The following is a 54,965-nucleotide window of genomic DNA, read 5'->3' as shown; positions in this document are numbered from 1 at the left end:
GTCGAGCACCTCCCGCCCGGCCCCGGCCGTGCCGGACTGCTCGCGGCGCGACCAGGCGGACTCCCGACCGGTCCCGGCGGCGCGCTCGCCGATCCGCGGGTGCGCGGCCAGCGCCCGGAGCACCTGCGGCCAGTCCAGTCCCCGTACGGCCGCGCCCGCCGCCGCGGTCAGCCCGGCGAGGTCCCGGTAGGGGCGCCCCGCGGCGACGGCGCGGGCGAAGACCGGCGAGGCGCAGCACGCCAGCAGCCCGGCCTCCGCCTCGGCGGCGCCGAGCGCGTTGAAGCCGGCCAGCCCCGCCGGGGCTCCCCCGTCCGGTCCCGTGCCCGGCCTCGCACGCGGACCCGTGCCCGGCCCCGTGTCCGGTCCCGTGTTCGGCATGGCAGCAGTACACACACCGGCCCCGGCATGCCTCTTCGGCGGATCCTGACCAGAGGCGCCCGGCTCCGCGGCAGATGCTGCCAACGGGCACGTCCGGGGATCCGCCCTCGCGCTGCGACCGTCCACTCCCGTCACCCTTCCCGGAACCGTCGCGGTCAGCGCCTAGACTGGGCGGCATCATGACTTCTCTCTCCCTCATCGGCGGGCACGTCTCCGTCACCGGAGGCCTGGCCAAGGGCGGACTGCGGTCCGCCGCGGACATCGGCGCCGAGATGATCCAGGTGTTCGTCACCAACCCCCGCGGCTGGGCCCTGGCCGCGGGCGACCCGGCCCAGGACGAGCTGCTCCGCGCGTCGGGCACGGTGACCTTCGTGCACGCCCCCTACCTCGTCAACCTCGGCACGCCCAGCACCGACACCCTGGAGAAGTCGGTGGCGACCGTACGGCACGGCCTGCTGCGCAGCGCGGCCATCGGCGCCAGAGGGCTGGTCGTGCACACCGGGTCGGCGGTGAGCCAGACCCGCGACGAAGCCCTGCGCCAGCTGCGCGAGCACCTGCTCCCGCTCCTGGAGGAGCTCCCCGACGACGGCCCCGACCTGCTGCTGGAGCCGATGGCCGGGCAGGGCGGCATGCTCTGCGCGACCGTCCAGGAGCTCGAGCCCTACCTGGCGGCGCTCGACTGGCACCCGAAGGCCGGCGTCTGCCTGGACACCTGCCACGCCTTCGCCGCCGGCCACGACCTGTCGACCGCGGAGGGGGTGCGCGAGACCCTCGACTGCCTGCACGCGGTCGCTCCGGGACGGCTCCGGCTGATCCACGCCAACGACTCCAAGGACGTGTGCGGTTCCAAGAAGGACCGGCACGAGAACATCGGCGCGGGCCACATCGGCGCCGCGGCGTTCGCCGAGCTGATGCGCCACCCGGCCGCCGCCGGGATCCCGCTCTGCATCGAGACCCCCGGCGGCGCCGACAAGCACCGCGAGGACATCGAGCTGCTGAAGAAGCTCCGCGACGAACTCTGACGGCTCCCGGCCCGCGATCCCCGGCCGTTCCCCGGTCGCTCCGCCGCCCCGGCCCGCTGCCGCCCCGGCCCGCTGCCGTCCGGGGCCTGCCGCCGTCCGGCGGCGCCCTGCGCCCCGCCCGCCCTCCGCGGTCCGGCGGCACGCGCCCCGGCGGCGCCGGGACACCCCGCCGCCGGGGATGCGACGGACGCCCGGCCCGCGATCCGGCCGCCCCCGTGGGGCCGGATCACGTCTCGGCCCGCGAGTCGTCGCGGGCGTCCCCCTCACACCGGAGACCGCCGGACCCTCCCCCCCGGGTTTCAGGGTCCGGCGGCCGGGCGGCCGTCCACCGCCGCCCACCCGGAACTCCACCCGCCAGATCCTGTGAGCCCTGCGGCTCCGTCCCCCCTGGCCGGGCGGATCGGCTCTCCGATGCAGGAACACTATGGGGGTGCCTGATCAGGGGAAACCGGCTTTCCGAGCAGCGCGTTGAACGGTGTGTAGTTATCGGTGTGCGGAGAGTGGCGACGCGACGAGCGGTCGTCGGCCTACGACGAACGGTCGTCCGCACCGCCGGAAGACTCCACACCCACCATCACCGGCTCATGTCCCGGCGGCCGGAGGCCGGCCCTGGAACTGGCGGACCAGCTGCTCGCGGACCTGCCGGGTGTGGCGGCGGCTGATCGGCAGTGTCTCGGTGCCGACCTGGAGCACCGCCCTGCCCCCGTCGAAGCGCATCTCCTTGACGTGCCGCGCCGACACCAGCGTGCTGCGGTGGATGCGGATGAACCCCGCACCGGACCAGCGCCGCTCCAGCGCGGCCAGCGACATGCGGATCAGGTAGCTGCCGTCGACGGTGTGCAGCCGCACGTAGTCTCCCCGGGCCTCGGCGAACCAGACCGACTGCCGGGGGACGAACCGGGTCCGCCCGCCGAGTTCGACCGGGATGACGTCCTCCGGACCCGGCGCGGCCGCCGCCGGCAGCGCGGCCTCCAGCCGCCGGACGGCCTCCGCCAGCCGGTCGGCGCGCACCGGCTTGAGCACGTAGTCCACCGCCTCCAGGTCGAACGCCTGCACGGCGCACTCCTCGTGGGCGGTGACGAAGACCAGGCGGGGCGGCCGGGGGAACCCGGCGACGAGCCTGGCCAGGTCCAGGCCGTCGAGGCCGGCCATCCGGATCTCCAGGAAGAGGCCGTCCAGCCGCTCCCCCGCGCCGATCATCGCGACCATGTCCTGGAGCGCCCGGACGCCGCCGGAGGCGGTGGAGACGTGCTCGATGCGGGGATCCTGGCGGAGCAGGCGGGCCAGCTCCGCCAGGGCGGGGGTCTCGTCGTCGACGGCCAAGACGCGCAACATGGCCCACACGTTGCCCACTGGGCACCGGGACCGCAAGCGATACGGCGAGCAATGGGTAAAGATCCGGCTACAACGCGTCATCCCGGCCGTGTTCCGGGAGGCGCGGGACCACGGAGGACCGGGGCCTGCCGGCCCGCCGGCGCGCCCGGACGAGGTGGATGCGGGCCCGATGAACGCGGGCCCGGTGAACGCCCCGGACCCGGTGGACACAGGCCCGGTGAACGCCCTGGACCCGGTGGACACAGGCCCGGTGAACGCCCCGGACCCGGTGGACGGCGACCCGGGCCGACGGGGCCGCGCCCGCCGTACCGGCCCGGCCTCCGGTCAGGGCGGGCCTTCGCCCGGCTCCTCCTGGTACGAGTAGCGCTGCTCCCGCCACGGGTCGGCGATGTTGTGGTAACCGCGCTCCTCCCAGAAGCCGCGCCGGTCCTCCACCATGTACTCCACGGCGCGCACCCACTTGACGCTCTTCCACGCGTACAGGTGCGGGACGACCGCCCGGACCGGGTAGCCGCGCTCCGGCGAGAGGGACTTGCCGTCCAGCTCCGTCGCCATCAGGGTGTGCTCCCGGGCGAAGTCGCTCATCCTGACGTTGGCGCTGTAGCCGTACTCGCCCCAGATCATCACGTGCCCGGCCGCGGGCGCGGGCGGGGCGATCTCCAGCAGCGTGGCCGCGGACACCCCGGACCACTCGTTGCCCATGATCGAGAACTTGGTGACGCAGTGGAAGTCCGCCAGGACCGTCGTGCGGGGCAGTTCGGAGAAGCGCTCCCAGGAGAAGCGGTGCGGTTCGCCCGACGCGGTCGCCCCCATGACCTGCAGCTCCCACGTCGCCGGGCGGAAGGTCGGCACCCTGCCGTAGTGGATCACCGGACGCCCTCTGGGGACGTACTGCCCGGGGGGCAGGCGGTCCTCCTCCAGCGGATCCTGGGTCCGATCCACCATCACTCCCCTCGCCGTTTCCCCGTTGGCACGGGGCAATCCTGCCACCGCCCGTTTCCCGGCGGACGGGCGGCTCCCTCTTTGCCCGGGCGCCGGGCGCCGCGGGAACACGCGTTCCGCCAGATGAGACGGGAGCGCCTGCGGGGGCGCGGGTGCGCTAGCATTCCGGCGATGCGTACCGTGTTCTGGTTTTGGTATGGCGACGGACCCGTGGGTCGGACCGTTCGCCTCCAGATGCTGCGCTGACAGCCAGGCGAACGCGAAGGCCCCGGGTCCGGATTTCGGACCCGGGGCCTTTTCGTTTTCCCGCAGGCCGCTCACCCCGGCCGCTCACGACAAGGAGAGACATGGTCATCGTCATGGCCCCCGAGGCCACCCGGGAAGACATCGAGACGATCGTGGAGGTCATCACCGCGGCGGGCGGCAGCGCGTTCGTCAGCCGGGGCGTGAACCGTACGATCATCGGCCTGGTCGGCGACGTCGCCCAGTTCGGTGCGCTGAATCTGCGCGGCATGCGGGGAGTGGCGGACGTGATGCGGGTGACCGCGCCGTACAAGCTGGTCAGCCGCGACAACCATCCGGAGCGCTCCACGGTCCGCGTCGGCGGCGTGCCGATCGGGCCGGGCACCGTGACGCTGATCGCCGGTCCGTGCGCGGTGGAGACCCCGCAGCAGACGCTGGAAGCCGCCGAGATGGCCAAGGCCGCCGGGGCCACCCTGCTGCGCGGCGGCGCCTACAAGCCGCGCACCTCCCCCTACGCCTTCCAGGGCCTGGGCGAGGAGGGGCTGCGCATCCTCGCCGACGTGCGCACCGCGACCGGGCTGCCGATCGTCACCGAGGTCGTCGACGCCCACGACGTCGACCTGGTCGCCTCCTACGCGGACATGCTGCAGATCGGCACCCGCAACGCGCAGAACTTCGCGCTGCTCCAGGCCGTGGGAGGGGTCGGCAAGCCCGTCATGCTCAAGCGCGGCATGAACGCCACCATCGAGGAGTGGCTGATGGCCGCCGAGTACATCGCCCAGCGCGGCAACCTGGACATCGTGCTGTGCGAGCGCGGGATCCGCACCTTCGAGACCGCCACCCGCAACACCCTGGACGTCTCCGCCGTCCCGGTCGCCCAGCGCCTGTCGCACCTGCCGGTCATCGTCGACCCGTCCCACTCCGGCGGCCGCCGCGACCTGGTCCTGCCGCTCACCCGCGCCGCCATCGCGGTCGGCGCCGACGGCGTGATCATCGACGTCCACCCGCACCCGGAGCAGGCTCTGTGCGACGGCCCCCAGGCCCTGGTCAACGGGGACCTGCGGGAACTCGCCCGGGTGATGCGCCAGCTCCCGCCCCTGCTGGGCAAGAGCGCGGTCGGCGACGCCCTGGCCTCCGCCTGACCGACAGGCAGGCGGAACGGCGACCGAAGCGGAGCGGCGACCGAGGCGGACGATCCGCTGGACGAGGTGATTTTTCATCACTCGCGATGCTTGTTCACTATTAGTAACTGATTGGTGACTATATGTGTTCAAAGTGCGAGTGACGGGTATTGAGGTTCCGGGACCGGCTCCGTCCCCGCCGAGAGGCGGCCAGGAGGGAGCCGGAGACGATCGAGTCCCGGCCCATGACGGGCCGGACGGAGAAAGGAAACCCAGTTCCATGAGCAAGACCTTGTCTCGCATCGCGCTCACCGGTGCCGCCGCGGCCACGCTGGTGCTCTCCGCCGCCTCCGCCGCCCTGGCCGGCGGCTACCAGACCGGTGGCTGCGGCTACGGCGGCTTCGGTTTCGGCGGTTACGGCGGCAACTCCTACTACAACGCCAACCAGTCGGCGGCGGGCCCGCAGGGTGCCGCCAGCACCAACCTGTGCACCGGCACCGGAGGCGGCCTCTACGGCGGTCTGTGGTAGACCGCCGGTTCTCCATAAGGCGCGCAGGCGAGGCCCCGTCCGGTGCGGACGGGGCCTCGCCCTGCGCGCGAAGGGCCGTCCGGCACCTTCCGCCCCTCGCGGCGCGGACCGCCGCACGTACTCATGAACGACTCACGGACGACTCACGGACGACTCACGGACGACTGAGTATCCGCACGGACGCGCGGCCCCCTCCCGGAGCCGGACCCTGGACGGCATGACGAAAGCGATCCAGCCCAAGAACACCGGCGCCTTCTACGTCCAGGCGGTGCTGTCCTTCGGTGTGTCCGTCTCGGCCGTCGCCATCGGCCTGGCCTACCTCCCGGTGGACACCTGGGTCCGCGCCTTCCTGTCCATCGGCGTCCTCTACGTGGTGACCTCGACCTTCACCCTGGCCAAGTGCGTGCGCGACCGCCAGGAGCTCTCCGACGTCACCACCCGGGTCGACCAGGCCCGCCTGGAGAGGCTCCTGGCCGAGCACGACCCCTTCAAGGTCGACTGACGGCGGGGGCGGGGCCCTCAGCCCTCCAGTTTGTACTCCTGCAGGGAGTCGGCCAGCTGCACGGCGAGCTCCTCGGCGTCGAGGCGCTTCTCGATCTGCTTCAGGTCGGCGATCTTGGCCGCCGTCTCGGCCCGGCGGGGCGCCAGCAGGGTGCAGCAGTCCTCGTCCGGGAGCTCGGAGATCGCCAGGGTGCCGATGCGGCGGGCCTCCGCCATGATCTCGGTCTTGTCGAGGCCGATCAGCGGGCGCAGGATCGGCAGGTCGACCGCGTCGTCCTGGGCGGTGATGTTCTGCAGGGTCTGGGAGGAGACCTGGCCCAGGGAGTCGCCGGTGACCAGCGCCCCGGCGCGGAGGCGGTGGGCGACCTCCTCGGCGGTCTTCAGCATCAGGCGGCGCTGGGCGATGACCGCCAGGCGGTCCTGGCCGGAGGCCTTGATGGACTGCTGCGCCTTGCCGAACGGCACCACCCACAGGCGGGACCTGCCCTGGAACTTGTCCAGGGCGCGCACCAGCGCGTACGCCTTGTAGATGGACTCGGAGGTGGTGAAGGGGATGCCGGAGAAGTGCAGGAAGTCCACCCGCAGGCCGCGGCGCATCATCCGGTAGGCGGCGACCGGGGAGTCGATGCCGCCGGACATCAGGACCAGGCCGCGCCCGCTGGTGCCGACCGGCAGGCCGCCCTGGCCGGGCAGCCCGTCGGTGTGCACGAAGACCTCGTCGCGGTCCACCTCGATGGAGACGACCAGCTCGGGGTTCTTCAGGTCCACCGGGAGGCCGTAGATGTCGTTGAGCTCGCCGCCGACCGTGCGGTCGAGCTGCATCGAGGTCAGCGGGAAGCGCTTGTCGCGGCGGCGGGAGCGCACCGCGAAGGAGACCCCGCGCTTGACGTCCTCGCGGTCGGCGAGCAGCTCGATCGCGGCCTTGAGGACCGCGTCCGGGTCCTTGGCGACCCGCCAGGCCCGGTGGATCCAGACCAGGCCCGGCACGTAGGCGACCCGCTCGGCGACCGCGTCGGCGGTCTCGGCGCTCGTCCCCTCCGGCAGGAACAGCGCGATGACGCCGTGGCGCTGCCGCACGTCCACCTTGAAGCCGAACTCCTTCAGGGCCGCCTTGATGTTGGCCTGCAACCGCTGCTCGAAGACCTCTCGGTTGTTTCCCTTCAGGACGACCTCGCCCAGCTTGAGCAGAACGCAGGGCTCGCCCAGTGCGGACACGGCCATGGTGGAACCTCCGGTGGAGCGTCGGGGGAAGGGTCGTGGGGCGACCGCCGGGTGTCGCGGGCGGCCGTCAACAGGCAACACCGCACCGGGGCCACTTTAGTCCCGCCTACGACCCGTCGAGGCCCTGCTCGATGGCGTAGCGGACGAGTTCGACGCGGTTGTGGAGCTGGAGCTTGTTCAGCGTGTTCTGGACGTGGTTCTGCACGGTCCGGTGGGACAGCACGAGCCGCTCGGCGATCTGCCGGTAGGACAGCCCCTTGGCCACCAGGCGCAGCACCTCGGTCTCCCGCTCGGTCAGGCGCGGCCCCTCCGCCGGGACGGGCCGGGCGGCCAGCCGGCGGTACTCCCCCAGGACCAGGCCGGCCAACCCGGGGGTGAACACCGCGTCGCCCTCGGCGGTGCGCCGGACGGCGTCGAGGAACTCCTCGCGGCTCGACGACTTCAGCAGGTAGCCGGAAGCGCCGGCCTTGACCGCCTCCAGCACGTCGTCCTGCTCGCCGCTGGCCGACAGCACCAGCACCCGGGGCGGCGCGTCCGCCGCCGCCAGCCCCCGGGCCACCTCCACCCCGGACAGGTCGGGCAGCTGCAGGTCCAGCACGACCACCTCGGGCCGTACGGCCGCGGCCACCCGGAGCGCCTGCCGGCCCTCGCCGACCGCGGCCACCACCTCGTATCCCGCCTCGGCCAGGTCCCGCGCCACCGCGTCCCGCCACATCGGGTGGTCGTCCACCACCATCACCCGCATCCGGCCAGCGTATTACCGGACGGGACCACCGTCCCGCCCCGGCCCCGGCCCCGGTTCCGCCGGACCGCCGGACCGCCGGACCGCCGGACGGCGGACGGCGGACGGCGGACGGCGGACGGCGGAGCCGGGAATCTCCGGGAAGCCGGGCGGATGGCGAAAAAATGGCCCGCGGGCGGGATATCCCTCCACGGAAGACGGAGATGGATCCGGACGAGCCGGGAGGAGTGACATGACGAGACGCTTCAGGATGTTGCTGGTGGCCGCGCTGGCCCTGACCGCCTGTTCCTGCGGCAACGAACGGCTCGCGCCGGAGATCGGCCAGGAGGAGATGGCCCCGAACGACGGCGGGAACGGGTTCCAGGCAGGCATCGCGATCAGGAACGTGATCCTCGTGGGCGACTCCACCGGGAAGGCGCTGGCCTCCGGGGCCGGGGCCCCCCTGCACATGGTCCTGATCAACAACCGGACCGCCCCCGACCGCCTCGTCGCGATCAGCGCGCCGGGCGCGTTCCAGGGGGCGGAGATCCCCGGCGGCGGCGTCGACCTGCCGGTCCGGCAGCCCGTCGGCACCGGCCCGGTGCCCGTGGCCCTGCTGACGGGAGCGAGCAGGCAGCTGTCCGTCGGCGGCTTCGTCCCCGTGGAGCTGCGCTTCCAGCAGGCCGGGACGACCCGGCTCCAGGTCCCGGTGATGCCGGCCACCGAGTGGCGGGCCACGCTCTCGCCCTGGCCCTCGGCCCCGGCGGCCCCCTCCCCGACCTCTCCGCTCAACCCCACCCCCGGGGCGCCGGTCAGCCCCTCGCCCACCGCTCCGGTCAGCCCTTCGCCGACGGGCTGACCGGGACGGACATCTCGATCTCGGTGCCGCGCCCGGGCCCGGACACCACGGTGACCGTCCCGCCCAGGTCGGCGATCCGGCCCCGGATCGACTGGGCGACGCCGAGGCGGCCCTCCGCCTCGGCCTGCTCCAGGCGGCCGGCGGGGATGCCCGGCCCCTCGTCGCGGACCGTCACGGTGACCGTCCCGCCGTCGTCCTCGGCGAAGACCCAGGCGGGGGCCCGCGCCCCGCAGTGCCGTACGACGTTGTCCAGGGCCGCCCCCGCCGCCGCGGCCATCTCCCCGGCGGTCCGGGCGGGCAGCGTCAGCGGGGTGGCCGGGGTGGAGACGGTGACCGTGCCCGAGGAGTACGCCCGCAGCAGGGCCCCCAGGTCGGCGGTGCCCGCCGCGGGCGCCTCCGGGCGGAGCCTGACCAGCTCCCGCAGGGCGGCCTCCTGCTCTCCGGCGAGCCTGCCCAGCTCCGCCGCCTCCCCGCCGAGCCGCAGGCCTCGCCGCTGGACCAGCGCGAGCACCTGGAGCACGGAGTCGTGGATGCCGCGGGCGAGCCGTTCGCGCTCCCGGCCCGCCGCCTCCAGCTCGATCGCCTGCTGCATGCGGGCCTCGGCCTGCCGGGCCAGCCGCGCCACGTGCCCGACCAGCACGCCCGCCAGGAAGAGCAGCACGGTCCCGTTGACCGGCAGGTCCCCGGCGCCGGAGCCGAACACGTCGCGCGTCCACAGGTCGGCCAGCGAGACGATCGCCGCGGCCGCGGCTCCGGCCCGGCGCCCGCCGTGCACGCCCCAGGCCAGTACGGCGCCGCCCATCCAGGTGGCGGTGATCGGCATGCTGCCCTGCTGCTGGGGGCCCTGGATCGCGGGTGTGCTCAGCAGGCAGCCGACGGTCACGAGCATGTCGGCGGCGAGCAGCGGCCGGCCGCGGAGCTCCTCGACGGAGTAGGCGAAGATCGTCGCCGCGGTCCACAGCGCCATGACTCCGATCACAGTCCAGGCGGCCGCCGGGTGCTCGTAGCCTCCGGCGCGGACGAGCAGAAGCGCCGCGTAGCCGAGGGAGGCGACGCGGAAGACCGCGACCGTCCGCCAGAACGGGACTTCCATCCCCATTGACCCTTGAGCCTCTCAACCATCACATATGTCCATTAAGGGTAATAATGGGGCAATCCCCTCTCGCAAAGAACTGGACCATGTCTCACGTCGACCACTTCTCCTACGGCCTGGTGACCCCCGTACTGGCCTACCTCATGTCGGGGGTCGGCTGCATGCTCGGCCTCATGCTCACCGCCAAGGCGCGGACGGCCGAGGGTCCCGCCCGGGCGCGCTGGCTGATCGGCGGCGCGCTGTCCATCGGCGGCACCGGCATCTGGGTCATGCACTTCGTCGCCATGATGGGTTTCTCCGTCGACGGCGCGCAGATCCGCTACGACGTGCCCCTCACCGTCGGCTCGGCCGTCCTGGCGATCGCCGTGGTCGGCGCGGGCCTCTTCATGGTCTCGTACGGCGGGCCGAGGACCGCGGCGCTCCTCGGCGGCGGCCTGCTCACCGGGCTGGGCGTGGCCGGCATGCACTATCTCGGCATGGCCGCGATGAACATGCCGGCGCACGTCTCCTACGATCCGGTGCTCGTCGGCGCGTCGGCGGCGATCGCGATCGCCGCCTCCACCGTGGCGCTCTGGTTCACCCTGCGGGTGCGCGGCGTCCCGGCCACCGGCGGCGCTGCGCTGATCATGGCCGTCGCGGTCTGCGGCATGCACTACACCGGCATGTTCGCCATGGACGTGCAGCCGGCGGCGTCCCCGGTCCCGGTCGGCGGGGCGCAGGGCGTCGACTTCCTGCTGCCGCTGCTGGCGCTGGTCGGCCTGCTCACCCTGGGCCTGCTGCTGAGCGTCGTCCTGTCCCCCTCCGAGCAGGAGCTGCGGGAGGACGCCGAGGTGATGGCCCGGCTGGACGATCGCGCCACGGAGGGCTTCCCCGCCCTCCCGCGGACCGAGGGCTTCCCCGCCCTCCCGCGCACCGGGGCCGCCCCCCGCCCGGAGGATCCGTCACTGTTCGACCCCTCCGGACGGTGAGGACCGGCCGGCGCCGCGGGCCCGGACGGGGCCCCGGCGCCGGGAAGCGGACTCAGCCGAAGAAGACCTCGGCCTCCTCGTAGCGGCCGGGCGGGACGGTCTTCAGCTCCTTGGTGCCCTCCTGCAGGGGGACGCGGACGATGTCCGTGCCCTGCAGGGCGACCATGACGCCGAACTCGCCGTCGTGCACCGCGTCGATGGCCTGCAGTCCGAAGCGGGTGGCGAGCACCCGGTCGAAGGCCGTGGGCGTGCCGCCCCGCTGGATGTGGCCCAGCACGGTGGTGCGGGCCTCCTTGCCCGTGCGCTTCTCGATCTCCTTGGCGAGCGTCTCGCCGATGCCGCCCAGCCGGACGTGGCCGAAGGCGTCGAGCTCGCCCGTCTGCAGCGCCATCTGGCCCTCGACGGGGTGGGCGCCCTCGGCGACCACGATGATGGGCGCGTAGCGGGTCTTGAAGCGGGACTCGACGTAGGCGCAGACCCGGTCGATGTCGAACGGCTTCTCCGGGATCAGGATGACGTTGGCGCCCGCGGCCATGCCGGCGTGCAGCGCGATCCAGCCCGCGTGGCGGCCCATGACCTCGCAGATCAGCGCGCGGTGGTGGGACTCGGCGGTGGTGTGCAGCCGGTCGATCGCCTCCACGGCGATGTTGACGGCCGTGTCGAAGCCGAAGGTGTAGTCGGTGGCGTTGAGGTCGTTGTCGATCGTCTTGGGCACGCCGACGACCTTCACGCCCCGCTCGAAGAGCTGCGTGGCGACGCCGAGGGTGTCCTCGCCGCCGATGGCGATCAGGGCGTCCACCCCGGTCTGCGCGAGGTTGTCCTTGATCTTCTCGACGCCGCCCTCGATCTTGATCGGATTGGTCCGCGAGGAGCCGAGGATCGTGCCGCCCCGGGGCAGGATGCCCCGCACCGCCTGGATGTCCAGCGGCATGGTGTCGCCCTCCAGCGGGCCGCGCCAGCCGTCCCGGAATCCGACGAACTCGTGGCCGTAGACGCCCGCTCCCTTGCGCACGACGGCACGGATAACGGCGTTCAGGCCGGGGCAGTCGCCGCCCCCGGTCAACACTCCAATACGCATGGCATCCTCCGGTGGTGGTTCCGAGGTGATACGGCCAGACTAAGCGGGGTGACACGACCGGCGGGGATCTCCCACGCCGACGCATGGCATTCTGCCTCCAGAGCGGCCCAGTGGTCTAGACCAAACGGCGGTCGGCGTCCGCGCGCCGTCCGCCCCGGGTCCGCGCGGTGTCCGCCCGGGTCCGCGGCGGAGTCCCGGCGACCGCCCGGCGGCCGCGGCGCCCGCACCCCGGCGGGCGCCCGCCCTCCACCCCGCGGCCGCGGCGCTCACCTCCCCGGCAGCGGGAGCACGCACGACGGCGTGCCGCTCTCGAAGACCGCCTCGGCCCGCTGCGGCACCCCGTCCTCCATCGGCAGTACGGCGACGCCGCCGGAGTTCTGGTTGGCCACGTACATCCGGTCGCGCGCGACGGCGAAGTGGCGCGGCCAGGCGCCCCCGCAGGGCACCTCGGCGACCCTCTCCAGGCCGGGCGCGGACAGCACCGCGATCGTGTCCGGCCCCCGGTTGGCGACGTAGACGAACCGCCCGGACACCTCCAGGTGGGAGGGGTGGTTCTCGGCTCCGGTGCCGCTGGCCGCCGCGACCGCGGTCTCCCGCCAGTCGGAGTCGTAGGCGCGGACCGTGCCGTCCAGTTCCCCGGCCACGTACCAGCGGTCCCCGGCCCGGGCCATGTGCCGGGGCCCCATGCCGGCCGCGAGCCGTACCGGGCCGCCGGGGTGCGGGGCGACCTCACGGCCGCCCTCGACCGTGAAGCGGCGGACCTCGTCGGCGCCCAGGTCGGTCACGTACAGCACGCCGTCGGGGCCGAAGGTCGCCTGGTGGGCGTGGGCGCCCTCGCGGTAGGGGAAGACCTGCACGGTGGTGAGCAGCCCCGCCTCGTCGATGCCGTGCACGCTCACCGTGCCGTCGCCGTAGTTGGCCACCGCCAGCAGCGTGCCCTCCGGGTTCACGGCCAGGTGGCAGGGGAACGAGCCCTCGCTGGAACGGCTGGCCAGCGGCGACGGCACGCCGTCCGCGCCCCGGGCGAAGACCTCCACGGTGCCGCGCTCGGCCTCGCCCACCGCGTAGAGCACGGGGAGGCGGGGGTGGACGGCGAGGAAGGACGGCCCCGGGGCCGCCGTCGCGCCGCGCCGGGCCAGGCCGTCCAGTTCCATCAGCACGATCCCGGCGCCCGACCCCCCGGTGTCCGGGGTGTATCCGCCGACATATGCGATCTCCGCCATGATTCTCCCGCCGTCATCGACTCTTGACCGGTCCGTGACCTTAGCGCAGTCACCTCACGGCGGGTCCCACGGGTCAGCCCGCGGCTCCGGCCTTCAGCCGCCCGGCGATGGTCACCACCCGCCTGGCCATGTGGTCCAGGGCCGTGTACTGCACGTCGGTCAGCGGGTCGCTGTTGGTGCCGCCGGTGACGTGGGAGACGCCGTAGGGGTTGCCGTCGGCGAACTTCGACGGGTCCGTGTAGCCGGGCGCCACCACCAGCCCGCCGAAGTGGTAGATGGTGTTGTAGAGGGCCAGCAGGGTGGACTCCTGGCCGCCGTGCGCGGTCATGGTCGCGGTGAACCCGGCGTAGACCTTGTCGGCCAGCATCCCCTGCGACCACTGGGGGCCGAGGGTGTCGATGAACTGCTTGAGCTGGCTGGAGATGTTGCCGTAGCGGGTCGGCGTGCCCAGCAGCACCGCGTCGGCCTCCACGATGTCGTCGGGCACGGCCTTCGGCTCGTTCTTGGTGTCGTCGAAGTGCTGGCTCCACGCCGCGTTGGAGGCGATCGCCTCCTCCGGGGCCAGCTCGGGCACCTGCCGGAGCCGGACCCGCGCGCCCGCCTCCTCCGCGGCGCTCGCCAGCCGCCTGGCCATCGCGTGGACGGTGCCGGTCGAGGAGTAGTAGATGACGGAGACTCTCACATCGGTCACGGGTCTGCTCCCTGTCAGGCGGGCGGGCCGCGGAGAAGAGAGGGCGGCCTGTGCGTCCCCGCCCCGCTCACGGCACCTACCCGCGGCCGGCGGCGGCGAGCCCGGCCGGCCGGAATGCGGACGCGTTGCAGACCGATTCCCGAACGGGGATCTCCCCGGCCGCCACCGCTCCCGCACGGATTCACTTGACTGGATCAAATAAATCGTTGACCGTGTCATACATGGATGACCTCGTGGCGGAGATCCGCGCCTTCAACCGCTTCTACACCGGTGTCATCGGCGTGCTCGACCAGGGGTTCCTCGGCACGCCGTACTCCCTGACGGAGGTCAGGGTCCTGTTCGAGCTGAACCTGCGCGAGCGGATGGAGGCCGGCGAGCTGCGGCGGCTGCTCGGACTCGACGCCGGATACCTCAGCCGGATGCTCACCCGTTTCGAGACCGAAGGGCTCGCGGTGCGCGAGCGGTCGGCCGCCGACGGGCGGCGGCAGGTGATCGGGCTGACCGAGGAGGGCCGCACCGCCTTCGCCGCGCTCGACGAGCGGTCGGCCGCACAGGTGCGCGGCCTGCTGGACGGGGTGACCGAGGAGGACCTGCGGCGCCTGGTCGCGGGCATGGCCGTCGTCCGGGAGGTCCTCGGCCCCGCCCCGGACCGCGGCGGGCCGTACGTCATCAGGCCGCTGCGCGCGGGCGACCTGGGCTGGACGGTCTACCGGCACGGCGTGCTCTACGCCTCCGAGTACGGCTGGGGCACCGAGTTCGAGGCCCTCGTGGCCGGAATCGCGGCCGACTACGGGAGGCGTCACGACCCCCGGCGCGAGGCGGGCTGGATCGCCGAGGTGGACGGCGAGCGAGCCGGTTCGGTCTTCTGCGTCCGCGAGGACGACCAGACGGCCAGGCTCCGCCTGCTCCTGGTCGAGCCGTCCGCCCGGGGCAGGGGCATCGGCAGGCGGCTCGTCGACGAGTGCCTGCGCTTCGCCGAGGAGGCCGGCTACCGCCGGATCACGCTCTGGACCAGGGACGTGCTGACCGGCGCCCGGCGCATCTACCGGGCGGCGGGGTTCGAGCTGGTCCGGGAGGAACCGGGCGAGGGCTTCACCGAGGAGGTCTGGGCCCGCGACCTGCGGAAGGGCGGCGCCCGGGACGGGGCGCTCAGCCGCGGAACGGGCCGGTGACCTCGTAGGTGACGCCGTCGGTCCCGGCGGAGTCGCCCCGGGCGCCGCGCTGGGAGGAGAAGTACAGCCGGCGGCCGTCCGGGGAGAAGGCCGGGCCGGTGATCTCCGATCCGGCGTGGCCGTCGACCCTGAGGAACGGCGAGACCAGCCGGTCCGGGGTGATCAGGTTGATCTCCATGTTCCCGCCGTCCTCGGCCACGTACAGGTCTCCGGCGGGGGTGCCGGTGATGTTGTCCACCCCGGTCAGCGGGGAGGCGGCGTCGTAGGCGATCTCCAGGCGGCCGTTCTCCGCGTCGTAGGCCCACACCCGGTTGTCGCCCTTGGTGGTGAAGAAGCAGACTCCGCCGTCGTAGTGGCAGCCCTCACCGCCGGAGAAGTGCAGGGCGGCCCCCACCTGGTGCCTGGTCGCCTTCAGCGGCGCGGCGGGGTTGGGCACCCGCTCCCAGGTCACCGGCCCGGTGATCGCGCCCCCGCCGCCTTTCCCGCCGCCCCCGCCGCCGCCTTTCCCGTCGCCGCCGTCCCCGCAGAGCACCTCCAGCCGCCCGGCCGTCAGGTCGCCCCACACGTCCGGCCGGAACCGGTAGAAGCAGCCGTCCCGCTCGTCCTCGGTGAGGTAGACCACCTGCCGGTCGGGGTCGCAGGCGGCGGCCTCGTGCTTGAACCGGCCCATGGCCAGGCGCGGCATCGCGGCGCGCTCACCGTACGGGTCGCACTCGAACACGCGGCCCCGCAGGGTCTCCTCGCACGACAGCCAGGTGTTCCAGGGCGTGCGCCCGCCGGCGCAGTTGAGGTCGGTGCCCGAGAGGATCCGGTAGGCGCCGAGGATCTCTCCGCCGGCCCCGAACCTGATCGCCGAGGCCCCGCCGAGCAGCGGGATCTCGGAGTTGGACACGTAGATCCAGCCGGCGCCGTCGGGGAAGCAGGCCCCGCCGTCGGGCGCCGCGTGCCAGAGCGTCCCGCCGACCCTGCGGCCGGTGCGGGCGACGATCCTGCTGGTGAAGCCCTCGGGCAGCGCGACGCCGTTCGCGTCGGGCGCGCGGAGCGGCCCGTAGTGGCCCGTCCCCCGCGCGGACACGCACGCGGCCCCCTGCCAGAGGGATCCCGTCAACGCCGCACCCGCGGTCAGTCCTCCGGTGCGCAACAACGTACGGCGGAGCATGGCGCCTCCTCGCTGCCTTCACGGTACGCGGGCCAGTCGACCGGATCCGGGTGAACACGGCCACCGTCCCGATTGAAACTCTGCGGAAACCCGGAAGGCACGCGTTTCGACCGATCCGCTCTCATCGCCGACCGGCCGCGCCCCTCCTCCGGCGGATCGCGTCCCTGCGGCCCCTCCGGCGGATCGCGGCGCGCGAAGGCGCCCCGGCGCCGGGCCGGGACGCCTTCGCGCACCGCGTCGGGGCACCCTGGCGGAAAGCACCCGCCGGAGTGCCGCCTCAGCGGCCGGGCGGGCCGTTCAGCGCTGCGCCTGCATCATCCAGTGGTGCTTCTCCACGTCCTGGGTGACGGCGATGAAGATGTCCTGGGTGACGGGGTCGGCCTCGGCGGTGGCGTCGACCCGCTCGCGCATCCTGCGGCCGATGGACTCCAGGATGTCCGTCATCGCCGCGACGACCTTGTCGACGTCCAGGTAGCCGGAGTCGAGCTGGGGCACCTTCGTGGTGGCGGCGATGGCGGACGCGCGGCCGTCGGGCGTGATGTCGAGCGACACCGCCCGCTCGGCGACGGTGTCGGCGTGCGCCCGCGCGAACCCCACGATCTCGTCCAGGTGCAGGTGGATCTGGCGGAAGTTGCGGCCGATCACATTCCAGTGGGCCTGCTTGGCCAGGAGCGAGAGATCGAGGAGATCGATGAGCGCGCCCTGCAGGGCCTCTCCGACGATCTTCTTGTCACCGGGCTGAAGCGGGCCGGTGATGGTGGCCATGGGACGTACCTCCGTTGTCGGTATCCGTTGTCTCGTTGCGAACCAGAGCCGCCCATACCCACCGATACCGGACCTATGTTGACACTGTAATAATTGCAGTGTCACTATGAGGGCATGGAATGGACGATCGGCGAACTGGTGGAGCGGGCCTCGGCGGCCCTCCCCCCGCCCGCCCGCCAGGGCGGGCGGGTCAGGGACGTGCCCAACGAGCGCCTCGTCCGGTGGTACGCCACCATCGGCCTGCTCGACCCGCCGGCCGCCCGCCGGGGCCGCGTCGCGCTGTACGGCAGGCGCCACCTGCTCCAGCTGATCGCCGTCAAGCGGCGGCAGGCCGAGGGCCGGAGCATCGCCGAGATCCAGGCCGAGCTCGCCGGGGCGACCGACCAGATCCTGGAGGCGATCGCCCGCCTCCCCGCCTCCCCGGACGGGAGCCCGGCGCCCCGCGAGGCCCGCCCGCGCTTCTGGACCGGCCCGCCCGCCCCTCCCGCCCCGGCGCGGAACCGGACGCCCGCCCCTTCCACCCCCGCACGGAACGACCCTCCCGCCCCGGTGCGGAACGGGACGCCCGGCTCCCCCTCACCCGCCTCCCCGCCCCCGGTTCCCTCCGCCGCCTCGGCCGTGCCCGCGGTACGGCTGGCCGCGGGCGTGACCCTCCTGCTCGACGGCGCGAGCCGTGTCCCGTCCCACGACGACCTCGCCGGGATCGCCGCCGCGTCCGAGACGCTCCTGGCGGTCCTGCGCGAGCGTGGGCTCGCCTCTCCGGAAGGAAAGCCATGACGATCAACTCCATCACCCCGCTGCGGCCGGACGAGTGCGAGCCGGTCCCCGACGCCGGGCTGGGCGCGCTCGTCACCGAGCGCGGCAACCTGCCCCTGGAGAGCGTGGACGTCGCCGCCGAGGTCGCCGGCCTGGCCGCCGGGGTGACGGTGACGCAGTGCTTCCGCAACGCCTTCGACGTGGCGCTGGAGGCGACCTACGTCTTCCCGCTGCCCGACCGGGCCGCGGTGACGGCCTTCCGCATGGAGGCCGACGGGCACGTCGTCGAGGGCGTGCTGAAGGAGCGCGGCCGGGCCAGGGCCGACTACGACCGGGCGGTCGCCGAGGGGCGGCGGGCGGCCATCGCCGAGGAGGACCGGCCCGACGTCTTCACCATCCGGGTCGGCAACATCGTGCCGGGCGAGCGGGTCACCGTACGGCTCACGCTCGACCAGCCGCTCCCCTACGAGGACGGCGCGGCGACGTTCCGCTTCCCGCTGGTCGTCGCCCCCCGCTACATCCCCGGGACCCCGCTCGACGGCGGGCAGGCCGGCGACGGCTGGGCCGCCGACACCGACGCGGTGCCCGACGCCTCGCGCATCACCCCGCCGGTGCTGCTGCCCGGCTTCCCGCACCCGGTGCGGCTCTCGCTCGCGGTCGCGGTCGACGCCGCCGGGCTGGAGCTGCGCGAGGTCCGCTCCAGCCTGCACACCGTCCTGCAGGACGGCCGCACCGTACGGCTGACGCCCGGTGAGCGGCTGGACCGCGACTTCGTCCTGCGCCTGCACTTCGACGCCTCCACCGCCCTGACCCTCGTCCCCGACCCGGACGGCCCGGGGGACGGAGACGAGGGCACGTTCGCGCTGTCCGTGGTCCCGGAGCCGGGGCCCTCCGCGCCCGCGCCGAAGGACGTCGTGCTGGTGCTGGACCGCTCGGGCAGCATGGCCGGCTGGAAGATGGTCGCCGCCCGGCGCGCCGCCGCCCGCATCGTCGACACGCTGACCGGCGACGACCGGTTCGCCGTGCTCGCCTTCGACACCGTGGTGGAGCACCCCGGGCGGCCCGGCGAGGGCGGCGGCGAACTGGTGCGGGCCACCGACCGCAACCGCTACCGGGCGGTGGAGTACCTCGCCCGGCTGGAGGCGCGCGGCGGCACCGAGATGGTGGAGCCGCTGGAGCGCGCCGCCGCGCTGCTCGGCGACTCCTCGCGGGACCGGGTGCTGGTGCTGGTCACCGACGGGCAGGTGGGCGACGAGGACCGGATCCTGGAGCGGACCGCGGGGCGGCTGGCCGGCGTGCGGGTGCACACGGTCGGCATCGACCAGGCCGTCAACGCGGGCTTCCTGGGCCGGCTGGCCGGGCTCGGCGCGGGCCGGTGCGAGCTGGTGGAGTCGGAGGACCGGCTGGACGAGGCCATGGAGCACATCCACCGCAGGATCGGCGCGCCACTGGTCACCGACCTGTCCCTGGCGGGAGACGGCCTCGACCCGCTCCCCGGCTCGACCGGCCGCCTCGGCTCGGTCTACCCCGGCGTGCCGCTGACCGTCCACGGCCGCTACCGGGGCGCGGCCGGGACCTCCGCGAGCGTGGTCCTGCGCGGCCTGGACGCCGCCGGGCGGCCGTGGGAGCGGCGGATCACCGGGACGCGCGCGCACAACCCCGCGGTGCGCTCGATCTGGGCGCGCGCCCGGCTGCGCGACCTGGAGGACCGCTACGCCGCCGGCGACCGCTCGCTGGAGGAGGAGATCGTCTCGACCTCGCTGGAGTACGGCGTGCTCTGCCGGTTCACCGCGTTCGTCGCGGTCGACAGCCGGGTGGCCGCCGAGGGCGGCCCGGAGCACCGGGTGATCCAGCCGGTGGAGCTGCCCCGCGGCTGGGAGACGCCCGCGGCCGCGGCCGCGCCGATGCTCCTGGCCTCGATGCCCCCGACCATGAGCGCGGCCATGCCTGCTCCCATGCCCGCCCCGCGGGCGGCCGCTCCCGGCGCACCGCCCGCCTCCCCCGCTCCGGGGTACGGCGCGGGCGCGCCGGGCGGGTCCGCCGGGGCCTCGCCGGAGGCCTTCCCCGGCGCGCTCCCGGACACCTTCCCGGACGCCTTCCCCGACACGGAGGCCGGCCCGGTCCCCGACGCGGGGATCGGCGCGTTCCCGGACGCGGGCCGCGACGCGTTCCCCGCGCCGCCGGGCGGAGCCCCCGTCCCGCGCGCGCCGATGAGGTCCCGGTCCGTCCCGCGTCCCGCCTCCCCCGCCGGGGTCCCGGCCGGCTCCGGTGCACCGGGCGACGCCCTGCGCACGCAGCTGGCCGAGGAGCTCCGGCGGCTGCGGGCCGCCGAGTCCCTCCCGCCCGCCGAGCGGCTGCGCCTGCTGTCCGACCTGGGCAGCCGCCTGGCCGCCCTGGCCGTCTTCCTCGGCGGCCATCCGGAGCTGGAGGCGCTGGCCGGGGAGCTGGCGTCGGCGGGACCCGGCGCGGACGCGGACGCGCTGTGGCGGCAGGCCGTCCGAACCCTGGAGGGGCTGAGCGAGCCGGAGCGGCGCCGTCCCTTCTGGAAGCGGTGACCGCCGGGCCCGGTGGCCGGCCGGCAGGAGCGGCCGGCCGCCGGGCCGTCCCGGCGGCTTCGAGATCGTCCGCCGGATCATCCCGCCACCTGTGACGTACAGTGGCGGGGTGGTGATTCTCGACGGCGGTCTGGCCACCCATCTGGAGTCCCTGGGCGCGGACCTGGGTGACGAGCTGTGGTCGGCGAAGCTCCTGGTGGAGGACCCCTCGCTGATCCGGCAGGCGCATCTCGACTACTACGCCGCGGGAGCGCAGGTGGCGACCACGGCGAGTTACCAGGCGAGCATCCCGGCGTTCGTGCGCCGGGGTCTGTCCGCCGGCCGGGCCGAGGAGCTGATCCTGCTCTCGATCCGCCTGGCCGCCGAGGCGCGGGACGCCCACGGCGAGGGCGCGGTGGCCGCCAGCGTCGGCCCGTACGGCGCCTCTCTCGCCAACGGCGCCGAGTACACCGGCGACTACGACCTCGACGAGGACGGCCTGGTCGCCTGGCACCGGGAGCGCTGGCACATCCTGGCCGGCGGCGGAGCCGACTTCCTGGCGTGCGAGACCGTCCCGTCGTACGCCGAGGCCCGCGCGCTGAGGCGGCTGCTCGACGAGACCCCGGGCGTGCGGGCGTGGATCAGCTTCTCCTGCCGCGACGGTGAGCGCATCAGCGACGGCACTCCTATGCGCCGGGCCGCCGCGTTGTTCGCGGGCCACCCCCAGGTCCTCGCCGTCGGCGTCAACTGCACCGCGCCGCGCCACATCCCCAGCCTGATCGGGCAGATCGAGGGCAAGCCCGTCATGGTCTACCCCAACTCCGGCGAGACCTGGGACGCCGAGGCCCGCCGCTGGCGCGGTCTGGCCGACCCGGCCGAGTTCGGCGCGGCGGCCGCGGAATGGCACGCCGCGGGCTCGGACTTCGTCGGCGGCTGCTGCCGTACGACTCCGGAGCACATCCGGCAGATCCGCGAGCACGTCTACGGCGGCTAGGCGTCCTGCCCCGCGAGGCCGTGACGCCCGTACGGCGAGGGCGTGCGGCAGCGATCAGACCGAGGTCGTGGCGCCCGTACGGCCGCGGCGGTGCTGCCAGAGGGAGTCGACGGCCAGGGCTCCGCCTCCGCTGAAGCCGATCATCAGACTGGCCGCCGCCAGGGCGAGGACGTACTCGTAGCCGCCCTTGTCCGCGGCGAACCCCGCCGACCCGTGGACGAACAGGATCGCGCCGAGCATGTTGAGCGCGAGCAGCGTGCCGAAGAGCGGGAGCGCGGCGCCCACGATGAGGGCGATCCCGCCCACGACCTCCAGGACCGCCACCGCCGGCGCCGCCAGGCCCGCCAGGGGGATCCCGACCGACTCGAAGAACGCCGTCGTCCCCGACAGCCCGGAGCTGAACTTCATCCAGCCGTGCACCAAGAAGATCACGCCGATGACGACGCGTCCCACCAGGAACGCGATGGGCCTGACTCGATCGATCACACCGAACATGACGCCTCCTGAGGTTCGAATTCGAACCACCACCTAAGCAGATAGTTCAAATTCAAACAACCTGTAGACTGAGTGGATGACGGGGACGCGATGGCTCGACGAGCGCGAGATGGTCGCGTGGACTGCCTATCTGACCGCCTCCCACCTGCTCGAACGGCGCGTCGAGGAACAGCTGAAAGCGGACGCGGGCTTGACCCACGCCCAGTACGAGATCCTCGCGCGGCTCTCCGCCGCCCCCGGCCGGCGACTCCGCATGACCGAGCTCGCCCGTGGCGTGGTGGCCTCCAAGAGCGGGCTGACCTATCAGATCAGCAGGCTCGAGACGATGGGCCTGGTGACCCGGGAGACCTGCCCCTCCGACGAGCGCGGGGTGCTGGCCGCGCTGACCGGCGAGGGCATGGCGTGTCTCGAACGCACCGCACCGGGCCACGTCGCCGTCGTCCGTGCGCTCCTCATCGACCTGCTGGAGCCGGGCGAACTGGAGACGATGACCCGCGTCATGCGGAAGATGGAAGCGGCGATGCGCGACGATGCGCCCCCGCCATCCCGTTGACCCTGTTCATCCCATCGGTCCTACCAGGCTATCCGGCCGAGGGCCGCCCCGGCGAACGCCGCCGCCAGGCCTGCCGCCAGCGTGAGCGCCAGGTTCGCCGCGGCCAGGCGCCGCTCGCCGGCCTCGGCCAAGCGCAGCACGTCGTAGGCGAGCGTGCTGTAGGTGCTCAGCGCCCCGCAGAAGCCGGCGCCGCCCAGCGTGAGCGCCCAGCCCGGGAGCCGTCCGGCGGCCGCTCCGGCCGCCAGCAGGCCGAGCAGGAACGAGGCGGCCGTGTTCGCCGCGAGGATCCCCCACGGGAAGCGGGGGCCGGAGCGCGAGGCCGCCAGGTGCCGCAGCGCCGCCCCGGCCGCTCCGCCCAGCGCCACCAGCAGCACGCTCATCCCGCCCGGCGCTCCCGCCGCGCCCGCCGCGCCCGCCTTGCCAGGACCGTCCCGGCGAGTGCCGCCGACACCGCCAGGACCGGGGTGGCGACGAGATAGGAGAGCGCCGTGGCCGGCCGGCCCAGACGGACCAGTCCCTCCACGTCCACGGCGAAGGAGGAGAAGGTGGTGAACCCGCCCAGCACCCCGGTGGACAGGAAGGGCCCGGCCAGCGGGTGGGGCTCCAGCGCCACGAGCACCACGACGAGCGCCCCGATCAGCAGGCAGCCGAGGACGTTGACCGCCAGGGTGGTCCAGGGGAAGCCGCCCGGCGCGGTCGGCAGCGCCGCGCCCAGGCCGTGGCGGGCCAGCGCGCCGAGCGCGCCGCCGCAGGCGACCGCGGCGGTGGCGGTGGCGGCCCGCGGCGGTCCGGCCCGGAGCGGGCGCCCGGTCAGGGAGCGGGGTGAGAAACGGGACCGGGCCCGCGGCCGGAGCCGGGCCGGACGGCGGGGCCCGGGCGGGTCCCCCGCGCCGTTCAACGCCGCCCGGCCTTCTTCGCCTCCTTCGCCGCCTGGGCCGCCTCGGCCTTGGCGCTCGCGGCGTACTTGTCGACGTACTCCTGGCCGCCCAGCTCCATCAGGGCGTACATGATCTCGTCGGTGACGGCGCGCAGGACCAGGCGGTCCTCCTCCATGCCGTAGTAGCGGGAGAAGTCCAGCGGCTTGCCGAACCTCACGCCCGGGCGGATGCCCAGGCGCGGGAGGGGACGGCCGGGGGGCATCATCTCGAAGGTGCCGACCATCGCCCACGGGATGACCGGCGCGCGGGACTCCAGCGCCAGCCGCGCCACACCGGTCTTGCCCTTGTAGAGGCGGCCGTCGTGGGAACGGGTACCCTCGGGGTAGATGCCGAGCACGTTGCCCTCGCTCAGCACGCGCAGGCCGGTGCGGATCGCAGCCTCGCTGGCCTTGCCTCCCGAGCGGTCGATCGGCACGGTGCCGACGCCGCTGAAGAAGGCCCGGCTGAGCATCCCCTTGAGGCCCCTGCCCGTGAAGTACTCGGCCTTGCCGAGGGAGATCACCTTGCGCGGAAGGAACAACGCCCCGAAGAAGTGGTCGGCGAACGACAGGTGGTTGCCGGCCAGGATCACCGGGCCCTCCTTCGGCACGTTCTCCACCCCCTCCTCCCAGGGGCGGAAGATCAAACGGAGAAGGGGCGCGAGGATGGCCTTCACCACCCAGTAGAACACTCGATGCTCCTTTGGTTGACAGGAAGCGACCTGGAGTTATCTTCCCACCTCAAGGCCCCGTCACCTACACCGCGAAACCGCACAAATCACCCTCTCGCAAAACAGGCCCCGAACATGCGACGATCAGGCAAGCCTGACAAGGAGTCACAATGCCAATCATGTCCGGCGCGGAACCGTACCACCACGCGGCAGGCCCGGTCGGGGTGCTGCTCTGCCACGGCTTCACCGGCTCTCCGCAGTCGCTGCGGCCCTGGGCGGAGCACCTCGCCGAGGCGGGGCTGACCGTGGCGCTGCCCCGACTCCCCGGGCACGGCACCACCTGGCAGGAGATGAACCGCACCCGCTGGGAGGACTGGTACGCCGAGCTGGACAAGACGCTGGCGGACCTGCGGGGCCGCTGCCCCGAGGTCTTCGTGGCGGGCCTGTCGCTGGGCGGCTGCATGGCGCTGCGCCTGGCCGAGGTGCACGGCGAGGGCATCAGGGGCGTGGTCGTCGTCAACCCCTCGATCGCCAACGACGTCCCGCTGCTCAGGCTCGCGCCGCTGCTGCGGTTGTTCGTCCCCTCCGTCCAGGGGGTCGCGGGCGACATCAAGAAGGAGGGGATGGTCGAGGTGGGCTACACGCGCACCCCGGTCAAGGCCGCGGCGAGCCTCCCCCGCCTCTGGGCGCTGACCCAGGCCGAGCTGGACAGGGTGACCCAGCCCGTCCTGGTCTTCCACAGCCCGCAGGACCATGTGGTCAAACCGACCAGTGTGCGTATTCTTCGTGAGAGGCTGACCGGGGGGAATCTGGACGTGGTCGAGCTCGCCGACAGCTACCACGTCGCGACGCTCGACAACGACGCCGACCGGATCTTTGCGGAGAGCCTGGAGTTCATCAGGACGAACGCCTCTGTACCCTTGCAGAGAGACTGATCGCCAGCGGGGGATGCGCGGTCTCCGGAGAAGGAAGTGATCAGGCCATGAGCGACGGGCCCAGCTAGGTGACACCGCAGAGCGACGAGGACGAGGTCTGGCGGCAGATCGTCGCGTCCTTCAACGACACCGCCGAGCGCGACTCGGCCGACCAGCCGTGGCCGGACAGCGAGAACCTCCCCGCCGATCCCCCGCGCCGGGTGGTCAGGATCCCGGAGGAGGACGGCCTCCCCGCGACGGAGGAGGACGGCCGCACCGACGCCGGCACCGACTCCGATCCCGCCGCCGGGCAGGAGGACGACGAGGGGCACTACGTGCCTCCTCCGCCGCCGCCGCTGCCCAAGACCGACGCCACCGCCAAGATCGCGTGGACGGCCCTGTTCGGCGGTCCCGCCTACCTGCTGGTGACCGCCGCGGCCGGGTGGGAGCTGCGCGGCTGGGCGCTGTTCACCGCGGTCGCCGCGTTCATCGGCGGTTTCGTGGCGCTGGTGGTGCGGATGGGGGACGGCCCGCCCGGCGGCTCCGGCTGGGACGACGGCGCCGTCCTCTGAGCCCCCGCGTCCGGGCCGGGCCTCACGACCTGGACCGGGCGGAGTCTCCCTGGCCGGCCGGGCTCTTCGTCGCGAAGCGCTCGATCACGTCGGTGTAGCGCCCGTTGCCGTCCACCACGTGGCCGACGGTCCAGATCGTGCCCGTGCCGGGCAGGTAGGCCGCCGACTGGAGCCTGATCGTCCGGGGGGCCGAGGGCGGAGCGCCGTGCAGCGTCTTGACCCTGCGGCCGTCGTAGCGGAGCAGGAACGCCTCCCCCGGACGCGTCAGGTCGACTCCGGAGATCCAGAAGCGGTTCTTGCGGTCGCCGGTCACGCCGTACAGCCGCACGTCCTGGTCGGGCAGGTCCACCCTGGACCACTTCTTGCCGTTCCAGGACAGGACCAGCGGGACGACCTGCCCCGAGTCGCGGTAGACGCCGCCGACGGCCAGTGCGCGCCTGGACCCGTTGAGGTGGACGTCACGCAGGTAGCCGCCGGGGATGTCCGGAGCGGGGAAGGACTTCCACTGCCCGCCGGACGACCTCATGATCAGCGGTTTGCCGCCGGTGTCGCCGACCGCCCAGCCGTCCCCCTTGGCGGTCACCGCGACGCCGTACAGCGTGCCGCGCCCTTCGGCGGCGGTGAGCGTCCACTTCCCGCCCGAACCGGTGACGATCAGCGGCTGCCTGGCGCGGCGTCCCACGGCGACCACCCGGTCCGTGACGGCCGCCACCCCGCCCAGCCAGTCGCCCACGTGCAGGGTGTCGACGGTGACCCGGTCGAAGGCCGAGCCGTCCCCCCTGGCGAGGTACGGCAGGCCGTCGTGCCCCTCCCCCACCGCCCACAGCTCGGTCGCCGACGCCGCCGCGACCGAGCGCAGGAGCCCGGCCCCGGTGGGGTCGTTGCGGATGGGGACCTCGGTCCAGGTCCGGCCGTTCCAGTGAGTGATGGCCCCCCGGCTCTGCCAGACGTCCCACACGCTCTGCTGGCCCACCGCCCACACGTTCCCGGCGGAGAGCCCGGCGACGTCGGACAGGGATCCGTCACTGCTCAGCCGGGCGGTCGCCGGTGCCTGCCAGGCCTCCGCCGCGGGCGGGCGGACGGGATCGGCGTGCGCGGCCGGCGTGTGGAGGAAGGGCAGAAGCAGGCCTCCCGCGCACAGCGCCAGGGCACGCCGCGGAAGGCGACGGGTCATGCACCAAATGGTACGGGTGATGCCCGCTCCATGTGTGCGGCTCCCCGTCCTCGGCCGCACCCCCGGCCGCTTCCCGCGGTACGCGCCCCGGCGGGGACGCCCTGCCCCGCCCCTGTCCGGCACGTCCTGAGCGGACGGTGCGGCCCCCGCAGGCATGTTCGGCTGCGGGCACGTTCGGCCGCGGGCGCGTTCAGCCGCGGGGGTCGCGCCCGTGGGAGGACCGGGCGCAGTCCAGCTCGGCGACCACCGGCAGGTGGTCGGTGGCGGCGGCCAGGTCGGCGGGGTCGGCCTCGATCCCGCCGCAGGAGACCACGGAGACGCCCGCCACCGCGAAGACCGCGTCGATGCGCTTGCCCGGGTTCCGGGCGGGGAAGGTGAGGCCGTCGCCGCGGGGCGAGACGGCGTAGCAGTCGGCCAGCCGCCCGGTCAGGTGCCGCCAGGCGGGCTGGTGCGCCTGCTCGTTGATGTCCCCCGCGAGCACGGGCAGCGCGCCGAACCGGCCGGCCACCTCCTCGACCAGGTCCAGCGCCTCGCCGGCGTGGTGCAGCCGGGCCTCCTGGTCGAGGTCCAGGTGGACGCAGCCGACGGCCACCCGGGCGCCCTCCGCCTCCACGACGGCGATCGCGATCGCCCGCCGTTCCAGACCGGGGAAGTGTCTCAGCAGGCGGCCCTCGCCGTGCAGCAGCCGGACGCCCGGTCCGGTCAGCACGGCCAGGCCCCCCGCCCGCAGCCCCGCGGCGACCCGCAGGCCGCCGAAGGCGGCCAGGCGCCGCCGTCTGCAGCGCCAGCACAGGAAGCGGGGCGCCTCCTGCACGCAGAGCACGTCGGCGCGGAGGGCGGCGACCACCCGCCCCAGCGCCGCGACGTCGTCGCGCATGGAACGCACGTTGTAGCTGGCGACCCTGAGCACCACGGTGACCTCGCAGGTGACCTCGCGCCGACGGGAACGTCAGCGTAACCGCGGCGGGGACCCCGTGCCAGCGCCTCCGGCCGCCCGCGGGCGCCTTCCGGTCACCTCCTCCGGCCGGCGACTCCGATCGACGCCTGCCGGTCGATGCCTCCGGCCGGCGCCTGCCGGTCAGCGCCGGCGGGCGAGGTCGGCGGCGCCGACGAGGCCGGCGGAGGCGCCGAGCTCGGCCAGGCGGATGTCGGCCAGGGGGCGGTGGCCCCGGCCGGTCAGGTGGCGGCCGAAGGAGTCGCGGACCTGGTCGATCCAGAGGTCGGCGGCGCGCGAGACGCCGCCGCCGAGGATGAAGCAGCCGGGGTCGAGCACCGCGGCGAGGTCGCTCAGTCCCCGGCCGAGCCACTCTGCCATCGAGGAGAACGCGGCCAGCGCCGCCGGATCGCCTTCGCGGGCGGCGTCGGTGATCTCGGGGCCCTCGATGTCGGCGGGGCCGCCCCCGGCGATCTCCAGCAGCCGGGCCGCCCGCGCCGGGTCGGCCTCCGCGATCAGCCTGGCCTCGGTGACCAGCGCGTTGCCGCTGGCGTACTGCTCCCAGCAGCCGAGGTTGCCGCAGCCGCACAGGCGCCCCTCGGGGACCACCTGCATGTGCCCGAACTCGGCGCCCATGCCCCAGCGGCCCCGGTAGAGGGCGCCGTCCAGCACCATGCCGCCGCCGATGCCGGTGCCGACGGTCACGCACACGACGTGGCTCTCCCCGCGGCCCGCGCCGAACCTCGCCTCGGCCCACGCCATCGCGTTGGCGTCGTTCTCCACCACGACGGGCAGGCCGATCAGGTCGGAGACCTTCTTCTGCAGCGGCTCCTCACGCCAGGCGAGGTTGGGCGCGAACCGTACCAGCGAGCGGGTCTCGTCGATGAACCCGGCGGCGCCGAGACCGACGGCCTCGACCTCCCGGTCCTTCGCCAGCTCCGCCACCGCGTCGGCGATGGTGTCCGCGACGCGTTCGGGGTTGTCGGCCGGAGTGGGCCGCAGAGACTGCGCGACGATCCGCCCGCCGTCGTCCACGACGCCCGCCGCGATCTTGGTGCCGCCGATGTCAACGCCGATGGTCAGCGCCATCTCTCACCCTTTCCCTCTGGGCTCACCCCAGGTCGATGTGCTCCACGGGGGTGTCCTCCCGCGAGGCCTCACGCTCCCGCGCCCGCTGCGCGGCCGAGGGCCTGTTCAGCGCGTCGACGGCCGACTTGAACGCGGCGAAGAGCTCGGAGCCGGCCTGCACCAGGTGGTCGGTCACCTGGCCGCCGGACTCGCGCTGCGCCGCCATGGCGCGGCAGACGGGGCAGGCGCGGCAGATGTACTCCTCATCGTGGTCGGAGACCGCCTCCTCCCACACGTCCCTGGCGCCGCGGCCGCCTCCGGAGAACGCGCTGCCGAACCCGGTCATCGTGCCCTTGACCAGGTTCTTGCGCAGTTCCCGCGCGGCCTTGCGCTGGAGCGCGTCGAAGAGCTTGAGCGCCTCCTCGGCCGCGTTCCCGAGCGGGTCGCCCCCGCCGCCCCGGGGGGCGCCGGAGCCCGCCGTCCCGGCGGTGTCCCCGGCGCCGCCGCTCCCGCGGTCCGCTCTCCCCTCGCTCCCGGCGTCGCGGCCGTTCCGGTCGTGCCGGCCGGTCTGATCGCTCACGCCGTCCGGGTTGCTGGTGTTTCCGGTGTTCTCAGTCATCTGGCCCTCCCGATTGGAACCGTACCCGCAGACGGCCGTCCGAGAGCGCGGCGTCCCGCACGCCCCTGCGGGCCAGTGCCGCGGGCAGGGCCAGGACCCTGCGGTAGGGGCCCACGGTGACGATCAGCTCGTCGCCCTTCCTGGCCAGGTCCACCTCGCCCTTCTCGGCGAGCGGCAGGGCCAGCAGGAGCTCGCCCTCGGCGGTGATCCGCAGCGGCGGCTCCCCTCCGGGCGGGGCGAAGGGATCGGCCCGGCCGTACATGGCCTCGGCGACGCGGGCCAGCGCGTCCGGGCCGACGGGCTCGGCGTCCAGGTAGGGGACGGTGTGCACGGGCAGCGGCGCGAAGGACTCCGCCACCTCGGCCAGGTGCCTGGTCTGGGCGGCCACCCACCGCTCCCGCCACGGGTCGGCCCCCTCGGCGGGGAAGACGCGGTTGGCGATCGCGGCGTCGACGCGGTAGCCGTACAGGCTGAGGGAGGTGAGCGTGCGGCGGGCCTCGGCGAGCACCACGGCCTCGGGGGTGAGCACCAGCCGGACGCTGGCGTCCGGGCCGGTGAGCAGCTCGCGGACCTCCATCAGCGCCCGGTGCAGGCGCTCGCCCGCGCCGACCACGTGGTCGTCCGGGACGCTGACCATCGCCACCCGGCGCACCAGCGGGGAGAGCGTGCGCAGCAGCCGCCTGCCGACCGGGAGCAGCCGGTTGACGTGCCAGTCGAGGGCCTCGGGCAGGGCGAGCAGCCGGAGCGTCTCGGCGGTGGGCGCGCAGTCGACGACGATCACGTCCCAGCGCCCGGTCGCGGCCTGCTCGCGCAGCTCCAGCAGGGCGATGACCTCCTCCGCGCCGGGCAGCACCGTGATCTCCTCGGCGGTGACCGCGTCGAGGCCCAGCTCGGCGAAGACCCCGCGGGCGTAGTCGCGCAGCTCGCCCCACTGGCGCTCCAGCGACCGCTGCGTGTCGACCTGGTGCAGGTAGAGGCAGGGTTCGATCTCGGAGGGCTCGGCGGCGGCGGTCACCCCGAGCGCGTCGGCCAGCGAGTGCGCGGTGTCGGTGGAGACCACCAGCGTCTTGAGGCCGGACCTGGCCGCGAGGACGGCGGTGGCCGCCGCCGCGGTCGTCTTGCCGACCCCGCCCTTGCCCGTGAAGAGCAGGACCCGCGTCATGCGCTCTCGACGCGCTTCTTCAGCCCCTTCAGGGCGGTGTCGATGATGACCTTCTCCGCCTTCCGCTTGATCATGCCGATCATCGGGACCTTGAGGTCCACGGCGAGCTCGTAGGTCACCTCGGTGCCGCCGCCCGTCTCGGCCAGGCGGTAGCTGCCGGTGAGGCCGGAGACCATCTTCCCGCCCTCGGCGACGGTCCAGTCGACGGACTCGTCGCCGTGCCAGGTGTAGGCGAGGGAGTACTCGTCACTGATCACGCCCGCGTCCAGGACGAACCTGACCCGCTCCGGGCGGCCGTCCGGCCCGGTGGACAGGACCTGCGCGGACTTCACCTGCCCCGCCCACTCGGGGTAGGCGCCGAAGTCGGCGATCACCGTCATGATGGTCGACCGGTCCGCGCCGATCGTGATGCTCGAGGTCGTGCGATCAGCCATGGGGTTACCGTACTACCGCTCCCCCCGCGCCCGCCTCAGCCCGGCGATCTCACCGCTCCGGCCTCACCACTCCAGCGCGAAGGGCGTCCCGGTGCCCCGGAAGTGGCCCACGTTGACGCACTCGGTCCGGCCGATCCGCACCCGGCTCGCCAGGGGCTGGTGCACGTGGCCGAAGAGGGCGTAGCGCGGCCGGGTCCGCCTGATCGCCTCCAGGGTCGCCTCGCTGCCCCGCTCGAAGCGGCGGGCGACGACGTCGTAGAGGAGCTCGGGGACCGCCGGAGGGATGTGGCAGCAGAGCACGTCCACCTCGCCGACCGCCTCGACCTTGCGGGCGAACTCCTCGTCGTCGATCTCGTTCGGCGTCCGGTACGGCGTGCGCAGCCCGCCCCCGACGAAACCGAACCGCAGGCCGCCGATCTCGGCGGTCTCCCCGTCCAGCACGCGGTGGCCCGGGCGGGCGTACTCCGGCCAGTAGCGCGGCAGGTCCACGTTGCCGGGGGTGAGATAGGCCGGGACGGGCATCGCGGCGAAGAGCTCGCCGTACTGGCGGCGGACGGAGCGCTCGATGTGGTCGCGCGGGTCGCCGTCCAGCGACGCCCAGAGCCCGGCGGACATGGCGCGGGCCTCGTCGAACCGCTTGGCGGTGCGCAGCGCGATGAACTCGGCGGCCCGCTCCGCGCCGAAGAGCTCGGCGAAGATGCCCTGGGAGTGGTCGTCGTAGTCGACGAAGAGGATCAGGTCCCCCAGGCAGACCAGCGCGTCGGCGCCGTCCCCCGCGCGGGCCAGGGCGTCGGCCCTTCCGTGCACATCGCTGACGACATGAACCCGCATGGCGGACATCCTAGCCAGTCGGCGTCCGGGCCTTCTGCCTCGAATTCCGACATAAGTAACAAATAGGATGCGACGCCTCGGGCGGCGGCCGCTTCAGGGGGTCCCACAGGAGGAGGCTGATAGCGTGAAATCGCCCTTCGTAACGCCTGGGTGACGAAACTACCCACGCGTAACTTATCGCGATAACTTCCTGTTGACCCATCTCGATCCGTGCGTATTCAGGAGTGACCCGTGCGCGAGTACAGCGTTCCCGTGCTGGTGGACGTCCCCTCTTCCGCCAACCTGACCGACACGGTGTTCCAGCGCGCCGAGCGGGAACCGGGCGCCGTCGTCCTGCGCCGGAAGGTCGGCGAGGACTGGGTCGCCGTCACCGCCGGGGAGTTCCGCGACCAGGTCGCCGCCGTGGCCAAGGGTCTGATCGCCGCGGGCGTCGAGCCGGGCGACCGGGTGGCCCTGATGTCGCGCACCCGCTACGAGTGGACCGTGATCGACTACGCGATCTGGTCCGCCGGCGCGGTCGGCGTGCCGGTCTACGAGACGTCCTCCGCCGAGCAGGTGAAGTGGATCGTCTCCGACAGCGGCGCCAAGGCGATCTTCGTGGAGCTGGAGTCCCACGAGGAGACCGTCCGCGAGGTCCTCCCCGAGCTCGGCGGGCTGGAGCACGTCTGGCGCATCGAGGGCGGTGCGGGCGGCGGGGCCGTCGCCGAGCTGACCGCGGCCGGCGCCGGGGTCTCCGACGAGACGCTGGAGGAGCGCAGGAGCGGGCGCGGCATCGCCGACCTGGCCACGATCGTCTACACCTCCGGCACCACCGGCCTGCCCAAGGGCTGCCGGCTGACCCACGACAACCTGCTGTTCACCGCGCGGAACGTGGCCCACGGCCCGCTGGAGCGACTGTTCACCGTGGAGAACCGCTCCGTGCTGCTCTTCCTGCCGCTCGCACACGTGTTCGCCCGCGTCATCCAGCTCGTGCTCATCGAGACCGGCACGGTCATGGGGCACACCCCGAACATGAAGAACGTCGCCCCCGACCTGCAGGCGTTCAAGCCCACGTTCCTGCTCGGCGTGCCGCGCGTGTTCGAGAAGGTCTACAACGGCGCCGAGCAGAAGGCCACGGCCGAGGGCAAGGCCAAGATCTTCCACGCCGCGGCGGGCACGGCCATCGCGTGGAGCCGGGCGGAGTCCTCCGGCGGCGCCGGACTCGGCCTCAGGCTCAAGCACGCCCTGTTCGACAAGCTGGTCTACGGCAAGCTGCGCGCCGCCACCGGCGGCAACCTGCGCACCGCCGTGACCGGCGGCTCGGCCCTGGGCGAGCGGCTCGGCCACTTCTTCCGGGGCGTGGGCATCGAGGTCCTGGAGGGCTGGGGCCTGACCGAGACCTCCGCGCCCTCCACGGTCAACATGCCCGGCGCCAACAAGATCGGCACCGTCGGCAAGCCGTTCCCCGGCGTCACCGTCGGCATCGCCGACGACGGCGAGATCCTCGTCAGGGGCCGCCACATCTTCAAGGGCTACTGGAAGAACGACGAGGCCACCGCCGAGGCGATCGACGCCGACGGCTGGTTCCACACCGGCGACATCGGCGAGCTCGACGCCGAGGGCTACGTGCGCATCACCGGCCGCAAGAAGGAGATCCTCGTCACCGCGGCGGGCAAGAACGTCGCCCCCGCCCCGCTGGAGGACCGCATCCGCGCCCACCCCCTGGTCAGCCAGGCGCTGGTGGTCGGCGACGACAGGCCGTTCGTCGCCGCGCTGGTCACCCTCGACCCCGAGGCGCTGGAGCCGTGGAAGGCCGCCAACGGCCGGGAGGGGGCCACGCTGGCCGAGCTCAGCACCGACCCGGTGATCGTCGCCGAGGTGCAGAAGGCCGTCGACGACGCCAACCGGTCGGTCTCCAAGGCCGAGCAGATCAGGAAGTTCACGATCCTCGACATCGAGCTCAGCGAGGAGACCGGGCACGTCACGCCGAAGCAGTCGATCAAGCGCAACGTCGTGATGCGCGACTTCGCCAAGCAGGTCGACGAGCTGTACGGCTGAGCCCGCGGAGCCGCGGGACCGGGGCGGCCGCGCTCCGGGCGGCCGGGTCCGGCATCCGGGCGGGGCGGGCATCGGTCCGCCCCGCCCCGCCCGTTCCGGGATCGCACCCGGTCCGGGCACCCGGTTCCGGCCGCGTCCTTCAGAGGCCCGGGTCCAGGATCCGGAGGAACCGGGACGCCACCAGGTCCCAGCTCCACTCCCGGCCGGCCCACTCGCGCCCGCGCTCCCCCATCGCCCGGGCGCGGGCCGGATCGCCGAGCAGCTCCACCAGCGCGGCCGCCACCGCCCCGGCCGAGCCGCCGTCCACGACGAGGCCGGTCTCACCGTGCAGCACCGCGTCGGGCGCCCCGCCCGAGGAGCCCGCCAGCACCGGCAGCCCGCTGGCCGACGCCTCCAGGTAGACGATGCCGAGCCCCTCGACGTCGATGCCGCCCAGCCGGGTGCGGCAGGGCATCGCGAACACGTCCCCCAGGGCGAAGTAGCCGGGCAGGTCCTCGGCGGCCACGGACCCGGTCAGCCGGACCGAGTCGCGCAGGCCCAGGCGGCCGGCCAGCCGTTCCAGGCTCCCCCGGTACGGCCCGCCGCCGACCAGCAGCAGCCGGGCGTCCGGCACCGCCCGCAGCACCCGGGGCCAGGCGCGGAGCAGCGTGTCCTGGCCCTTGCGCGGCACCAGCCGGGAGACGCAGACCACCACCGGCCCGGCGGCGCACCACGACCGGAGCGCGGAGCCCTTCCCGGACGGCTCCGCCCCCGGGGAGAACACGCCGGTGTCCACCCCCGGCGCGAGCCGTACCAGCTTCTCCTCCGGGATCACCGCGGCGAGCAGCCGCCGGGTGTACTCGCCCAGGTAGGTGACCGCGTCGGCGTGGCCGCCGATCGCGGCCAGCAGCCGCCGGGCCGCCGGGACGCGGGCCCAGGACGCCTCGTGGCCGTGGGTCAGCATCACGACGCGCTCCGCCCCCGCCGTCCGGAGCCGCGGCGCGAGCAGGCCGAGCGGGGCCGCCGCCCCGAACACCGCCGTGTCGCACTTGTGCTCGGCGAGCAGGCCGGCGGCCCGGCGGGCCACCGGCGGGGTCGGGAGCATCAGCGAGGTGGGGTGGCGCACGACGGGGTACGGCTGGCGCGCGTCGAACGCCTCGCACCCGGCCCAGCGGGGGGCGTAGACGACCACCGAGCCCGGGGGCATTCGGACGGCGAGCCCGTGCACGAACGACTGGATGCCGCCGGGGCGGGGCGGGAAGTCGTTGGTGACGATCAGCGTGCGCTTCACGGCTCCGGCAGGCCGTTCAGCGCGGCCCAGGAGCGCGCCGCGGCGATCCGCTCCGGAATGGCGGGGTGGGAGGCATAAAGAACATATTCAACGACATCTGGTGATAAATCAGAAATATTGGCCACGGCCAGCCGCTTCTGCATGGCCGCGAACGTGGCCGGGTCCCGCGTCAGGTTCAGCGCGTGCACGTCGGCCCTGGCCTCGATCTGCCTGCTGACCGCGTTCTGCACCGGCCCGGAGAGCACGGTGGCCAGGCTCAGCAGCCCCATGACCAGACCGGCGGCCCGCGGGTCGGCGAGCGAGGCGACCCCGGTGCGCCGGCGCACCGGGCCCGACGAGGCGACGAGGTACAGCAGGCACGCCCCGCAGGCCGCGCCCAGCGCGCCGACCAGCGTGCCGTACAGCACGTCCCCGGTGGCGGCGTGGCCCAGCTCGTGCGCCACGACCAGCTCGACCTCCCCGGCCGGGGCCCGCAGCAGCGTGTCGTAGACCACGATCCTGCGGGTCGCGCCGAATCCGGAGACGTAGGCGTTGAGCGCGGTGGTCCGGCGGGAGGCGTCGGCGACGAGCACGTCCTCGACCGGCACGCCGTCGCGCTCGGCCATGGCGAGCAGGTCGTCGCGGAGCGGCCCGGCGGCCATCGGCGAGAAGTCGTTGAAGACCGGCTCCACCAGCACCGGATAGGCGAAGGAGACGGTCACGGTCAGCGTGAAGGCGCCCAGCGCGGCGGGGATCCACCAGCGCGCGAAGCGCCGCGCCAGCGCGACGACGGCCAGCACCATGACCGCGGTGAGCGCGGTCCTGATCCCGATGTTCTTGAGCCGGTCGGCGGTCCACGACGGCCAGTCCTGGGTGGACAGGCCGTAGTCCCGCAGGTGGACCTCCTGCCACATCCCGAACGGCCAGCGCACGAGCTCCACCGCCACCGTGACGGCGAGCACGCCGAGCAGCACCCGCAGCCACCACCGTCCCCCCGGAAGCCGCTCCAGCAGCCGCGCGCCCAGCGGGGTGGCCACCAGCAGCCCGGCCGCCACCAGGGTCAGGCCGAGCGACAGGTAGGCGGGCGGGCCCACCACGGCGTCGAACGCCTGGGACCGGGCGATCTGACCGGCGGTGAAGTCGCGGGCCGGATCCGGCTCCACCCGCGGCGCCGCCGCGGGCAGCGCCCGCCACGGCGTGCTGAGCGCCACGACCCCCAGGGTGACCGCGCCGAGGGCGGCCAGCGCCCACCCCGCCGCCCGCGGGCTCCCGGGCCGGGCGCCGGACGCCCGCGCGGTGCTCGACGTCATGCGAGTTCCTTCCGGAGGTGGTCGCGCCAGCCCGCGGTGAACTCCGCCGCGGTCAGGCCGAGCGTGGTCCCGACATCGCTACCGTAGAGCCTCACGAGGGCCCGCTCGCCGAAACGTGCGGCGACGTAGCGGCAGGCGAGCCAGGCCTCCTCGTAGACCTGCGGGAGCCGCGCCCCGCCGGGGGCGAAGTCCCCCGGACCGGGCAGCCGGTCCGGCAGCACGCCCGCCCGCACCTCCCGGGCCAGCTCCGCGGCGACCCGGCGGACGTCCAGCCCCGTGCCCGCGTAGCCGACGTAGTCGGCGAACCCCTCCGACAGCCACATCGGCACCCGGCCGCCCCGGGTCGCGCCGGTGGCCACGTGGACGAGCTCGTGGGTGAGGACCACGTCCCTGCCGACCTCGCTGAGCCGCGCGTAGCCGCCCGGCAGGACGACCACCCGGTCCGCGGTGGCCAGCGCGGCCAGCCCGCGCGTGGCCGCGACCCCGGCGGCGCCCGCGAGCACCGCGGCCTGCGCGTCGGTCTCCGGGAACAGGACCACCGGGCGGACGGGCCCCCAGATCGCGGCGATCCTGCGGCGGGCGCGGTCGGCCCGGGCGGCGAGGTCCGCCAGCAGACCGGCGACGGCGCGGTCCCCGACGACGACCGAGCCCTGCCCGCGGACCACGACGGCTCCCGGCCACGGGACGGCCGGGAGCGGCGCGGACGCGGCCAGCGCGGCGCCCGTGAGCGCCAGCATCCCGGCGAGTACGGCGCGGCGCCCCTGGGGGACGGACATGTGCGCCGATGCTACGCGACGCGGGCCGGCGGATCCGCCCGGGCGCCGGGCACGGAGCGGTCCCCGTACCGGACGCTGAGCGGCCCCGCCCGTCACGGGGACGGGCGGGGCCGCTCGGCACCTGCGCCTTCCGGCGGCACGCCCGCCGCCGGACGGCCCGGTCAGCCGCCGGGGCGGACCGCTCCGGCGAAGGAGGAGCGGTAGTAGTGCTTCAGTTTCACGATCCGGACCGTCCTGCCGCTGCTCGGCGCGTGGACCATCCTTCCCTTGCCGACGTAGATGCCGACGTGGCCCTTGCCGTAGAAGAAGAGCAGGTCACCGGGGCGCAGGCTGCGCCACGAGACCTTCTTCCTGACGGCGCGGTACTGGCTGTGCGTGATCCGCGGGAGCCGTACCCCCGCCTTGCGCCAGGAGTACTGCGCCAGGCCCGAGCAGTCGAACGCACGGGGACCGGTCCCGCCCCAGCGGTAGGGGGCGCCGACCTGCCGCTTGGCCACCGAGACGGCCTTGGCCGCCTTCGCCTTCTGCCGCGCGGCCTTGCTCAGCCTGGTGACCGCCTTGGCGCTCGCCCCGGTGAGGGGGGCGCCGCTCATCCGGGTGACCGCGACGGCTCCGGCCTGTACCGCGGTCGCGCCGTTCGTCGCCGCCCGCGCCTGCGCGGAATTCATTCCGACCGCACCGGCCGACGCGGTCAGAGTGAGCGCGAAACCGCCCACGGAAAGGCGAAAAAGGCGCGACGAACAGGGGTTCTGCAGGGTGGTAGACAGGATTTCTCCTTGGGACTTCCACTGATGCCTACCGGGTTAGCTGACGGATTCGGGCAGGGAAGACGCCCTACGGCACAACGGCGTGCCGATTCACCCCTGGCAATGGGAGCATGCCTTTGGTTCCCCGGTTCCATGCCTCATGGCTGCATGGATTCGGCAGGTCACGACGGTGTAGGTGCTTCGCGTGACCGCTTGGATTATTCATCTGGACACAGCCCGAGAGGCCGGTGCACTGCGACGGCATGGCTTGCTCGTCGCGACGCCAGAAGTTACCCCGATCCCCAAACATCGGCAAAGACGCTGCCCCGTCCGAAGATCGGGGAGCCTCTTCCCTCTTTTCATAACCGCTGGATAACGGCGAGTCCACCACCGCGATATGACCCTCGTCACATTTGGAGATCCGCTGCCTGAACGTTGTCACTCCCGTAACTCCAGTAACAGGAGTAATGATCTTGTCCTGACACGGAAGAGCCCGCGAGCGCGGGGCTCGCGGGCTCGGGCGGCGCGGACGGGGACCGAGACGGGGCAGGGCGGGGCGGGGGCGGCGTCAGGGACGGGGCGGAGGACTGCTTCCGAGACGGGAGCGGGGGCGGCGTCAGGGACGGACCGCGCCCACCAGGCGGCGGCCGTACGCCGACAGGTCGACGACCTTCACGACGTCGCCGGTCTGCGGGGCGTGGACGATCTGGCCGCCGCCGACGTACATGCTCACGTGTCCCAGGCCCTCGCTGAAGATGAGGTCCCCGGGCTGGAGGTCGTCCAGGGAGACCCTGCGGCTCGCACCCCAGCTCCACTGCTCCCAGGTCGTCCGCGGGAGGCTGACGCCCCCGGCGCGCCAGGCGGCCTGGAGCAGGCCGGAGCAGTCCCAGCCGCCGGGTCCCGTGCCGCCGTACTGGTACGGCTTGCCGACCTGGGCGAAGGCGAACTGGAGCGCCTTGCGGGCGCTCCCCGAGGCGGAGCCGGTGTAGGTGATGCCGGGGCTGTTCGGGTCGCCCGCCCGGTAGGCGCCGAGCTCGCGCAGGAGCTTGATCTGGGCCTTGACCATCTTGTCGGCCTTGGCCTTCTGCTCGGCCAGCTCGTCGCGGTACTCGTCGGCCTCGGCCAGGGCGGTCTTGGCCTTGTCCCGGTCGGTCCGCAGGGTCTTGGTGGCCTCGTCGAAGGCGTTGAGGGACTGGGCGCGCAGGGCCGACATCTGGTCCACCGCGGCCAGGCCGCTCAGCAGGTCGCTCGGGTCGGGCCGGGTGATGAGGCTCTCCCAGCCGGTCACCGTGCCCGCCTGGTAGCCGCTGACGGCCATCGCGACCAGTTCCCGGCGCAGACCGGCGACCTTCGCGCTCTGCTTCTCCAGGGCGCCGTTGAGCGTCCGGTAGCGCGTGCGGGCCTTCTTCCACTTCTCGCCGGCCTGGTTGTACTTCTCGACGATCTTGTCGGCCTGGTCGTTGAGCTTCTCCAGCTTCTTCTTGGCCTCGGCGATCGTCGGCTTCGGCTCGGCGAGCGCGTCACCGGCCGGCAACGCCGGCAGCAGGAACGCCACGAGAGCCAGTCCGGCCGCCACGGGCACCCGCCCATAACACTTCGGCATACCCGCCACGGCCACTACTACGCCCTCCCGCCGTAAAGACCTGGGGCGAATAGTACAGAACCAGTAAGGTCCAGCTCACCTTTTCGCCCGCTTCCCCGCCTTCCCGCTCTCGCCGGGCACCCGGCCCGGCGGAGACGACGAGCGGCCGCGGAGGGCTCAGGCGCGTCCGAGGCGCTTCAGGAGCAGTGCGGCGGGCACCGGACGCGCCCCCATGCGGCGGACCGACTCGGCCACCTCGCGGTCGGAGGAGACCACCGCGAGCGCCCGCCCGACGGGCTCGGCGCGGACCAGCTGGCGGATCAGGTCGTCGGCGATCTGCCCCGGCGCGCTGAACAGCACCCGGACCCCTCGCGGCGCCGACACCGGGACCGGCCCGTCCAGCTCGGCGCCGTCGAAGACGCAGGTCAGCTCGGTGCGGGTCTGCGCGTACAGCGCGCCGAGCCCGGTCAGCAGACGGTTGCGCTGGTCGGCCAGGGTGAGGGTGCCGTAACCGGTCTTGGTCACGTTGTAGCCGTCCACGATCAGATGGATCTGCGGCAGCGCGAGCAGCTGGTCGAGCAGGGCGGGGTCGTCGTCGGCGAGCGCCCGGGCGGGCACCGCCCGGACCCCCGGCCTGCCGGGGGCGACCGAGGCGACCGAGTCGGCCGGCCGGTTGATGCCCGAGGGCAGCGCCAGCTCCCTGCGCAGCCCGGCCGCGGCGTCCGCGAGCGCGTCGAGCAGCACGCGGACCTTGGTGTCCTCCTCGCTGCGGCCTTCGCGGGCGGCCCGGCGGGCGGCCTCCAGCTGCCGCTCGGAGTCGGACAGGCGCTCCCGCAGGCGGCGCAGCTCGCTCTCCCCCGCGCTGCCCGCCGACGCGGCGGCGGCCCTGGCCTCCTGCGCGGCCTCCTCCATCGCGGCGGCGTGCGCCTCGGCCGCCCTGGCCCGCTCCCGGGCCGCGTGCAGCTTGTGGCGCAGATCGGAGACCTCCGCCCGGGCGGCCTTGAGCTGCTCGCGCAGCCGCTCGGACTCCTCCCTGGCCGCGGTCTTCTGCGCGGCCAGCTGCTCGCGCAGCCGGGTGACCGCCTGCTCCTGCGCCGAACCCTCCGCGACGGCCGCCGAGCGCTCCAGATCGGCGCGGGCGGTCTCCACCATCTCCACCCAGCCGGGCGGCCTGGTCAGATAGGCCGCGGCGGCGACCAGGACGGGCTCGGCGGCCGGGGGGACGGCGCCCTCCGCCAGCCCGGCGACCAGCTCGGGCAGACTCGCCGCCAGGACCTCGGCGACGGCCTCCCGGAACTCCTTGTCCGTCTCCAGCTGCGCCGCGATCGGCGTGCTGCCCAGCCGGGCGCGCTTGCGCGGCTCGAACCTGGCGATGTTGCGCAGCGGCGGCGGCACCGCGGCGGCGGGCATGGATCCCAGGACCTGGGACGCCAGGTCCACGACGTGCGTGCGGACCTGCTCGGGCAGCGGACGAGACAGGCCCTCTCCGGCTGAACTCATCAACGGCCCCTACTCGGATCGGTCTATCCGTCAAGGGTACGGCCCTCCCACCCCGCCCCCGACACGGTGGGACACCGGCCGCGGCTTCCGTACGGCGAGGGACCCCGCCGTACGGCACGGCGGGGACCGGCTAGCCGAGGTGCCCGGCGTCCTGGACGGTCAGCGCGATCTGGACCCGGTTGTTCAGCCCCAGCTTGGCCAGGATCCGGGAGACGTGGGCCTTGACCGTCGCCACGCTCATGTACAGCTCGGCGGCGATCTCCGCGTTCGACCTCCCCCTGCCGACCGCGAGCGCGACCTCCCGCTCCCGGTCGCTGAGACCGGACAACAGCCCCAGCGCCCGCTCGCGGCGCGCGCCGGCGCCGTCGTCGGCGACGTGCGCGATGAGCTGGCGGGTCACCGCGGGCGAAAGGATGGGCTCGCCCGCCCCGACCCGGCGGATCGCGGCCACCAGGTCCGCGGGCGGGATGTCCTTGAGCAGGAACCCGGCCGCTCCGGCCCGCAGCGCCCGCAGCACCTGGGCGTCGGCGTGGAACGTCGTCAGGACGACCACCTCGGGCGCCGGAGCGGCGGCGCGCAGCCGCTCGGTCGCGGTCAGGCCGTCCACCCTGGGCATGCGGATGTCCATCAGCACCACGTCGGGCCGGTGCCGGGCCACCAGGCCCGGCACCTCGTCCCCGTCCGCCCCCTCCCCCACGACGGCGATGTCGCCGGAACCGCCGAGGATCATCGCGAGCCCCGCCCGGACGAGGGCGTCGTCGTCCACGATCAGCACCCGGATCACCGGGCGCGGCGGCGCCTCCCCGCCGCTCACGTCCCCCGGGCCGCCCGTACCGCTCCTGACACCGCCCACACCGCCCACACCGCTCCTGACACCCTCAGCACCGCCCACACCGCTCCTGACACCCTCAGCACCGCCCACACCGCCCACACCGCCCACACGGCTCCTGACACCGCCGGCACCGCGAGGACCGTCCGTGCCGTCCGTGCCGTCCGTGCCGTCCGTGCCGCCGATGGCGTCCGTCCCATCGGTACCGCTCATATCAACCGCATCCCCATGCTGCTCCACACCGCTCGCCCCGCTCATTCCGGCCACGGCAGCCACGCGCCGAGCCGGAACCGGCCGTCGGGCGCCGGGCCGTACTCCAGGCGGCCTCCCATGAGTTCGGCGCGCTCGGTGAGCCCGATCAGCCCGGTGCCGCTGCCCGGCACGGACCGGCCGCCCGTCACGGGATTGACGACCTCGACGGTGAGCCCCTCGCCGGGCCCGCCCGCCACGGTGAGCTCCACCGGCGCGGCGGCGGCGTGCTTGCGCGCGTTGGTCAGCCCCTCCTGCACGATCCGGTAGGCGTTGCGGCCGAGCCCCGCGGGGACGCCGGACGGGTCGCCGACCCGCAGGTCGAACTCCACCTCCGTGCCCGCCAGCCGGGACTCCTCCACCAGGTCCGCCAGGGTCGCCAGGGTCGGCTGGGGCCGGTCCGGCCGGTCGGACGTGGCCTCCCCGGCGGTCGCGGAGCCGCCGCCGTCCTCCGGATCCCCGGAGCCGAGCCGGAGCACGCCGATGACCTCGCGCAGGTCCTGGAGCGCCTGGTGCGCGCCCGAGCGGATCACCTCCGCCGCCCTGGCCACGTCCCGCGGCGGCATGTCCGGCCGGTACTCCAGCGCACCCGCGTGCACGCTGAGCAGGGAGAGCCGGTGGGCGAGCACGTCGTGCATCTCGCGGGCGATCCTCTCGCGCTCCAGCCGCCTGGCCCGCGTCACCTGGAACGCCGCCTCCACCTCGGCCCGCTCCGCCCGGTCGCGCAGGGAGAGCACGAGCTGCCGGCGCGCCCGCACGAACATCCCCCAGCCCACCACGACCAGCAGGACCAGCACCGACACCAGCGCCTCCATGGCGTAGGGCATCGTGGGGTCGGGCCACAGCTGCAGGTAGACCGGGAGCGTCAGCAGGTTCACCCCCACCACCAGCGCCATGGGGCGGAACGGCCGGTGCACCACCACCGTGAACAGCGCCACCAGGGCGGGCACGCTCGCCATGTTGGAGACGGTCGAGACGAGGGTGAGCACGAGGGCGAGCCCCACCGGCCAGCGCCGGCGCAGCCACACGGCGACGCACGCGAGCGCGCCCACCACCTGGTCGATCGCACGGATCGGTTCGGTGGCGCCGACCAGGCCGTGCACCTCGTCCGCCGTGATCAGCCCCAGCCCGGCGGAGAGCAGGAAGACGGCGATGTCCACGATCCAGTCGCGGGTCGAGCGCCGGACCGCCGACCGCCTCCCCTCCGGGGCGTCCTGCAGGGTCGCGGGCAGCAACCACCGGTACTCCAGCACGTGCTCGGTCACATGTCATGACATTACGACCGGAGGAAGCGTCCCGGAACCGACCAAAGTCGATGCCGTGCCCGCTTCCGGCCGCTCTCCGGGCGGGCCACCGGGACCGCTCTCCGGGCGGGCGGGGTCCGCTCTCCGAGCCACCGGGTCCGCTCTCCGGCCGGGACCGCCGGCGCCGAATGTCGGTCGCGGCTCCTATGGTCGTGACCGTGGAACATGCCGTGCAGGGAACGCTGGACGAGCTGGGCACCCCGCTCAGCCAGATCACCTTCGTGGTCTTCGACCTGGAGACCACGGGCGTCTCGGCGGGCGAGCACGCGATCACCGAGATCGGCGCCGTCAAGGTCCGGGGCGGGCAGGTGCTGGGCGAGTTCGCCACCCTGGTCCACCCCGGGACGCCGATCCCGCCGTTCATCTCGGTGCTGACCGGCATCACCGACGCCATGGTCGCGCAGGCCCCCCGGATCGAGTCCGTGCTCCCCTCCTTCCTGGAGTTCGCCGCGGGCTCCACCCTGGTGGCGCACAACGCGGGCTTCGACGTCGGGTTCGTCAAGGCCGCCTGCGCCGCCTTCGGATACCCCCCGCCCGCCCATCCCGTCGTCGACACCGTCACCCTCGCCCGCAGACTGCTGACCCGCGACGAGGCGCCCAACTGCAAGCTGGCCACGCTGGCCCGGCTCTTCAGCTCGACCGAGCCCTGCCACCGCGCCCTCTCCGACGCCCGCGCCACGGTGGACGTGCTGCATGCGCTCATCGAGCGGGCGGGCTCCTTCGGCGTACACACCCTGGAGGAGCTCAAGGGCTTCACCCGCGCGCCCACGCCGGAGCAGCGCCGCAAACGGCACCTGGCCGAGGCGGTCCCCGCCGCGCCGGGCGTCTACGTCTTCGAGGACGAGCGCGGCGACGCGCTCTACGTCGGCAAGAGCGTCAACCTCCGCACCCGGGTGCGGAGCTACTTCACCGCGAGCGAGACCCGCCCCCGGATCCGGGAGATGGTCGGCATCGCCGCACGGGTCCGGCCGATCGTCTGCGCGACCCCGCTGGAGGCCGAGGTGCGGGAGCTGCGGCTGATCGGCGCGGCCAAGCCCCGCTACAACCGCAGGTCCCGCTTCCCGGAGAAGGTCGTCTGGCTCAAGCTCACCGACGAGCCCTTCCCCCGCCTGTCGATCGTCCGGGAGGTCAAGGACGACCGGGCCGCCTACCTGGGCCCGTTCACCAGCGTCCGCGCCGCCGACGACGCCCGCACCGCGCTGCACGAGGCGGTGCCGCTGCGCCAGTGCACCGAGCGGCTCTCCCCGCGCAGGGGCCGTCCCGCGTGCGCGCTGGCCGGGATCGGCAGGTGCGGCGCGCCGTGCGAGGGCCGGCAGAGCCCCGAGGAGTACGGCCGGCACGCCGCGGCCGCCCGCCGGGCCATGGAGGTGGACGCCGCCCCGGTCTTCGTCGCGGTCGAGGCGAGGATGGCCCGGCTGGCCCTGGAGGAGCGCTACGAGGAGGCCGCCGCCGACCGCGACCGGCTCACCGCCTACGTCCGCGCCTCGGCCCGCATGCAGCGGCTCCGGTCGCTGACCTCGATCCCGCAGCTGGTGGCCGCCGCCCCCGCCGCGGACCGCGGCTGGGAGATCCACGTCGTCCGGTACGGCCGCCTGGCCTCGGCCGGGGTGATGCCCGCAGGCGCCCATCCGGCGCCGTTCGTGGACGCGCTGACGGCCACCGCCGAGACCGTCGTGCCCGGTCCCGGGCCCACCCCCGCGGCCGGCGCGGAGGAGACCGAGTGCGTGCTGCGCTGGCTGGAGGGACCGGGCGTGCGGCTGGTCCGGATCGAGGGCGGAGCCGGAGACCCCGCGGGGGAGCCGGCGGAGAGCGGGACGGGGGGCGACGGCGAGGAGGCGGGGGGCGACCGGGACGGGGCGGCGAACGACCCGACTGGAACGGCGAGCGACCGGGCTGGAACCGCGAGCGGGACCGGTGCCGGGTGGAGCCTGCCGATCACCGGGTCGGCCCGCCTGCTGGCGCGGCTCGAGCGGGCCTACCGGGCCGGTCCGGGGCAGGGGGAATCGCACCGGCGGCGCGAGGGCCGGCCGCTGCGCTGATAACTTCGGCACCAGACAAGCCGTACTCAACGAGGAGGAAGCTCGTGGTCACCGCGATCGTGCACATCAACGCCGAGGTGGACCGGATCCCCGAGGTCGCCCAGACGATCGCCGAGATCGACGGGGTGAGCGAGGTCTACTCCATCACCGGCGAATACGACCTGCTGGTCATGGTCCGCGTCGCGGCATACGAGGAGATCGCCGAGGTCGTCCCCGGCCGGATCAACAAGGTGGACGGGGTGCTGCACACCGAGACGCACATCGCCTTCCGCGCCTACTCCCGGCACGACCTCGAGGCGGCCTTCTCCATCGGCCTCAACGAGGCGGACTGACCGCCTCCCAGGGCGGGTAGGTCGCCCGGGCGTCCGCCGTGGGCAGCCGGGCCCGGAGCTCGGACCCGCCCTCCTCCAGGGACACGGTCTCCAGCGTCCCGCCGAACAGCGTGACGCGCTCCCTGATCCCGACCAGGGCCGGTCCCGCGGTGTCCGCGGTCCCCGTGCCCGCCCCGGGGCCGGCCCGCCCGTCGTCGCGGACCAGGAGGTCCAGGAAGCCCGGCCGCCAGCGCAGCGTCACGCAGGCCGACCGGGCCCCGGTGTGCCGCAGCGTGTTGCCCAGCGCCTCCTGGACGATCCGGTAGGCCGACAGCTCCAGGGCCGGGCCGATCTCGACGGGCCTGCCGTCCTCGACCACGTCCACCGAGAGCCCCTCGGTGCGCACCCGGGCCAGCAGGTCGGCGAGGTCGGCCAGCCGGGGCTGGGGCGCCCTGGTCCGCGCCCCGCCCTCGGCGCCCTCGGCGCGCAGCAGTCCCAGCGCGCGCTGCAGCTCGGTGAGCGCCTGGCGGCCGGACTCCTCGGCCGCCCAGAGCGTCTCCCGGGCCCGGACCGGGTCCTTGTCCATGATCATTCGTCCCGCGCCGACGCCGAGCGTCATCATGCTGACCCCGTGGGCGACCACGTCGTGCAGTTCGTGGGCGATGCGCGCCCGCTCCCGGGTCAGGGCGGCGCGGGCCAGGGCGTCCCGCTGCCCGGCCCGCTCGGCCTGCTCGTCCCGGAGCCGCCGGGCCAGACGCCGACGGTCGCGGGCGAGCCACGCCGCCGCCGCGGCGAGGACGGCCACCGCGGACAGGGACAGGGGCAGGAGCCAGCTCACCGGGTCCCCCCGGGCGCGGAGATCCCGGGTACGGGCCACGGGGAGACGGAGATCGGCAGGTCGGCACGGAGCATGACGGGCAATGTACGGCCTCCGCCGGAGGTCCCGCGTCCCCTCGCAGACGGATGCCCCGTCCTCCCCCGAGGTGAGTGCCCTCCGGCGCCCGTCAGGGTCGCGGCCCCGCCGTCACCGGCCCGGCCGCAGGGACCCGCTGACCTCGATCCAGCGGGCGAGGGCGGCGGCGGCTGCTCCGGAGTCCACGGCCTCGGCGGCCCGGGTGTGGGCCGCGGCCATCGCGGCGTCCAGGTCGTCGCCCGCACCGTCCAGCGCGACCAGCGCGGCGGCGGCGTTGAGCAGCACCGCGTCGCGCACCGGCCCGGTCCTGCCGCCGAGGAGGTCGTGCACGGCCTGCGCGTTGAAGGCCACGTCCCCGCCGCGCAGCGCGTCCGCCCCGGCCCGGGGGATGCCGAGCACGGCCGGGTCGAAGACGGTCTGCGTGGCGACGCCGTCCCGGACGATCCAGACCGTGGAGGTGGTGGCGATGGTGAGCTCGTCAAGTCCGTCGTCGCCCCGGAAGACCAGGGCGGACACGCCCCGCTCGGCGAAGACCCCGGCCACGACCGGGAGCATGCGGGCGTCGTAGACCCCGATCGCCTGGGCGGCCGGGCGGGCCGGGTTGGTCAGCGGGCCGAGGAAGTTGAAGACCGTCGGCACGCCGAGCTCTTTCCGCGGCGGGCCGGTGAAACGGAACGCGGGGTGGTAGACCGGCGCGAAGCAGAAGGCGATGCCCGCCTCGGCGGCGACCCTGGCGGTGTCCGCCGGGGCCAGGTCGAGCACGACGCCGAGATGCTCCAGCACGTCGGCGGCTCCGCAGGAGGAGGAGGCCGCCCGGTTGCCGTGCTTGACCACCCGAGCGCCGGCCGCGGCGGCCACGATCGCCGCCATGGTGGAGACGTTCACCGTGTGCGCCTGGTCCCCGCCGGTGCCGACGATGTCCACGACGGGGCCCTCGACCGAGAGCGGGGTGGCCAGCTCCAGCATCGTGCGGGCCATGCCGGTCACCTCCGAGACCGTCTCGCCCTTGGCGCGCAGCGCCACGGCGAAACCGGCGATCTGCGCGGGGGTCGCCGAACCGGACATGATCTCTTTCATCGCCCAGGCGGTCTCGTCCGCCGTCAGGTGCTCACCCGCGAGCAGGGCCGACAGCAGCGCGGGCCAGGTGGTGCGCGCGTCCATGAGGGTCTCCAGAGTGGTCTACCGGTCGTGCAACGGCGGTCGGGGTTGCGGCGGAGAACCGGGCGGGCCTGACCGGGCCGACCCGGTCGGGGGCGGCCGCGACGGCCTCTCCGTTTCTCCCGGGCGTCGCCCGGGTCTCTCCTGACCCGGCTGTCTCCTAGTGCGCGGGCAGGCGGGTGGAGAGCCGGCGGCGCATCAGGTCGGCGACGGTGTCGGCCAGCACCACGGGGTCGATCGGCTGGGGCACGACGGCCTCGGCGCGCGACCACTCGGCCAGCCAGCGGTCGTCGCGGCGGGCGATCAGCAGGCAGATCGGCGGGCAGTCGTGGACCTCGTCCTTGGCCTGCCGGGCGACGCCCATGCCACCGGCCGGCTTGGCCTCGCCGTCGAGCACCGCGACGTCGATGACGCCCGAGTCGAAGTGCTGGACGACCTTCGCGTGGGTGGCGCACTCCACGATCTCCACGAGGGGCACGTCGGCGGCGGGGCGGCGGCCGATCGCCTCGCGCACCCTCTGCCGGGTGCTTGCGTCGTCGCTGTAGACGAGGACCCTCATCTTGTCGTCGGTGCTCAAGGTCGCGCTCACTATCCCTTGTCGATGTATGGTCACCTGGGATGCTACCGGTCGGCCCGCCCGGAGACCCAGACCGGAGACAACAGGGCGCGGATTGCCCCTTACGTCCCGATTAAAGGGACGTTTACCCCCCCTACCGGGGGGCCGTGCGGCGACCCGACCAGGGGAGCCGCAATAATGCTGCCCGTGGCGACAGCATCCGCAATCTCAACGACGACGACAGCACACTCGTCCAACAGACCTGACCTGGTCAGCGTCGGGACGATCGTCTGGCTGTCCTCCGAGCTCATGTTCTTCGCGGCGCTGTTCGCGATGTACTTCACCATCCGGTCGGTGAGCCTCGGCCAGGGCCTGCCCTGGCCCGAGGCCCACCTCAACGTCCCGTTCGCGTTGGCCAACACGATCATCCTGGTCCTGTCGAGTGTGACCTGCCAGCTGGGCGTGTGGGCCGCCGAGAAGGGCCAGGTCGCCAAGCTGCGCTTCTGGTACATCGTCAGCTTCCTGATGGGCGCCGTCTTCGTCGCCGGTCAGCTGTACGAGTACAGCCAGCTGGTCCACGAGGGTCACACCCTGTCGCACAGCGCGTACGACTCGGTGTTCTACCTGACCACGGGCTTCCACGGCCTCCACGTGACCGGTGGACTGATCGCGTTCCTGTTCATGCTGGGACGCACGTACGCCGCGAAGCGCTTCACCCGTGAGCAGGCGACCAGCGCGATCGTCGTGTCCTACTACTGGCACTTCGTCGACGTGGTCTGGATCGGCCTTTTCGTGACCATCTATGGCATCCATTAAGGAATCGGGGATCTCTGTGAATAGGATCACCGCTGGGCGGCGGCATCCCCTCGCGAGATACGCCGTCCTGCTTCTGGCCTTGGGGCTGCTGGGGTTCACATACACCCTGGCGGCCCCGACGAGCGAGCGGGCCGACGCGGCCATCGCCTCCGGCAAGGCCGACGACGTGGCGGAGGGCAAGAAGCTCTTCGAGCAGAGCTGCTCCAGCTGCCACGGCCTCAACGCCGAGGGCGTCGAGGACCGCGGTCCCGGCCTCGTGGGCGTGGGCGCCGCCTCCGTGGACTTCCAGGTCAGCAGCGGCCGCATGCCCCTGTCCAACCCCGGAGCGCAGGCCCCGCGCAAGCAGCCCGCACCGTGGGTGAACGACGACACCGTCCGGCAGCTCGCCGCGTACATCCAGTCGCTCGGCGGTGGCCCGACCATCCCGACGGCCGAGCAGGTCGACGCCTCCAAGGGCGACAAGGCCAAGGGCGGTGAGCTCTTCCGCGCCAACTGCATCCAGTGCCACAACTTCACCGGCGAGGGCGGCGCGCTGACCCAGGGCAAGTACGCGCCTCCGCTCTACCCGGCGAGCGAGAAGCAGATCTACGAGGCCATGATCACCGGCCCGCAGGCCATGCCGGTGTTCAACGACAGCATCATCACCCCCGAGCAGAAGCGGGACATGATCGCCTACATCGTGGGCGTGCGCGAGCAGAAGGATCCGGGTGGCGCCGACCTCGGCCGCATCGGCCCCGTCACCGAGGGTCTGGTCGCCTGGATCGTGGGTCTCAGCCTTCTCTCGCTGGCCGCTATCTGGATCACCGCGAAGAGGCGACAGGCCCAATGACAGACAACAATCACGACATCGAGCAGCCGGGTGAGCGCGTTCCCAAGCGCGTCATCGGCACTCCCTCGCACGCCGCCACCGGCACGCCGCTGCTCGGCGCGGAGGAGCGCACCGGCCCGGCCGAGCTCCCCGGCGTGGACCTGCAGGACGAGGCGACGGCGAAGAAGGGCGAGCGGATCGCCGCCTTCTGCTTCCTCCTCACGTTCCTGGCGGGCATCGCGTTCATCGTCTCCTACGTGGCCTTCCAGGTCGGCGACCTGGACAGCGCGGCGACCTCGAACCTGGCCCTGGGCAGCTCGCTCACGGTGGCGCTGCTGGCCCTGGCTTCGGGCATCGTGGTCTGGGTCCGCATGGTCATGCCCAAGTACAAGCTCGTCCAGGAGCGCCACGAGATGGCCTCCGACGGCGAGACCCGGGCGTACGTCGGCGAGACCTTCCTGCAGGGCGCGGCCGAGAGCGGCATCACCAAGCGGCCGCTGCTGCGCCGTACGCTGCTGGCCGCCGCGGCCCCGCTCGGCCTGGCGCCGCTGGTGCTGCTGAAGGACCTCGGCCCGCACGAGTACGCCGACTTCCCGAAGAAGCTGCGGCACACCGTCTGGGGCGAGAAGACCAAGGAGGGCAAGCAGCGCAGGCTCGTCGTCGAGGGCACCGGCGCGCCGATCCGCGCGGCGGACTTCAACTCCCCCGGCGGCATCCTGTCGGTGGTCCCCGAGGGCTACGAGCACGATCTGAACGAGCTGGCCAAGTCCACGCTCATCCTGATCAAGTTCCGCCCCGAGGAGCTCAAGTCCGGCACCAACCGCAACTGGGCACCGGACGGGATCGTCGCATACTCTAAAATCTGCACGCACGTCGGCTGCCCCGCTGCACTGTACGAGCAGACCACGCACCACATCCTGTGCCCGTGCCACCAGTCGACCTTCGACGCAGCCGACGGCGCCAAGGTCGTCTTCGGCCCGGCCGCCCGGCCGCTGCCCCAGCTGCCCATCGCGGTGGACGGCGAGGGCTACCTCGTGGCCACCGGGGACTTCCCGGTCCCGCCGGGGCCGAGCTTCTGGGAACGCGGCGACGCCGAGGCCGAAGCCCGTGAGAAGGGAGGCCAGTCATGAGTGACGGAACCGTCCCGAAGCCCATCGCCGGCACCAGCTCGTTCCTCGACGACCGGCTGGGCGCCGGGAACTTCATGCGGCGCAACCTCCGCAAGGTGTTCCCGGACCACTGGTCGTTCCTGCTGGGTGAGATCGCGCTCTACTCGTTCATCGTCCTGCTGCTGACCGGCACGTTCCTGACGTTCTTCTTCAAGCCGAGCATGGAGCACGTGATCTACGAGGGCTCCTACGCCCCGCTCCAGGGCATCGGCATGTCGGCGGCGTACGCCTCGGCGCTGGAGATCAGCTTCGACGTCCGCGGCGGCCTGCTCATGCGGCAGATGCACCACTGGGCGGCGCTGCTGTTCGTGGCCGGCATGATGGTCCACATGCTCCGCGTGTTCTTCACCGGGGCCTACCGCAAGCCGCGCGAGCTGAACTGGCTGATCGGCGTCGGCCTGCTGACCCTGGCCCTGCTGGAGGGCCTGACCGGCTACTCCCTCCCCGACGACCTGCTCTCCGGCGCCGGTCTGCGGATCACCGAGGGCGTGGCCATCTCGCTGCCGCTGGTCGGCACCTGGATCACGTTCTTCCTGTTCGGCGGCGAATATCCGGGCGAGGACGTCATCTCCCGGTTCTACTCGCTGCACATCCTGCTCATCCCGGGCATCCTGCTGGGCCTGATCTCCGCCCACATGATCCTCATGTGGGTGCAGAAGCACACCCAGATGCCGGGCAAGGGCCGGACGAACAAGAACGTGGTGGGCGCGCCGTTCTACCCGGCCTTCATGGCCAAGGCCGGCGCCTACTTCATGTTCACCTTCGGTGTCATCGCCCTGCTGGGGACCTTCGCCCAGATCAACCCGATCTGGCTGTTCGGCCCCTACACGCCGGCGGACATCTCGGCGGGTTCTCAGCCCGACTTCTACATGGGCTTCCTGGAGGGCGCGCTGCGCCTGATGCCCTCGTGGGAGATCAACCTGTTCGGGCAGGGCGGCGGCACGATCCCGCTGAGCGTGCTGATCCCGGCGCTGGTCCCGATGGGCATCATCATGACGGGCCTGGCGGTGTACCCGTTCGCCGAACGCTGGATCACCGGCGACAACCGCGAGCACCACGTCGTGGACCGTCCCCGCAACAACCCGCACCGCACCGCGATCGGCATCTCCGCGATGACGTTCTACGGCGTGCTGTGGCTGCTGGGCGCGAACGACGAGCTCTCCTGGGTCCTGCACGTCTCGCTGAACTGGACCACCTACGTGGGCCGGGTCCTGGTCTTCGTGGCCCCGGTGATCGCCTACGTGGTCACCTACCGCATCTGCCTCGGCCTGCAGCGCAAGGACGCGGCGATCATCGGGCACGGCGTGGAGTCGGGCGTCATCAAGCGCCTGCCCCACGGCGAGTACATCGAGGTCCACGTGCCCCCGGCGCAGGACATCGAGGCCCACATGCGCGGCAAGGAGGCGGTCCCGACCCTTCCGGGTGCCGGGAACGGCTCCGACGGCGGCGTCCCGCCGAAGGCCCTGCGCGGCCCGATCGGCAGGCTCCGGGCCAAGATGAGCGCCGCCTACGGCGGTGAGAAGATCCCGCTGGACGACGGTCACGGTGACGGCCACGGTCACGACGACCACGCGGCCGTCGGCGCCGGTGGGGACGACAAGCCCGCCGTCCACTGACGGACCGGCGGTACGGCGGAAGAAGAGGGCCCGGGCGGATCATCCGCCCGGGCCCTCCGTCGTTCCCGCCCCTGCCCGGGTTCCATCCATTCAGGCGCCGCTCCCGCGTTCCCGCCGGTCCGGCGCATCCGGCGGACGGTCCGTCCCCGCCTTCACCGGTCGGCGGAGGACCCGCGGCCGGTCCGCCCCGCCGTCACTGGCCGGCGGAGGACCCGATCCCCTCGGTGGTGAAGCCCTTGAGCGTGCTCCACCTGGTCCACTGCGCCCAGTCCTCCTGCCAGTGGCCCCAGCCGTTGGTGGGTTCGAGCTCGCGGGGCGAGCCGGTGATGATGATGGGGTCGCCGATCAGGGTGTTGTCGATGAACCAGCGCGCATTGGCCGGGCTGACGTTGACGCAGCCGTGGCTCACGTTGGCGCGGCCCTGCGAGCCGACCGACCACGGGGCGCTGTGGACGTACTCGCCGCTGTTGGAGATCCGGACGGTGTTGTAGACGGTCTTGCGGTAGTAGCCGGGCTGACCGGGACCGATGCCGGGTGAGATCATGATGGTCACCGGCTCGCGGGACATGGCCAGGTGGATGCCGCTGGTCGTGTGGTACTTCCAGACGCCGCCCTGCCCCGCGCTCATCGGGATCTCCCTGATCTCCTCGCCGTCGCGCCGGACCGTCAGGCGGTGGGCGTGGACGCTGCCCGAGGTGATCTGGGATCTGCCGATCCGGAAGTCGAGGACGTGGTCGCGCCTGCCGTACAGACCCTCGCCGCCGCGCACCCCCGACAGCCGCGCCTCCAGGCGGACCCGGGTGTGGGCGGGCCAGAACCGCTTCGGCCGGAAGTGCACGTTCCGGTCGTCGAACCAGTGCCAGGCGCCGTGGACCGGCTTGGAGGTGCGCAGCAGCAGGTTGCGCTCGACGGAGAGCCGGTCGGTGACGTCCCGGTCGAATGTGATCATGATGGGCATGCCGACGCCCACGGTGAGACCGGTGTAGTCCCTGTGCGGCATGAGGCTCTGCACGGCGAAGCCCTCGGTGGCCCGGACCGTGGTGAAGGAGCTGGTGGACTCCGTCGTGCCGCCCTCCGGATCGGCCGCCAGCACGGTGACCTCGTAGGTGGTCCCGGGGGCCGCCGTCCCCCGGCTCCGCCACTGGGTGCCGTCGGCGCTCAGCACGCCCGGCAGCGCCGCCCCAAAAGCGCCCTTGGAGCCCTTCACGGCCCGTACGGTGACCTTCTCCAGGGTCCCTCCCCGGACGCCGACCAGGACGGTCGTGTCGGTCGGCACCCCCTGACTGCCGTCGGAGGGCATCACCATCACGGCGGGCTTCTCGCGCACCGCCTGCGGCGCGGCCGCGCCGGCCCGCGCGGACGGCTCCGTCGCGCCCTCGGTGCCCGCGGCGGCGGCCGCCGGGCATGACACCGCCAGCGCCAGGGCGAGCAGCCCCGGCCCATAGGTCGAACCACGGATCGCCTGCCGCACGTGCACTCCCTCTTCCCGGCCTGTCTCCAGATTTCGTTATTACCCGGAGTAAGCGGGCGAGCACGTCGCAGAGATACGCGAGTGATCAACAAACCTCAAACAAATCCAAAAAGCGGGCCGTGGAAGGAATTCCACGGCCCGCTTCCGGCGTCCGGAGGGCGTCCGTCCCGGTGACGCCCGCGCTGCCTCTCGGCCCGCTCGGCCCGCTCGGCGCACCCGGTGCGCTCAGTGCGCTCAGTGCGAGAAGTTGCCCCGGTAGTACTCGAAGACGAAACCGATCATGGCCATGATGATCGCGAAGACGCCGATGATGAACAGCCACCAGCCGATGACCAGGCCCACGGTGGCGAGCGCGACGGCCAGGCAGACGAAGAGCGGCCACCAGCTGTGCGGGCTGAAGAAGCCCAGCTCGCCCGCGTCGTCGCTGATCTCGCCCTGCTTGTTGTCCGACGGCTGGTCGCCGATCCGCCGGGCGGTGTACATCAGGTAGTAACCGATCATGAGCGCGAAGCCGACCGAGATCGCCATCGCCGTCGTGCCGACCGGCTCCTTGGACCAGAACCAGTAGACGACGTCCACCGCGGCGAAGAAGATGCCGCAGAGGATGAACAGCCAGCCCTGAACCTTCATCGGACCTCCTCCAGCTCACGCTTGGCCGGGGCGTACGGGTGCTTGAGGTCGAACGCGGGACGCTCGGACCGGATGCGCGGCAGCGAGGTGAAGTTGTGCCGCGGCGGCGGGCAGGAGGTCGCCCACTCCAGGGAGTTGCCGTAGCCCCACGGGTCGTCCACGGTGACCTTGGGCGCGCTCTTGGCCGTCTTCCACACGTTGTAGAGGAACGGCAGCGTGGAGGCGCCCAGCAGGAACGCGCCGATCGA

Annotated in this window: 56 protein-coding genes and 1 riboswitch (2 of these 57 running past the window's edge); of the genes, 20 read left to right on the top strand and 36 right to left on the bottom strand. The window is 73.4% G+C overall.

Annotated elements, in window-relative coordinates; all coding sequences use genetic code 11:
- Nucleotides 1–378: the 5' portion of a 2-oxo-4-hydroxy-4-carboxy-5-ureidoimidazoline decarboxylase gene (uraD, locus tag HS048_RS14595; protein WP_196467234.1), read on the bottom strand. It extends 207 nt beyond the left edge of the window; 378 of the gene's 585 nt are visible here — the first part of the coding sequence; it begins with the start codon at nt 376–378; the stop codon falls past the left edge of the window.
- Nucleotides 379–557: 179 nt separating this feature from the next.
- Between uraD and HS048_RS14590 the strand changes: the two genes are divergently transcribed.
- Nucleotides 558–1,400, top strand: coding sequence for a deoxyribonuclease IV (locus HS048_RS14590; RefSeq protein WP_068894224.1), 843 nt, complete (start codon nt 558–560; stop codon nt 1,398–1,400).
- Nucleotides 1,401–1,982: 582 nt separating this feature from the next.
- Here HS048_RS14590 and HS048_RS14585 read toward each other — a convergent pair.
- Nucleotides 1,983–2,735: a LytTR family DNA-binding domain-containing protein gene (locus HS048_RS14585; RefSeq protein WP_068894467.1), complete on the bottom strand. Its 753-nt coding sequence runs from the start codon at nt 2,733–2,735 to the stop codon at nt 1,983–1,985.
- 324 nt (nt 2,736–3,059) lie between these two features.
- The gene (locus tag HS048_RS14580) at nt 3,060–3,680 is read right to left on the bottom strand and encodes a sulfite oxidase-like oxidoreductase (protein WP_196467233.1); all 621 of its coding nucleotides are present in this window, start codon (nt 3,678–3,680) and stop codon (nt 3,060–3,062) included.
- 344 nt (nt 3,681–4,024) lie between these two features.
- On the opposite strand from HS048_RS14580, the gene aroF reads away from it, so the two are divergent.
- From aroF to HS048_RS14565, 3 genes are all read left to right on the top strand, one after another.
- Nucleotides 4,025–5,062 carry a 3-deoxy-7-phosphoheptulonate synthase gene (gene aroF / locus HS048_RS14575; protein ID WP_068894225.1) on the top strand — a complete coding sequence of 346 codons (1,038 nt, stop codon included), beginning with the start codon at nt 4,025–4,027 and terminating at the stop codon, nt 5,060–5,062.
- A 259-nt stretch (nt 5,063–5,321) separates the two neighbouring features.
- Entirely contained in the window at nt 5,322–5,570 is a 249-nt protein-coding gene (locus tag HS048_RS14570) for a hypothetical protein (RefSeq protein WP_068894226.1), read from the top strand.
- Between the two features lie 217 nt (nt 5,571–5,787).
- Nucleotides 5,788–6,072, top strand: coding sequence for a YiaA/YiaB family inner membrane protein (locus HS048_RS14565; RefSeq protein ID WP_068894227.1), 285 nt, complete (start codon nt 5,788–5,790; stop codon nt 6,070–6,072).
- A gap of 17 nt (nt 6,073–6,089) precedes the next feature.
- On the opposite strand, the gene thiI is transcribed toward HS048_RS14565, so the two are convergent.
- Together thiI and HS048_RS14555 are read right to left on the bottom strand one after the other, a co-directional pair.
- Nucleotides 6,090–7,292, bottom strand: a complete 1,203-nt coding sequence (gene thiI, locus HS048_RS14560) for a tRNA uracil 4-sulfurtransferase ThiI (RefSeq protein ID WP_068894228.1) — start codon at nt 7,290–7,292, stop codon at nt 6,090–6,092.
- A 106-nt stretch (nt 7,293–7,398) separates the two neighbouring features.
- Complete coding sequence (locus tag HS048_RS14555) at nt 7,399–8,028, bottom strand: response regulator transcription factor (RefSeq protein ID WP_196467905.1); 630 nt, start codon at nt 8,026–8,028, stop codon at nt 7,399–7,401.
- 238 nt (nt 8,029–8,266) lie between these two features.
- Here HS048_RS14555 and HS048_RS14550 point away from each other — a divergent pair, with 238 nt between their 5' ends.
- A complete protein-coding gene (locus HS048_RS14550; RefSeq protein ID WP_153054053.1) occupies nt 8,267–8,872 on the top strand; it encodes a hypothetical protein in 606 nt (201 codons plus the stop codon).
- Here the strand turns inward: HS048_RS14550 and macS are convergent.
- On the bottom strand, nt 8,850–9,965 hold the full coding sequence (macS, locus tag HS048_RS14545; RefSeq protein ID WP_307832471.1) for a MacS family sensor histidine kinase: 1,116 nt from the start codon (nt 9,963–9,965) through the stop codon (nt 8,850–8,852). The genes HS048_RS14550 and macS overlap by 23 nt on opposite strands.
- Before the next feature lie 86 nt (nt 9,966–10,051).
- Between macS and HS048_RS14540 the strand changes: the two genes are divergently transcribed.
- A complete protein-coding gene (locus HS048_RS14540; protein WP_196467232.1) occupies nt 10,052–10,933 on the top strand; it encodes an MHYT domain-containing protein in 882 nt (293 codons plus the stop codon).
- A 52-nt stretch (nt 10,934–10,985) separates the two neighbouring features.
- On the opposite strand, the gene HS048_RS14535 is transcribed toward HS048_RS14540, so the two are convergent.
- The 3 genes from HS048_RS14535 to wrbA form a co-directional block, all read right to left on the bottom strand.
- Nucleotides 10,986–12,011: a 6-phosphofructokinase gene (locus HS048_RS14535; RefSeq protein ID WP_068894232.1), complete on the bottom strand. Its 1,026-nt coding sequence runs from the start codon at nt 12,009–12,011 to the stop codon at nt 10,986–10,988.
- A 266-nt stretch (nt 12,012–12,277) separates the two neighbouring features.
- The gene (locus HS048_RS14530) at nt 12,278–13,234 is read right to left on the bottom strand and encodes a beta-propeller fold lactonase family protein (protein ID WP_196467231.1); all 957 of its coding nucleotides are present in this window, start codon (nt 13,232–13,234) and stop codon (nt 12,278–12,280) included.
- 73 nt (nt 13,235–13,307) lie between these two features.
- Nucleotides 13,308–13,925: an NAD(P)H:quinone oxidoreductase gene (gene wrbA, locus HS048_RS14525; RefSeq protein WP_068894234.1), complete on the bottom strand. Its 618-nt coding sequence runs from the start codon at nt 13,923–13,925 to the stop codon at nt 13,308–13,310.
- Between the two features lie 221 nt (nt 13,926–14,146).
- On the opposite strand from wrbA, the gene HS048_RS14520 reads away from it, so the two are divergent.
- On the top strand, nt 14,147–15,097 hold the full coding sequence (locus tag HS048_RS14520; RefSeq protein ID WP_196467229.1) for a helix-turn-helix domain-containing GNAT family N-acetyltransferase: 951 nt from the start codon (nt 14,147–14,149) through the stop codon (nt 15,095–15,097).
- On the opposite strand, the gene HS048_RS14515 is transcribed toward HS048_RS14520, so the two are convergent.
- Together HS048_RS14515 and HS048_RS14510 are read right to left on the bottom strand one after the other, a co-directional pair.
- On the bottom strand, nt 15,075–16,256 hold the full coding sequence (locus HS048_RS14515; protein WP_196467228.1) for an alkaline phosphatase PhoX: 1,182 nt from the start codon (nt 16,254–16,256) through the stop codon (nt 15,075–15,077). The two genes, HS048_RS14520 and HS048_RS14515, sit on opposite strands and share 23 nt — an antisense overlap.
- 297 nt (nt 16,257–16,553) lie before the next feature.
- The gene (locus HS048_RS14510) at nt 16,554–17,021 is read right to left on the bottom strand and encodes a DNA starvation/stationary phase protection protein (RefSeq protein WP_196467227.1); all 468 of its coding nucleotides are present in this window, start codon (nt 17,019–17,021) and stop codon (nt 16,554–16,556) included.
- 114 nt (nt 17,022–17,135) lie between these two features.
- Here HS048_RS14510 and HS048_RS14505 point away from each other — a divergent pair, with 114 nt between their 5' ends.
- The 3 genes from HS048_RS14505 (at nt 17,136) to mmuM (ending at nt 21,305) form a co-directional block, all read left to right on the top strand.
- Complete coding sequence (locus HS048_RS14505; RefSeq protein WP_196467226.1) at nt 17,136–17,798, top strand: MerR family transcriptional regulator; 663 nt, start codon at nt 17,136–17,138, stop codon at nt 17,796–17,798.
- Nucleotides 17,795–20,332, top strand: a complete 2,538-nt coding sequence (locus HS048_RS14500) for a VIT domain-containing protein (RefSeq protein WP_196467225.1) — start codon at nt 17,795–17,797, stop codon at nt 20,330–20,332. Before HS048_RS14505 ends, HS048_RS14500 begins: the two co-directional genes overlap by 4 nt.
- A gap of 109 nt (nt 20,333–20,441) precedes the next feature.
- On the top strand, nt 20,442–21,305 hold the full coding sequence (gene mmuM, locus HS048_RS14495) for a homocysteine S-methyltransferase (protein WP_084007980.1): 864 nt from the start codon (nt 20,442–20,444) through the stop codon (nt 21,303–21,305).
- Between the two features lie 54 nt (nt 21,306–21,359).
- Here mmuM and HS048_RS14490 read toward each other — a convergent pair whose 3' ends face one another.
- Nucleotides 21,360–21,800 (bottom strand): DoxX family protein, encoded by a 441-nt coding sequence (locus tag HS048_RS14490; RefSeq protein ID WP_230880831.1) that lies wholly within the window; start codon nt 21,798–21,800, stop codon nt 21,360–21,362.
- Nucleotides 21,801–21,876: 76 nt separating this feature from the next.
- Between HS048_RS14490 and HS048_RS14485 the strand changes: the two genes are divergently transcribed.
- Complete coding sequence (locus HS048_RS14485) at nt 21,877–22,353, top strand: MarR family winged helix-turn-helix transcriptional regulator (protein ID WP_196467224.1); 477 nt, start codon at nt 21,877–21,879, stop codon at nt 22,351–22,353.
- 20 nt (nt 22,354–22,373) lie between these two features.
- Here HS048_RS14485 and HS048_RS14480 read toward each other — a convergent pair whose 3' ends face one another.
- From HS048_RS14480 to HS048_RS14470, 3 genes are read right to left on the bottom strand one after another with little or no spacing between them, the layout of a single operon-like run.
- Nucleotides 22,374–22,733, bottom strand: coding sequence for a CrcB family protein (locus HS048_RS14480; RefSeq protein ID WP_196467223.1), 360 nt, complete (start codon nt 22,731–22,733; stop codon nt 22,374–22,376).
- Nucleotides 22,730–23,251 (bottom strand): CrcB family protein, encoded by a 522-nt coding sequence (locus HS048_RS14475; protein WP_196467222.1) that lies wholly within the window; start codon nt 23,249–23,251, stop codon nt 22,730–22,732. The genes HS048_RS14480 and HS048_RS14475 overlap by 4 nt, the downstream gene beginning before the upstream one ends.
- Entirely contained in the window at nt 23,248–23,961 is a 714-nt protein-coding gene (locus HS048_RS14470; protein ID WP_196467221.1) for a 1-acyl-sn-glycerol-3-phosphate acyltransferase, read from the bottom strand. Before HS048_RS14470 ends, HS048_RS14475 begins: the two co-directional genes overlap by 4 nt.
- Before the next feature lie 149 nt (nt 23,962–24,110).
- Between HS048_RS14470 and HS048_RS14465 the strand changes: the two genes are divergently transcribed.
- Together HS048_RS14465 and HS048_RS14460 are read left to right on the top strand one after the other, a co-directional pair.
- Complete coding sequence (locus HS048_RS14465; protein WP_196467220.1) at nt 24,111–24,875, top strand: carboxylesterase; 765 nt, start codon at nt 24,111–24,113, stop codon at nt 24,873–24,875.
- Between the two features lie 68 nt (nt 24,876–24,943).
- A complete protein-coding gene (locus HS048_RS14460; RefSeq protein ID WP_196467219.1) occupies nt 24,944–25,426 on the top strand; it encodes a hypothetical protein in 483 nt (160 codons plus the stop codon).
- A gap of 22 nt (nt 25,427–25,448) precedes the next feature.
- On the opposite strand, the gene HS048_RS14455 is transcribed toward HS048_RS14460, so the two are convergent.
- From HS048_RS14455 to HS048_RS14425, 7 genes are all read right to left on the bottom strand, one after another.
- A complete protein-coding gene (locus HS048_RS14455) occupies nt 25,449–26,600 on the bottom strand; it encodes a hypothetical protein (RefSeq protein WP_196467218.1) in 1,152 nt (383 codons plus the stop codon).
- A gap of 190 nt (nt 26,601–26,790) precedes the next feature.
- On the bottom strand, nt 26,791–27,510 hold the full coding sequence (locus HS048_RS14450; protein WP_307832470.1) for an endonuclease/exonuclease/phosphatase family protein: 720 nt from the start codon (nt 27,508–27,510) through the stop codon (nt 26,791–26,793).
- Nucleotides 27,511–27,678: 168 nt separating this feature from the next.
- The gene (locus HS048_RS14445; protein ID WP_191893131.1) at nt 27,679–28,623 is read right to left on the bottom strand and encodes an ROK family glucokinase; all 945 of its coding nucleotides are present in this window, start codon (nt 28,621–28,623) and stop codon (nt 27,679–27,681) included.
- Nucleotides 28,624–28,645: 22 nt separating this feature from the next.
- On the bottom strand, nt 28,646–29,221 hold the full coding sequence (locus HS048_RS14440; protein WP_196467217.1) for a DUF5304 family protein: 576 nt from the start codon (nt 29,219–29,221) through the stop codon (nt 28,646–28,648).
- On the bottom strand, nt 29,214–30,383 hold the full coding sequence (locus tag HS048_RS14435; protein ID WP_068894248.1) for an ArsA family ATPase: 1,170 nt from the start codon (nt 30,381–30,383) through the stop codon (nt 29,214–29,216). The genes HS048_RS14440 and HS048_RS14435 overlap by 8 nt, the downstream gene beginning before the upstream one ends.
- Nucleotides 30,380–30,817, bottom strand: a complete 438-nt coding sequence (locus HS048_RS14430; protein ID WP_068894249.1) for an SRPBCC family protein — start codon at nt 30,815–30,817, stop codon at nt 30,380–30,382. Before HS048_RS14430 ends, HS048_RS14435 begins: the two co-directional genes overlap by 4 nt.
- Before the next feature lie 63 nt (nt 30,818–30,880).
- Nucleotides 30,881–31,648 carry a metallophosphoesterase gene (locus tag HS048_RS14425; RefSeq protein WP_084007938.1) on the bottom strand — a complete coding sequence of 256 codons (768 nt, stop codon included), beginning with the start codon at nt 31,646–31,648 and terminating at the stop codon, nt 30,881–30,883.
- Nucleotides 31,649–31,879: 231 nt separating this feature from the next.
- Between HS048_RS14425 and HS048_RS14420 the strand changes: the two genes are divergently transcribed.
- Nucleotides 31,880–33,685 carry a long-chain fatty acid--CoA ligase gene (locus HS048_RS14420; protein ID WP_196467216.1) on the top strand — a complete coding sequence of 602 codons (1,806 nt, stop codon included), beginning with the start codon at nt 31,880–31,882 and terminating at the stop codon, nt 33,683–33,685.
- A gap of 139 nt (nt 33,686–33,824) precedes the next feature.
- Here the strand turns inward: HS048_RS14420 and HS048_RS14415 are convergent, their stop codons facing one another.
- The 8 genes from HS048_RS14415 to HS048_RS14380 form a co-directional block, all read right to left on the bottom strand.
- Entirely contained in the window at nt 33,825–34,955 is a 1,131-nt protein-coding gene (locus HS048_RS14415; RefSeq protein ID WP_196467215.1) for a glycosyltransferase family 4 protein, read from the bottom strand.
- The gene (locus HS048_RS14410) at nt 34,952–36,244 is read right to left on the bottom strand and encodes a M48 family metallopeptidase (protein WP_196467214.1); all 1,293 of its coding nucleotides are present in this window, start codon (nt 36,242–36,244) and stop codon (nt 34,952–34,954) included. Before HS048_RS14410 ends, HS048_RS14415 begins: the two co-directional genes overlap by 4 nt.
- Nucleotides 36,241–37,020 (bottom strand): hypothetical protein, encoded by a 780-nt coding sequence (locus HS048_RS14405; protein WP_196467213.1) that lies wholly within the window; start codon nt 37,018–37,020, stop codon nt 36,241–36,243. The genes HS048_RS14410 and HS048_RS14405 overlap by 4 nt, the downstream gene beginning before the upstream one ends.
- A gap of 161 nt (nt 37,021–37,181) precedes the next feature.
- Nucleotides 37,182–37,688, bottom strand: coding sequence for a C40 family peptidase (locus HS048_RS14400; protein WP_068894473.1), 507 nt, complete (start codon nt 37,686–37,688; stop codon nt 37,182–37,184).
- Between the two features lie 109 nt (nt 37,689–37,797).
- Nucleotides 37,798–37,956, bottom strand: a riboswitch (cyclic di-AMP (ydaO/yuaA leader).
- A 426-nt stretch (nt 37,957–38,382) separates the two neighbouring features.
- Nucleotides 38,383–39,369: a C40 family peptidase gene (locus HS048_RS14395; RefSeq protein ID WP_068894255.1), complete on the bottom strand. Its 987-nt coding sequence runs from the start codon at nt 39,367–39,369 to the stop codon at nt 38,383–38,385.
- Nucleotides 39,370–39,525: 156 nt separating this feature from the next.
- Nucleotides 39,526–40,848, bottom strand: a complete 1,323-nt coding sequence (locus HS048_RS14390; protein WP_196467212.1) for an NYN domain-containing protein — start codon at nt 40,846–40,848, stop codon at nt 39,526–39,528.
- Nucleotides 40,849–40,978: 130 nt separating this feature from the next.
- Nucleotides 40,979–41,632, bottom strand: a complete 654-nt coding sequence (locus HS048_RS14385) for a response regulator transcription factor (RefSeq protein ID WP_068894474.1) — start codon at nt 41,630–41,632, stop codon at nt 40,979–40,981.
- A 299-nt stretch (nt 41,633–41,931) separates the two neighbouring features.
- Nucleotides 41,932–43,191 carry a histidine kinase gene (locus HS048_RS14380; RefSeq protein ID WP_307832469.1) on the bottom strand — a complete coding sequence of 420 codons (1,260 nt, stop codon included), beginning with the start codon at nt 43,189–43,191 and terminating at the stop codon, nt 41,932–41,934.
- A 167-nt stretch (nt 43,192–43,358) separates the two neighbouring features.
- Here HS048_RS14380 and HS048_RS14375 point away from each other — a divergent pair, with 167 nt between their 5' ends.
- Nucleotides 43,359–45,269, top strand: a complete 1,911-nt coding sequence (locus HS048_RS14375) for a DEDD exonuclease domain-containing protein (protein ID WP_374058763.1) — start codon at nt 43,359–43,361, stop codon at nt 45,267–45,269.
- A gap of 44 nt (nt 45,270–45,313) precedes the next feature.
- Nucleotides 45,314–45,601: an Lrp/AsnC family transcriptional regulator gene (locus HS048_RS14370; RefSeq protein WP_068894257.1), complete on the top strand. Its 288-nt coding sequence runs from the start codon at nt 45,314–45,316 to the stop codon at nt 45,599–45,601.
- Here HS048_RS14370 and HS048_RS14365 read toward each other — a convergent pair.
- From HS048_RS14365 to HS048_RS14355, 3 genes are all read right to left on the bottom strand, one after another.
- The gene (locus tag HS048_RS14365; protein ID WP_196467211.1) at nt 45,585–46,418 is read right to left on the bottom strand and encodes a sensor histidine kinase; all 834 of its coding nucleotides are present in this window, start codon (nt 46,416–46,418) and stop codon (nt 45,585–45,587) included. The two genes, HS048_RS14370 and HS048_RS14365, sit on opposite strands and share 17 nt — an antisense overlap.
- A 186-nt stretch (nt 46,419–46,604) precedes the next feature.
- The gene (trpD, locus tag HS048_RS14360; protein ID WP_084007942.1) at nt 46,605–47,654 is read right to left on the bottom strand and encodes an anthranilate phosphoribosyltransferase; all 1,050 of its coding nucleotides are present in this window, start codon (nt 47,652–47,654) and stop codon (nt 46,605–46,607) included.
- 157 nt (nt 47,655–47,811) lie between these two features.
- Nucleotides 47,812–48,210, bottom strand: a complete 399-nt coding sequence (locus HS048_RS14355; protein ID WP_068894476.1) for a hypothetical protein — start codon at nt 48,208–48,210, stop codon at nt 47,812–47,814.
- Between the two features lie 195 nt (nt 48,211–48,405).
- Here HS048_RS14355 and HS048_RS14350 point away from each other — a divergent pair, with 195 nt between their 5' ends.
- Genes HS048_RS14350 through HS048_RS14335 form a run of 4 tightly spaced genes read left to right on the top strand, consistent with a single transcriptional unit; the run spans nt 48,406 to nt 52,616 of the window.
- The gene (locus HS048_RS14350) at nt 48,406–49,023 is read left to right on the top strand and encodes a heme-copper oxidase subunit III (protein WP_084007943.1); all 618 of its coding nucleotides are present in this window, start codon (nt 48,406–48,408) and stop codon (nt 49,021–49,023) included.
- Nucleotides 49,024–49,039: 16 nt separating this feature from the next.
- Entirely contained in the window at nt 49,040–49,852 is an 813-nt protein-coding gene (locus HS048_RS14345) for a c-type cytochrome (RefSeq protein ID WP_153054055.1), read from the top strand.
- Nucleotides 49,849–50,961 (top strand): ubiquinol-cytochrome c reductase iron-sulfur subunit, encoded by a 1,113-nt coding sequence (locus tag HS048_RS14340; RefSeq protein ID WP_196467210.1) that lies wholly within the window; start codon nt 49,849–49,851, stop codon nt 50,959–50,961. Before HS048_RS14345 ends, HS048_RS14340 begins: the two co-directional genes overlap by 4 nt.
- A complete protein-coding gene (locus HS048_RS14335; protein ID WP_196467209.1) occupies nt 50,958–52,616 on the top strand; it encodes a cytochrome bc complex cytochrome b subunit in 1,659 nt (552 codons plus the stop codon). Before HS048_RS14340 ends, HS048_RS14335 begins: the two co-directional genes overlap by 4 nt.
- A gap of 193 nt (nt 52,617–52,809) precedes the next feature.
- On the opposite strand, the gene HS048_RS14330 is transcribed toward HS048_RS14335, so the two are convergent.
- The 3 genes from HS048_RS14330 to ctaD form a co-directional block, all read right to left on the bottom strand.
- Complete coding sequence (locus tag HS048_RS14330; protein WP_196467208.1) at nt 52,810–54,087, bottom strand: Ig-like domain-containing protein; 1,278 nt, start codon at nt 54,085–54,087, stop codon at nt 52,810–52,812.
- Nucleotides 54,088–54,321: 234 nt separating this feature from the next.
- The gene (locus tag HS048_RS14325) at nt 54,322–54,717 is read right to left on the bottom strand and encodes a cytochrome c oxidase subunit 4 (RefSeq protein WP_068894263.1); all 396 of its coding nucleotides are present in this window, start codon (nt 54,715–54,717) and stop codon (nt 54,322–54,324) included.
- A protein-coding gene (gene ctaD, locus HS048_RS14320; RefSeq protein WP_196467207.1) for a cytochrome c oxidase subunit I crosses the window boundary here: on the bottom strand, nt 54,714–54,965 show its 3' end. It continues 1,410 nt past the right edge of the window; only the last 252 of its 1,662 coding nucleotides appear in the window; its start codon lies beyond the right edge, outside the window; its stop codon occupies nt 54,714–54,716. The genes HS048_RS14325 and ctaD overlap by 4 nt, the downstream gene beginning before the upstream one ends.

The organism is Planomonospora sp. ID91781 (genome assembly GCF_015711595.1).
Classification (GTDB): domain Bacteria; phylum Actinomycetota; class Actinomycetes; order Streptosporangiales; family Streptosporangiaceae; genus Planomonospora; species Planomonospora parontospora.
The sequence above is the reverse complement of the archived record's forward strand: the minus strand, read 5'-3'. Positions and strand labels throughout refer to the sequence as shown.

Excerpts from the sequence above, each read along its gene's own strand:
- HS048_RS14590 (WP_068894224.1), top strand. The coding sequence starts at position 558 with ATGACTTCTCTCTCCCTCATCGGCGGGCACGTCTCCGTCACCGGAGGC.
- HS048_RS14585 (WP_068894467.1), bottom strand. The coding sequence starts at position 2,735 with ATGTTGCGCGTCTTGGCCGTCGACGACGAGACCCCCGCCCTGGCGGAG.
- HS048_RS14580 (WP_196467233.1), bottom strand. The coding sequence starts at position 3,680 with ATGGTGGATCGGACCCAGGATCCGCTGGAGGAGGACCGCCTGCCCCCC.
- aroF (WP_068894225.1), top strand. The coding sequence starts at position 4,025 with ATGGTCATCGTCATGGCCCCCGAGGCCACCCGGGAAGACATCGAGACG.
- HS048_RS14570 (WP_068894226.1), top strand. The coding sequence starts at position 5,322 with ATGAGCAAGACCTTGTCTCGCATCGCGCTCACCGGTGCCGCCGCGGCC.
- HS048_RS14565 (WP_068894227.1), top strand. The coding sequence starts at position 5,788 with ATGACGAAAGCGATCCAGCCCAAGAACACCGGCGCCTTCTACGTCCAG.
- thiI (WP_068894228.1), bottom strand. The coding sequence starts at position 7,292 with ATGGCCGTGTCCGCACTGGGCGAGCCCTGCGTTCTGCTCAAGCTGGGC.
- HS048_RS14555 (WP_196467905.1), bottom strand. The coding sequence starts at position 8,028 with ATGGTGGTGGACGACCACCCGATGTGGCGGGACGCGGTGGCGCGGGAC.
- HS048_RS14550 (WP_153054053.1), top strand. The coding sequence starts at position 8,267 with ATGACGAGACGCTTCAGGATGTTGCTGGTGGCCGCGCTGGCCCTGACC.
- macS (WP_307832471.1), bottom strand. The coding sequence starts at position 9,965 with ATGGAAGTCCCGTTCTGGCGGACGGTCGCGGTCTTCCGCGTCGCCTCC.
- HS048_RS14540 (WP_196467232.1), top strand. The coding sequence starts at position 10,052 with ATGTCTCACGTCGACCACTTCTCCTACGGCCTGGTGACCCCCGTACTG.
- HS048_RS14535 (WP_068894232.1), bottom strand. The coding sequence starts at position 12,011 with ATGCGTATTGGAGTGTTGACCGGGGGCGGCGACTGCCCCGGCCTGAAC.
- HS048_RS14530 (WP_196467231.1), bottom strand. The coding sequence starts at position 13,234 with ATGGCGGAGATCGCATATGTCGGCGGATACACCCCGGACACCGGGGGG.
- HS048_RS14520 (WP_196467229.1), top strand. The coding sequence starts at position 14,147 with ATGGATGACCTCGTGGCGGAGATCCGCGCCTTCAACCGCTTCTACACC.
- HS048_RS14515 (WP_196467228.1), bottom strand. The coding sequence starts at position 16,256 with ATGCTCCGCCGTACGTTGTTGCGCACCGGAGGACTGACCGCGGGTGCG.
- HS048_RS14510 (WP_196467227.1), bottom strand. The coding sequence starts at position 17,021 with ATGGCCACCATCACCGGCCCGCTTCAGCCCGGTGACAAGAAGATCGTC.
- HS048_RS14505 (WP_196467226.1), top strand. The coding sequence starts at position 17,136 with ATGGAATGGACGATCGGCGAACTGGTGGAGCGGGCCTCGGCGGCCCTC.
- HS048_RS14500 (WP_196467225.1), top strand. The coding sequence starts at position 17,795 with ATGACGATCAACTCCATCACCCCGCTGCGGCCGGACGAGTGCGAGCCG.
- HS048_RS14490 (WP_230880831.1), bottom strand. The coding sequence starts at position 21,800 with ATGTTCGGTGTGATCGATCGAGTCAGGCCCATCGCGTTCCTGGTGGGA.
- HS048_RS14485 (WP_196467224.1), top strand. The coding sequence starts at position 21,877 with ATGACGGGGACGCGATGGCTCGACGAGCGCGAGATGGTCGCGTGGACT.
- HS048_RS14480 (WP_196467223.1), bottom strand. The coding sequence starts at position 22,733 with ATGAGCGTGCTGCTGGTGGCGCTGGGCGGAGCGGCCGGGGCGGCGCTG.
- HS048_RS14465 (WP_196467220.1), top strand. The coding sequence starts at position 24,111 with ATGCCAATCATGTCCGGCGCGGAACCGTACCACCACGCGGCAGGCCCG.
- HS048_RS14455 (WP_196467218.1), bottom strand. The coding sequence starts at position 26,600 with ATGACCCGTCGCCTTCCGCGGCGTGCCCTGGCGCTGTGCGCGGGAGGC.
- HS048_RS14445 (WP_191893131.1), bottom strand. The coding sequence starts at position 28,623 with ATGGCGCTGACCATCGGCGTTGACATCGGCGGCACCAAGATCGCGGCG.
- HS048_RS14440 (WP_196467217.1), bottom strand. The coding sequence starts at position 29,221 with ATGACTGAGAACACCGGAAACACCAGCAACCCGGACGGCGTGAGCGAT.
- HS048_RS14435 (WP_068894248.1), bottom strand. The coding sequence starts at position 30,383 with ATGACGCGGGTCCTGCTCTTCACGGGCAAGGGCGGGGTCGGCAAGACG.
- HS048_RS14430 (WP_068894249.1), bottom strand. The coding sequence starts at position 30,817 with ATGGCTGATCGCACGACCTCGAGCATCACGATCGGCGCGGACCGGTCG.
- HS048_RS14425 (WP_084007938.1), bottom strand. The coding sequence starts at position 31,648 with ATGCGGGTTCATGTCGTCAGCGATGTGCACGGAAGGGCCGACGCCCTG.
- HS048_RS14410 (WP_196467214.1), bottom strand. The coding sequence starts at position 36,244 with ATGACGTCGAGCACCGCGCGGGCGTCCGGCGCCCGGCCCGGGAGCCCG.
- HS048_RS14405 (WP_196467213.1), bottom strand. The coding sequence starts at position 37,020 with ATGTCCGTCCCCCAGGGGCGCCGCGCCGTACTCGCCGGGATGCTGGCG.
- HS048_RS14400 (WP_068894473.1), bottom strand. The coding sequence starts at position 37,688 with ATGAATTCCGCGCAGGCGCGGGCGGCGACGAACGGCGCGACCGCGGTA.
- HS048_RS14395 (WP_068894255.1), bottom strand. The coding sequence starts at position 39,369 with ATGCCGAAGTGTTATGGGCGGGTGCCCGTGGCGGCCGGACTGGCTCTC.
- HS048_RS14390 (WP_196467212.1), bottom strand. The coding sequence starts at position 40,848 with ATGAGTTCAGCCGGAGAGGGCCTGTCTCGTCCGCTGCCCGAGCAGGTC.
- HS048_RS14375 (WP_374058763.1), top strand. The coding sequence starts at position 43,359 with ATGTCGGTCGCGGCTCCTATGGTCGTGACCGTGGAACATGCCGTGCAG.
- trpD (WP_084007942.1), bottom strand. The coding sequence starts at position 47,654 with ATGGACGCGCGCACCACCTGGCCCGCGCTGCTGTCGGCCCTGCTCGCG.
- HS048_RS14355 (WP_068894476.1), bottom strand. The coding sequence starts at position 48,210 with ATGAGGGTCCTCGTCTACAGCGACGACGCAAGCACCCGGCAGAGGGTG.
- HS048_RS14350 (WP_084007943.1), top strand. The coding sequence starts at position 48,406 with ATGCTGCCCGTGGCGACAGCATCCGCAATCTCAACGACGACGACAGCA.
- HS048_RS14340 (WP_196467210.1), top strand. The coding sequence starts at position 49,849 with ATGACAGACAACAATCACGACATCGAGCAGCCGGGTGAGCGCGTTCCC.
- HS048_RS14335 (WP_196467209.1), top strand. The coding sequence starts at position 50,958 with ATGAGTGACGGAACCGTCCCGAAGCCCATCGCCGGCACCAGCTCGTTC.
- HS048_RS14325 (WP_068894263.1), bottom strand. The coding sequence starts at position 54,717 with ATGAAGGTTCAGGGCTGGCTGTTCATCCTCTGCGGCATCTTCTTCGCC.